Below are 57,671 nucleotides of genomic sequence, written 5' to 3'. Positions count from 1 at the left end.
AATTGACACATTTTCAAATTAAAACCTCAACTTCGGTTGAGGTTTTTTAATTTAGGGCAATATGGAAAATACGGTACACGAAAAATTTATGCGCATAGCCATTGAACTGGCCGAAGACAATGTAAAGCGCGGAATGGGCGGGCCTTTTGGGGCCGTAATTGTTAAGGACGGCATGATCATAGCCCGCAGCGCCAACCGTGTTGTACCCACTAATGATCCTACCGCACACGCCGAAGTCTCGGTGATCCGCCTGGCCTGCCAGGAACTGGGAACATATAATTTATCAGGCTGCGAAATTTATACCAGCTGTGAGCCCTGCCCAATGTGCCTGGGCGCTATTTACTGGGCACGTATAGATAAAATTTATTACGCCAATACCAAAGCCGATGCCGCTGCGATAGGGTTCGACGATCATTTTATTTATGATGAACTGGGCTGCACCATGGAAAAACGCAAGCTTCCTTTTGTCCAAATCCTTCGTGATGAAGCGCTAACTGCCTTTAAACTTTGGGAAACAACCGAGCATAAAGATCATTATTGACCGGAATTTGAGGGGGGTAAATTGGTCTGAACCCGGATTTGTAGGATTTATCAGATGGGCAGGAATTTGATTCACATTTGCAAATCAAAATCCATCAATCCCTAAAATCTGCTTAATCCTGGTTCTCCTCCTGCTCTTCAAAAAAATTATCTTTCAGGTCATCAATTTCGCGCCTGTCGGCCTTAGTGGGACGGCCCGTGCCACGATCACGCTTCAGTATCGGGGCATGGAACATTGATTTAAAGGCCTGGGTTTGTTCAACAGGAGTTATATCTTCATAAAAATTCACGGCCGTTTTGGCGTCTACCCGGTTTTCCAACAAGCCGGTTACCTTCACTACCTTGCGCTCTATACCTTTTGCTACCTGGTAAACATCACCAATTTTCACCTCGTATGACGGCTTGATGTTTTTACCATCCAGCTTGATGCGGCCGGCCTTACAGGCATCAGAAGCAAGCGTACGGGTTTTAAACACGCGGATGGCCCACAGGTATTTATCTATTCTCAGTTTCTCTTTTTCGGCCATAACATTCAATTGCTTTTACACCGATTATCCGGTCGGCCGGCTAATTTACCAATATCATTTTACGTACAAATAAAAGCATCCATATTCGGGAGATGCTTTACAGCTGAAACGCAACTTGCCACGCCGCTATCCCGACGGTGGTATAAGTATAAAGCCTCAAATTTACGGCTTTTAAAACGGCTTTGCCAGAGATTATTGTAGTTATCAAAAACCTTTTATGATCCGGTACTTTTTACAACTTACTTGGGCAGGTCTTTTTTAATGAACTTATGATAAAGATGTTCGGCATAACCAACGCTAACATAATCAGGAAATTTCCAGTGTGGATAATAGCGTCTTTGGATGTATTTGAGAAAGCTAAAAAGCAAAACGCAAAAATAAGCAGCAAAGCCAGGCCAAGTAAAATAATGGCAATTAGTACAAATGGGGTCATACCTGGGAATAATTTGGGTAACAGTAATAAATTAAAAGGTAAAACAATTATACCAATACTCATCCAAGGTAACAGATTGATATAACAGCAGTTGCACGATAAGTAAAGTACTAATGTTTAATACTTTATAAACTTATTTGCCAGCAACACTAACAAACAACAATAAATAAACGCTCTTTTAAAATCAAGTTATTTACCCAAAAATCCAATTATATCCCTTGGAATTATAGCTATAATCGCCCGTTGAAATAAAAAAAGTAAGCCTCCCCGACACTCGCTGTCCGGAAGGCTTTGACACCTAATTAGTTTAAACGTTGGTTTCCGTTTATATAAAATTAAGGCTTACTTAATGTATTTTTATGCAGTATTAACTAATTGTCCGCATATTGTATAAATGTGTAATATCAAACACATAAAGGCCCAAATACTAAACGCAACTTGCTATTACACTCAAGGCTTCCTCAAAGAATCCATAATACTTTGTCAAGGCCTTTCCTGCACTTAGTTGTAATTAATCTTTCAACTCCCGCCGCTCTTTCATGACATTCAATCTTTTAAAACATATTTCCTTAAAAATCCTTTAATTTGCCAAAAGTTTAATTTCACCAATGCAAGATCTTAAAAAACTGATTGAAGAGGCCTGGGAAGACAGGAACCTGCTGAACTATAATGAATACACCAACGCCATTGAAACCGTTATTGACCGTTTGGACAAAGGCGAGATCCGTGTGGCCGAACCCATTGGCACACGCTGGCATGTAAATGAGTGGATTAAAAAGGCGGTTGTTTTGTATTTCCCGACCAGGCAGATGGAAGAAATTAAAACCGGCCCTTTTGTTTTTCATGACAAAATGAAACTCAAAACGGATTACAAGCAAGCCGGCGTTCGTGTTGTACCTCATGGTATTGCCCGCTACGGTGCCCACCTGGCTAAAGGCGTCATCATGATGCCATCATACGTAAACATTGGCGCTTATGTTGATGAAGGTACCATGGTTGATACCTGGGCTACTGTTGGCTCATGCGCGCAGATTGGTAAACACGTACACTTAAGCGGTGGTGTTGGTATTGGTGGTGTGTTGGAGCCGCTACAGGCTGCCCCGGTTATTATTGAAGATAACTGCTTTATTGGTTCACGTGCAATTGTTGTTGAGGGCGTACATGTTGAACATGAAGCTGTATTAGGTGCAAACGTGGTGTTAACCGCATCAACCAAAATCATTGATGTTACCCACAGCACCCCGGTTGAATATAAAGGCCGCGTACCTGCCCGCTCAGTAGTAATTCCGGGTTCATATACTAAAAAGTTTGCTGCCGGCGAATACCAGGTGCCTTGCGCCCTCATCATCGGTACCCGTAAGGAATCAACCGATAAAAAAACGTCATTAAATGACGCCCTGCGTGAAAATAACGTAGCGGTATAATTATAGATATGAGATATCAGATGTGAGATATGAGATTTTGCATGGTAAAGATTCCGGCAATACCTTTATTTCACATCTGCTATATTCCTCTGAGAATGCAGCATTTCTCACGTCTCATATCTCACATCTCATATCTAAAACATGAAGATAGGATACGATGCTAAACGGGCTTTTTACAATAATACCGGCTTAGGTAATTACAGCCGCTGGTTAATTAAAGGCATAGCGTCGCTCAATCTATCCAACCTTTTATATTTATATACGCCAAAGGCCAAAGCTAATCCACGGCTTAATTTTATTGGCGATTATCCCAGCATTCGCACTGTTACCCCAAAAAGCAAATGGTTCACTTCATGGTGGCGTAGTAAAGGAATTATCAAAGATTTAAAACGTGATGGTATTGAAGTGTACCATGGTTTAAGTCACGAGTTGCCTTCGGGAATCGAACATACCGGCATTAAGTCGGTTGTTACCATGCATGACCTGATCTTCATGCGTTATCCGAAACATTTTGGTGCGGTTAATTACCGTATTTACCTCGCTAAGGTTAAACATGCCTGCCGTGTCGCGGATCAAATTATCGCCATAAGCCAAAAAACAAAGGATGATCTTGTCGACCTGCTCACCATCGCCCCCCAAAAAATAGAAGTTGTTTACCAGGGATGTGACCCTTCATTTGCAATTGAACAAACCGCCGCGCAAAAATCGGCAGTAAAAGAAAAATATAACCTGCCCAACCGCTTTATTTTGAGTGTTGGCACTATTGAAGAACGCAAAAACTTGCTGTTAACCGTTATGGCTTTAAAAAACGTCAATGACATACCACTGGTGGTAATTGGCAAAGAAACCCAATACACAGAATTGGTTAAAACGTATATAACGGCTAATAACTTAAACCACCGGGTAATATTTTTAAAAGACGTTACCTTTGCAGAGTTACCTGCTGTTTATCAACTGGCATCGGTGTTTGTTTATCCATCACGGTACGAAGGATTTGGTATACCCGTGTTAGAAGCTTTAAACTCCGGCACGCCGGTTATAGCAGCAACAGGCTCATGCCTTGAAGAAGCAGGCGGGCCAGGCAGCCTGTATGTGAACCCTGATGATGATATCGGTCTTGCTGAAAAACTAAACCAGGTGCTTAGTGATGATGACTTAAGGCAAACCATGATAACCAAAGGCCGCGCTTACGCAGCTAATTTTACCAATGATAAACTAAGCCTGCAATTAATGCAGCTTTACCAAAATATTTTGAACCATGCTTAGAGACGAAGTAGCCAAGGCTTTTAAAATTGTACAAGAGGGTGGCATCATCCTTTACCCTACCGATACCATTTGGGGCATAGGCTGCGATGCCACCAACACCGAAGCCATTCAAAAGATCTATCGCCTAAAACAGCGCGATGAGGCCAAAAGCATGATCATTTTGCTGGATACCGAAAACAAGCTGGAAAGCTATATCAGTGAAGTAAACCCGCTGGCTTTTGAATTGATTGAATACGCCGAAAACCCCTTAACGCTGGTGATGCCGGGCGCCAAAAACATTTCTCCGGCATTAATTGCTGCCGATGGCAGCGTGGGGATCAGGGTTGTAAAAGACACCCCTTTTTGCCAGCAATTGATTCAGCGTTTACGCAAACCTTTGGTGTCAACATCAGCTAATATTAGCGGTAAGCCCTCGCCGCAATATTTTTCGCAAATAGACCAGGAAATTATTGATGGTGTTGATTACGTAGTTGATTTGGAGCAGCATAGCAAAGAGATCAAAACACCGTCAACCATCATGAGGCTGGCTCCTGATGGGCGGTTTGAGTTTTTGCGTCGTTAACGAGGGATCAGAGGCTGGAGATTAGTGATTAGTTAAAAAGGTGTTTTTGAAGATATGTTTTAACAGAAACATTTTTATAAATTCTTTTGTGTAACCCCTCTACATATTCAATATACTGACTATCAATTATTTAAATAAAATAATTAAAATTGTGTTAACCCTATTAACCCCCTGTCGTGCAGAAAGCCGGAAGTATGAGGTCCAAAGTTTGAAGTCTGAAAGTTTTGTTTATTAAGTGGAAAGATACTTAGGACTTTCGACTAAGACTTTTGACTTTACCGGGGCATTTTACCAATTAATCTTACCTTTGTACCCTTATTAGCGTTTTTAAGCATCCAACTATGCAACAACACCTCAGGCATCCCGTATTTTCTGTTATATCCCGTTTGGCGGGCGAACAAAATGTACAGGCCTATGCTATAGGTGGTTTTGTGCGCGATATTTTCCTGAACCGCCCGTCGAAGGACATTGATATCGTAATTATTGGCAACGGTATTGCTTTTGCCGAAGTTGTTGCCAATACGCTTAGAGTTAAACTGGCGGTTTATAAAAACTTCGGTACGGCTTCGCTCAAATACCGCGATTTGGAGATAGAGTTTGTTGGCGCCCGCAAGGAATCGTACCGTCGCGACTCGCGCAAGCCAATTGTGGAGAATGGCACTTTGGAAGATGATCAGAAACGCCGCGATTTTACCATCAACGCGCTGGCTATTTCCCTCCACCCGGATACTTTTGGCGAGTTGCTTGATCCCTTTAACGGCATTGCCGACCTGCAAAACAAGCTGATCCGCACGCCGCTTAATCCTAACGAAACATTTTCTGATGATCCGCTGCGTATGATGCGGGCCATCAGGTTTGCTACCCAGCTTAATTTCAGGATTGATGATATCGCTGTTGAAGCCATTAAAACCACTGCCGACAGGATCAGCATCATATCGCAGGAACGGATTACCGATGAACTGAACAAGATCATCCTGTCGCCGGTACCATCAATCGGCTTTAATTATTTGTTTGATACCGGACTGCTGCATAAGATCTTCCCGCAAATGGTAGCCCTTTACGGGGTTGACTATGTAGATGGCAAAGGTCATAAGGATAACTTTTACCATACCCTTCAGGTGCTTGACAACATCTGCGAAACTACTGACGACCTGTGGTTACGCTGGGCTGCTATACTGCATGACATAGCCAAACCCGCCACCAAACGTTTTGAGCCCAGCCACGGCTGGACCTTTCATGGTCATGAAGACCGGGGCGCACGCATGGTGCCCAAGATCTTCACCCAGCTTAAGCTGCCGCTTAATGAAAAAATGAAGCAAGTTCAAAAGTTGGTGCAACTGCATTTAAGGCCCATCGTACTTTCACAATCCATAGTTACCGATTCAGCAGTGAGGCGTTTGCTTTTTGAGGCAGGGGACGATATTGAAGCACTGATGTTGTTGTGTAAAGCAGACATCACCACCAAAAACGAATATAAGGTTAAAAAATATCGTAACAATTTTGAGCTTGTTCAACAAAAATTAAGAGACGTTGAGGAGCGCGACAGCATCCGTAACTGGCAGCCGCCGGTTACCGGTAACGATATCATGACCATATTTGGGATAAAAGAAGGCCGCGAGGTAGGAATAATCAAAAATCAGATCCGCGAAGCCATATTGGAAGGCGAAATTCCCAACAATCGTGAGGCCGCGTTAACCTTTACAATCAGCAAAGGCATTGAAATTGGCTTAAAAGTTGTGACTACCCCAAATTAAATTAAAACATTATTATTTTTGTCCAAAATCTACAATAAACAATGGCAGTATACAGGTTCAGGGTTACTTTTGAAGACTACGATGACGTTACGAGAGAAATTGATGTAAAATCAAATCAAACTTTCGAAGATCTTCACCGCGCAATTCATCAGTCAACTGGTTATAATCCGGAATTTTCTTCATCATTTTATATCAGTAATGATCAGTGGACTAAAGGTGAAGAAATAACTTACCTGCCTAACCAAAGGCGTATTGACCGTGGTGTATCATTAATGAATAAAGTAAAGCTGTTGAGTTTTATTGATGACCCGCACCAAAAATTTTACTATACATTCAATTTCGATCGTCCGTTTGATTTTCATGTGGAACTGATGAAGATCATTTTAGATGAAACGCCGGGCACCACTTACCCTGCCGTTGTAAAATCAGTTGGCGAAGCGCCTAAACAATTTGGCAATGCATTTAACGCTACCGTTTTACCGCCTGTTACCGAAGACTTCGACTTTCTGAACGAAATGGCCTTTAACCCGGAGGATGCCGAAGATTTTTCGGAAGTTACAGATACCGATGACCTGCCGGAAGAAAAACACAGCGGCGGCGAAGAAGAAGAGGAAGAAGATGAGTTCGGCAATGAATTTAGCGATGATGAAGGCTTTGATGATGATGAAAGGCCTGGCCGTGGCGGTAGCGACGATTATTAAACTTAGCACATGGTTCATAGTTGATAGTTCATGGTTTTTACCCAAGTTACATTTTAAACTATGAACTATGAACCATCATCTATGAACCCTCTTTCCCCAACCCTCATTGTAGTTGCCGGCCCTACCGCCATAGGAAAAACGGCTGCGGCTATTAAGCTGGCACAGCACTTCAATACAGCAGTTGTTTCGGCCGATTCAAGGCAGTTTTTTAGAGAAATGACTATTGGTACTGCCAAACCGGATGAAAGTGAGTTGGCTGCCGCCAAACACTATTTCATTAATTCGCATTCTATATCTGAAAGTTTTTCTGTAGGCGATTTTGAAAAACAAGGCCTTAGCCTTTTAGATGAACTTTTTAAAGTACATGATAAGGTGATCCTGGCGGGAGGGTCAGGTTTATACATTAAAGCTATTTGTGAAGGCTTTGATAACTTGCCCGTAGCCGATATTTCAGTACGTGAAAAACTAAACCAACAACTGGAAAGAGAAGGAATTACAACATTACAAAAACAACTACAACAGGTCGACCCGGATTATTATACCCAGGTCGACCTTAATAATCCTCAGCGTATCATCAGGGCGCTGGAAGTTTTTGAAACCTCAGGTAAACCATTTTCATCTTACCGCAACGCTACTGTAAATAAAAGACCTTTTAACATTATCAAACTGGCGCTTGATATGCCCCGCGAAAAACTATATGAGCGTATAAACCTGCGCGTTGATCAGATGGCTAAACAAGGGCTAGCGGAAGAAGTAAAGTCCCTCCTGCCCCACCGTGAATTAAATGCTTTAAATACGGTTGGCTATTCGGAGCTGTTTGATTATTTTGATGGAAAAACCAGTCTTGATGAAGCGCTCTTGCTTATAAAACAAAATACCAGGCGCTTTGCCAAAAGGCAGCTTACCTGGTTCAGAAAAGACAAAGACTTTATTTGGTTTGATGCCGGTGCTCCCGATGTTATTGACCAGATGGCTAAAGCCATTGAAACTTCCGCATAATTATTTTATTGCGGCAGCAGGCTTTGTAAATATTTGCCGTAACCACTTTTGATATACTTGTTAACTAACAGCCGCAACTGATCGTCATTGATAAACCCACGGCGGTAAGCAACCTCCTCAATACACCCGATTTTGGTTGACTGGCGTTTTTCGATCACGCGCACATATTCAGTAGCGTCGCTCAATGAATCAAACGTACCCGTATCTAACCAGGCTGTTCCCTTATCCATAACGCCAACATGCAAGTTACCCTGTTCAAGGTAAAACTTGTTAACATCGGTAATTTCATACTCACCCCGGGGTGAGGGTTCAAGATCTTTAGCTATTTGGATTACCGAATTATCATAAAAATAAAGGCCGGGTACTGCAAATTTCGATTTTGGCTGCAATGGCTTTTCTTCAATTGACAATGCCCTGAATTCGGCATCAAATTCAACCACGCCATAGCGCTCCGGATCTGCCACATGGTAAGCAAAAATAGCAGCACCCTCAACGTCATTGAAGCTGCGGATCAATTCGTTAAATCCGGTACCATAAAATATATTATCGCCCAATATCAAAGCTACTTTATCATCGCCTATAAATTGCTCGCCAATAACAAAAGCCTGGGCAAGTCCATTAGGCTTTTCCTGTATAGCATATTCAAATTTACAGCCTAACTCTGTGCCATCGCCCAGCAACCGTTTAAAACCGGGATTATCTTCGGCTGTGGTAATGATCAGAATTTCTTTGATATCCGCCTGCATCAAAACCGATAATGGGTAGTATATCATTGGCTTATCATAAATAGGCATCAGTTGTTTACTGATTGCCCTGGTTATAGGATAAAGTCGGGTGCCTGACCCTCCTGCTAAAATAATGCCTTTCATATTTGATTATACTAATTTTTAAATAAACATCCCGAAGTTAGTATATAATAATGCTTCCGTAATATCAGGGCCCATTATTATACTGTTGAACAATGCTATCAGGTATAAAGTTGGTATTTATTGTTCAATATGCAAACTTATATTTTATCTGATTATTTTGAACATAAACCATGTATCAGGCAACAAGCCTTTTTCAAAAGCAAAATCCATTTAATCCCCTCAACATTAGCATAAAATTGTTATTATTGCAGTTTGAACGTTAAAAACTACTATTTAGGTGGATTTAGCGGATTTTCATTGTTAACATGCATAAATATTATCTTACTCATCTGCAGGAATTAGAATCAGAGGCCATTTACGTTATCAGGGAAGTGGTTGCACAATTTGATCGTCCTGCCATCCTGTTTTCGGGCGGGAAAGACTCTATTGTTGTAACACACCTGGCAAAAAAGGCATTCTGGCCCGCTAAAATCCCAATGCCCCTAATCCATATTGATACCGGTCATAACTTTCCTGAAACTATGGAGTTTAGGGATAAGCTGGTTGAAAACCTTGGCGTGCAACTTATTGTAGGCTCGGTTCAGGAATCAATTAACAAAGGTCGTGCGGTTGAGGAAAGCGGTATTAACGCCAGCCGAAACGAGTTGCAGATAGTAACCCTGCTTGATACCATCGAAAGCAATAAGATTGATGCTGCTATCGGCGGTGCGCGCCGTGATGAAGAAAAGGCCCGTGCTAAAGAACGTTTCTTCAGTCACCGCGATGAGTTTGGCCAGTGGGATCCTAAAAACCAACGCCCCGAGCTCTGGAATATCTTTAACGGCCGCAAGCGCATGGGCGAACACTTCCGTGTGTTCCCGATCAGTAACTGGACCGAAATGGATATCTGGAACTACATTCTGCAGGAAAACATAGCTATACCTTCATTATACTTTGCACACCAACGTAATGCAGTTTACCGCGATAATACCTGGCTGCCTGCTTCGGAGTTCTTACAGCTTAGGGAGGGTGAAACTATCGAAAATAAGCTCATGCGTTTCCGTACCCTGGGCGATATCACCATCACCGGCGGTATCGAATCAGACGCTGATACCCTGGAGAAGATAGTTGCTGAAGTATCAGCAACCCGCAGCACCGAACGGGGCAACCGAAGCGACGATAAACGCTCGGATACTTCAATGGAAGACAGGAAAAAGCAAGGTTATTTTTAAATTTGATTCAATGAGCCTTCAGGCAGCCAAGCCCGGAGCAAAAAACATACCACCACAATGGAATTATTACGTTTTACTACAGCAGGTAGTGTTGACGATGGTAAAAGTACCCTTATAGGACGCTTACTATACGATTCGAAATCCATCTTTGAAGACCAGATGGAGGCTGTAAAACAATCGAGCGAACGAAAAGGGCTTCAGCATGTTGATCTTTCATTATTAACTGATGGTTTACGTTCGGAGCGCGAGCAGGGCATTACCATTGACGTGGCCTACCGCTATTTTGCCACACCCAAACGTAAATTTATTATTGCCGATACCCCTGGCCATATCCAGTATACCCGCAACATGGTTACCGGCGCTTCAACAGCAAACCTTGCCCTGGTACTTATTGATGCCCGCAAAGGTGTGGTTGAGCAAACCTGCCGCCACTCATTTATTGCATCACTATTAAAAATACCACATATTATTGTTTGTGTGAACAAAATGGATTTGGTTGATTATAGCGAAGAGGCTTTTAACAAAGTAGTTGAACAATATGAAGCTTTTGCAGCAAAAATTGATGTCACTGATATCCGTTTTGTGCCTATCAGCGCTTTAGCCGGTGACAATGTGGTTAACGATTCGGAAAACATGCCGTGGTACAAAGGCGAAAGCCTGTTACATACACTGGAGACTATCCATATTGCCAGTGATGAAAACCACTCTGATGCCCGCTTCCCGGTGCAAACAGTGATCCGTCCTCATGCGGATGAATATCATGATTACCGCGGTTATGCCGGCCGGATAGCAGGCGGCATTTTCAGGCCTGGCGATAAGATCACCGTATTGCCGTCAGGATTAACATCAGCCATAAAATCTATCGATACTTATTCGGGTCCGGTTGAGGAAGCTTTTGCACCAATGTCGGTGTCCATTACTTTGGAGGATGATATTGATGTAAGCCGCGGCGATATGATTGTTAAAGACGACAGCGAACCGCAGGTGAGCCAGGACCTTGACGCGATGATTTGCTGGATGGCAACCCGCAGCCCGCGCCCAGGTGCTAAATATCATCTCAAAACCACCACCCGCGAGGTAATGTCGATCATTAAGGAAGTTTATTATAAACTTGATATCAATACACTTGAAAAGCAGGAAGAAAATACCGATATTAAGATGAACGAAATGGTGAAGATCCGTTTACGCACTACTCAACCCGTAGTGTTTGACGAGTATCGCAAAAACCGTATTACCGGCTCATTGATCCTGGTTGATGAATCAACTAATGAAACGGTAGCAGCAGGGACATTCCTATAAGCTATTTGGGGAAAAACTAAAAATGCCAGGTTTGTAAGAAAAGCCTGGCATTTTATTTTTTTTAAAACTCATTGTTTATTGTGCGGCAGCCAATTTTTTAATACAAGCTTTTAGGCTGTCGCGCCAGTAAGGGATCTTTATATTAAACGTAGCTTTGATCTTAGCCTTATCCAGTACCGAATATGCCGGTCGTTGCGCATTCGTTGGATATTCTGATGTGCGTATTGGGAGTACTTTAACATCAGTACCTGAAATATCAAAGATACCTTTGGCAAAGTCATACCATGAGGTTACCCCTTCATTGCTGTAATGATAAATACCATATGCTTTTTTACCAGCTGTTATGATAGTTAAAATTGCTTCTGCCAGGTCAATAGCATATGTGGGTGTGCCCACCTGGTCTGCAATCACCTTAAGCTCATCACGGTCGGCCCCAAGCCTTAGCATGGTTTTTACAAAATTGTTGCCATACTCGGAGTATAGCCAGCTTGTACGAATTGTATAGTGTTCATCAAGAATTTCCGCAATTGCCTGTTCTCCCTCCAGTTTGGTAAGGCCATATACACTGATAGGCTCAGCAATGGCCTCCTCTGTGAGTGGCAATGCCACATCGCCCTTAAAAATGAAATCAGTTGAGATCTGAACAAGGGTAGCACCATATGCTTTACAATGCCTGGCAAGATTTGCGGCCCCTGTTTTATTGATCGCCCGGGCCAGGTCAACTTCGTCTTCCGCTTTATCAACAGCGGTATAAGCAGCGCAATTGATAGCAAACGCCGGTCTATATTTTTCAAAAACAATATCCAGCAAATCTTCCCGCAGAATGTCCGCCTCTTCTTCAGGCAGGAAATGGATATAATCTATTTTCCTGTCGCCTGCTACTTTCTTTAAGCAGTTACCCAATTGTCCTGATGCTCCAAATACGATGATATTTTGCATTTTTTAGAAGTGTTATTTTTTGATTAAACCAGGATAAAAATTAGAACCCAAAATCAGGAGCATCCTTTAAAAAGGGCAGTTCAAGGTCTTTATCCGATACCAGCACATTGCTCCCGCTGAGCTGCCAATCAATATTTAAATCAGGATCGGCATAATGTAGACCACTTTCTGACTCTTTGTTATAGTAGTTATCACATTTATACTGGAATACGGCTTCATCGCTCAATACAATAAAGCCATGGGCAAATCCACGGGGAATAAAAAATTGCTCGTTATTCTGTTCGGTTAAATGCACTCCATAATATTGCCCATAAGTTGCCGACCCTTTGCGCAGGTCGACAGCTACGTCCAATACTTCGCCTTTGGTTACCCTAACCAACTTAGCTTGCGAAAACCGACCTTTTTGTAAATGCAGGCCACGTAATACACCTTTAGTTGAATAAGATTGATTATCCTGTACAAAGTTGACATTGAAGCCTGTAGCATCAGCAAACCGTTGTTGATTAAACGATTCAAAAAAATAACCGCGGTCATCACTAAAAATACGTGGTTTTATTAATAAACATCCCTTAAGCGGGGTTGGTATTATAGTCATATAATATATTAAGATAACTAAAACCGGATTGCGTACCGTTTTCTATTAACGAAGATAATGCAAAATACGTTACAGAACCCAACGGCATATTTAAAAATGAGTAATACACCTTATTAACGGACGGACCGTAATTCAAACAGTTGGCTGCTATATTATTAATGCATTGAACACCTAAGGAAGAGCTGCCAACAGCGAGCCTAATAAATGATTTATTAGGGGTTTTAAACATCAGAAGCCGGTTTTCGCCGGCTTCTGATGTTTAAGTATGACATGAATTACTTATCGTTGAACAATCAATTCACCCTTGCTTAAAAAGTCGGCGTATGCTAATGCAATACCATCTTCAAGCTTGGTGTGATATTTCCATCCTGCATTTGCCAGTTTAGTAACATCCATTAGCTTTCTGGGTGTACCATCTGGTTTAGAAGTATCAAAATTAATTTCGCCCTTATAACCAGTTACTTTTTTTACAAGCTCTGCAAGCTCTTTTATAGTTACATCGTCGCCAGTTCCTATATTAACCAGCCCCGGCTCATTATAGTTCTGCATCAAATAATAGCATGCTTCGGCAAGATCATCAGCAAATAAAAATTCACGCTTTGGTGTGCCGGTACCCCATATAGTTACCGCCGGCGCCTGCTGCTCCTTAGCTTCGTGAAAACGACGGATCAAAGCAGGCAAAACATGAGAGTTTTGAGGATGATAATTATCATTATAACCGTACAAGTTAGTAGGCATAGCTGATATATAGTTACAACCATATTGAGCACGATAAGCATCGCACATTTTTATGCCTGCAATTTTGGCTATCGCGTATGGTTCATTGGTTTCCTCAAGCGGACCAGTCAACAAGTAATACTCTTTTAAAGGCTGAGGCGCTAATTTTGGATAAATACAGCTTGAACCCAAAAACATCAGCTTCTTTACCCCATTTAAATATGAGTTATGAATGATATTATTCTGAATTTGCAGATTATCATATAAAAATTCAGCTCTGTAAGTATTATTGGCAACAATACCACCAACTTTTGCAGCTGCAAGAAAAACATAATCGGGCTTTTCCTGCCTAAAGAATTCGGATACAGCAACCTGATCACGAAGGTCGAGTTCTGACGATGAACGCGTTGCAAAATTCGTAAAACCTTCACGTTGTAGTTTACGGAAAATTGCGGAACCAACCATGCCACGATGACCAGCTATATATATCTTTGCGTCCTTTTCCATCATAGTTTATTCAAATTGGTTTTTGATGGCATAGCCAGAATCCTTCAATAACCTTTCCCTTCTGAACAGGTCAACGTCGGCTGCAACCATTTCGCTAACAAGCTCTTTCAAGTCGTATTTAGGTTGCCAGCCCAACAATTTCTTTGATTTTGCAGGGTCACCAATCAGTAGATCTACTTCGGTTGGACGGAAATACTTAGCATCAACAGCAACTACTTCCTTACCTATTTCAACGTGAAAATCAGGATTGTTACAGCTAACAACATATCCAACTTCATTAATGCCCTCGCCTTTAAATTCAACTGTGATGCCAACTTCGGCAAAAGCAAGTCTTACAAACTCGCGAACACGGGTAGTTACACCGGTAGCAATCACATAATCAGTAGGTTTATCCTGTTGTAATATCAGGTACATAGCCTCCACATAATCCTTAGCATGTCCCCAGTCCCTTTGAGCATCCAGATTGCCCAGAAATAATTTATCCTGTAACCCCATAGCAATTTTTGCAGTTGCGCGGGTAATTTTACGAGTTACAAAGGTTTCGCCACGCAAGGGACTTTCGTGGTTAAACAATATACCGTTACAAGCGTAAATGCCATAAGCCTCACGATAATTTACTGTTATCCAATAAGCATACATTTTTGCCACTGCGTATGGTGAACGCGGATAAAATGGTGTGGTTTCAGATTGAGGAACAGCCTGCACTAAACCATACAGTTCAGAAGTAGATGCTTGATATATTTTTGTCTTTTTTTCAAGGCCTAAGATACGAATAGCTTCAAGTAACCTTAAAGTTCCAATGCCATCGGCATTAGCTGTATACTCAGGAGTATCAAAACTAACTTTCACGTGCGACATAGCACCTAAGTTGTATATCTCATCTGGCTGAACTTGCTGGATTATACGAATAAGATTAGTGCTATCACTCAAATCACCGTAATGAAGTGTTAACCTTATTTCGCTATCGTGCGGATCTTGATAAAGATGGTCAATCCTATCTGTATTAAACAATGAACTACGGCGTTTTATACCATGGACATCATATCCTTTTGAAATTAACAACTCGGTAAGATATGCACCATCCTGGCCGGTGATACCCGTAATTAATGCCTTTCTTTTTTCCATAGAATAGAGCGATAGTTATCTTTCAATATTTGTCTTTAAAAATACAAACATTGGTTCATATAATATTGTAATGTGGGCGAATATAAAGGTATCCAGAACTGAACTGTCAAGATTCGATAATTTTTTTTCATTAAAAACTCATACTTATTATCTACTTTAAAAACATTAAATAGCGTTAACGTTAAAAACACATTGTAATAAAACACTCGTTTATATGAGCTTTTAAAATAAAAAATAAAAAAAACTGTTACTACCCTTATAAATAAAAGGAGCGGTATTTTTGCAGGTATTGCAATGACCGCTTTAATTAAATAAAATTTAATACATTTAAAATTATGAAATATATTGCCCTTGTTTGCACTGCGTTTTGCTTTGTATCCTTCCCTTCTTCCGTTACCAATCACAAACAGTTTAAATATACTTTGAACACGAAAACTCAAAACGATACTTTAAAAAAAGCCACGAGTTTCCCCATTGGAGTTGGAATAGGCACCCGCCAGTTAAATGACCCTAAAATAAGGGAAATAGTAGTGCGTGAATTTAATAGTATGAGTACTGCCAGTTCATTATTCTGGAACCAACTCAGGCCAACACCCAATACTTTTTTATTTTCGCCGGCAGATGACCTTGTAAATTTTGGAGTGAAAAATAACCTGGATGTACATGGCCATTGCCTCATTTACTTTCAGGGGCTTCCTGATTGGGTACAAAATTTCCAGGGCGATTCTGTAGCGTGGGAAAATTTATTTAAAACACATATTCAAACCATAGTAAGGCATTTCAAAGGTAGGGTTAAATCATGGGATGTTGTGAATGAAGCTTTTGATAATGATGGTACACCAAGGATGGCTACCTACGATAAAAAGTATGTAAACGTTTGGGCGCTGCATTTAGGTAAAGACTATATAGCCAGGGCATTTATATACGCCCACGAAGCCGATCCTCAAGCCGTTCTGTTTTACAACGATAACAGCCAAGAGAAATCACCCAGGCGATTACAAGCGATGTTAAACATGGTACGTGATTTTAAAGCACGTAATATTCCTATTGGCGGACTGGGATTACAATTGCACGTTGATATAGGCACCTCACAAGAAGGTATAAAAAACGCACTCGTCCAATCTGCCAAAACCGGCTTGCAAATTCATATTTCTGAATTAGATATCCGCCTTAACCCCGGAGGCAATTTATTTGACACCGCCGATTCCTCACAAAATGCAAACAAACAAGCTAACCTATACTATTACATAGCTCATCAATATAAAACCCTTGTACCTAAACGTCAGCAGTTTGGAATTACATTCTGGTGTGTGACCGACAAAGATACTTACATCAATGCAGGTGGGGGCCCTAAAAAGAAAGATAATCCATTGTTATTTGATGAGCAGTATCGTAAAAAGCCAAGTTATAAAGCGTTTATCTCTGGCTTAGAGCAATAAAACACGATAAAATAGATAACAAGTGTTTTTATACAAACGGGAACACTTGTTATTTATTTATATAATAGGTCAATCTGTGTGTTCTCGTCGCTTTTAATAATCGTCCGCTTCGCCTAACCTACCTGCCTACCTTGTTTTTAAGGGCATCCATTATTATTACCTCCCCTTCGCATTTAATTTTACGGCTAGCATTCATCGATTGAAAGAAAATAATTGACTAAAAGACAGACAAGACTGATATATTCAGACTACTATTTGGAAAAGGGAGGCAGCATAGCATGGTGCGTGCACGTATAAATAATTAGTCCCTATTACTAGGTCAGCAATAAGGACTAAACTGTTATTATATTCGCCTTTTAATCAATTCTGTGCTGTGTCCTTACTCGTTAAAAGATTGCTGTCACTTATCCTTTTAATGATCATCGTTGTAAAAAGATCTGCTCCGCCTTTATTTAAATGGGTTTGATCTAGAAACAGGTCGCATTTAGTTTTAAAGTTAGTATCATTAGCATAATCCCAATATTCTACACCATTATTTTTTAATAAAACCCTTAGTTTATCCTGATATATGTTATCGCCCATGCCATTGAGGAGAGGCGTAGTTGTTACTACAAGCGGAATGTGAGCTTGCTTAATATCTGCGATTAAAGAACTGAGTAAGTTTATTACCCTGTCATCAAATTTTGTTTTAGGAGGTTTTGTACTCTCATCAGGAGTTTTTTGACAAAAATTCCCGTATTGAGGATCAAAACCCAAGCTTTTGTAACTTTTATTATCCGACTTTCCTGACATGTTAAATAACATGTATCCTAAAGTTGAATTATATCTGTAAAGCGATGACCAGGCTTCATATTTCTCAACTTTACCAATCAAAGCTATACTTGTATCGATATACTTGTTTTTATGGAAATAAGGCAAAAAGATAGAAAGCCTTTGATAATTTGCCGGGTTTTTGCTTAATTCAGAACAATCAAGATTAAGTATAATGAGCTTAGGCGTATGATGACTTAATACTGACTTTATCACCGGGTAATAATATGACATACTTTGCCCTTGCACACCGAAATTAAAAGCCGACACTTTCATTTTTTCAACCATCAAGGGCGTATTAAAATGCTGCGCGGCATGAGAATTCCCAAAAATCAGGATATCCTCATTAGTTTTGTTTAATGCGTATGTAGTAATAAAGTACTTCCCACTCTTTTGTTTATTAAACACATAGTTAATAACAGCACCTATGGCGATATCACTGACTATCACTACTAACAGTAAAATAACCAGGCGTTTTAAAAAAATTATAAATTCCTTCATAAATCAGAATATGCTTGATAAAGTATCAGTTAGAATTGGAAATAAATAAACTGCCCGCCATCGAGCACGCCAAAAAGCAAAATAGCAATTACTGCTGTTGCGTATACAGCATACCGCACCATTACATTTTTATTACCAAATAGCTCAAATCTTTTCGGAAAATATTCCCTGATAAACTCAATAAATAAAAGGAAGAAAATGGCAAATACAGAATAAAGGAAATGATCCTTAGGATTACCAAGATACAGTGGCCCTTTAAATTGAAGTATCTTTCCTACTATTGTGATAGCCTGGTTAGCGGTTGTTGCCCTGAAAAATACCCAGGTTAAACAAATCAAAGAGAACGTAATAATTGTCCTTAAAAGCTTCTTCCACCATATTGTAGTTGTAAAAGGTACTTTTAAAGCCGATTCAATAATAAGCAAACAGCCGTTAAGTGCACCCCAGATCACGAAAGTCCAATTTGCACCATGCCATAATCCGCTTATCAGAAAAACCACCAGCAGATTGAAATATCTTCTGTATACATTTGCTACTCTGCTACCACCTAAGGGGAAATAAAGATAATCTTTAAACCACGTAGATAAGGAAATATGCCATCTGCGCCAAAATTCGCTTATTGACAGCGAAAAATATGGCCGGTTAAAATTCTTCATCAGGTCAAAGCCCATTACTTTTGCAGCTCCAATTGCAATATCCGAATACCCGGAGAAGTCACAATATATTTGCACTGCAAAAAAAATGGTTGCCACCAAAAGTGATTTTCCAGATTGCGTGGCCGAACTGCTATAAATAGTATCGACATATATCGAAAGTCGATCTGCGACCACCAGTTTTTTCAGAAAACCAACCATCATTTGTTTTAACCCGGCTGCAACACGTTCGGCATTGAAATCGTGCTTTTCATAAAACTGATGCAGCAAATTTTGAGGCCTCTCAATAGGACCAGCCACCAGCTGGGGATAAAACATTACGTATAACGCGTATATTCCAAAATTACGTTCGGCTGGTTGGTTACCACGATATACTTCAATAGTATAACTCATAGCCTGAAACGTATGAAAAGATAATCCTATCGGTAATAATATCGTTAAAAACGGGATGGGGTTTTTATGCCCGGAATACGCTAAAAGTGCACTTAAGTTTCCGTTCAAAAAATTGTAGTACTTGAACACACAAAGTACGCCAATGTTCGCAATCAAGCTTATTGTAAGGAAAAACTTGCGCCTTACCCCTTTTGCATTTTCGATATAAATTCCGGCAAAATAATCAACTATAATGGTTCCACCCAGTATTATAATATAAATAGGAACAAAAGCCATATAAAAGTAACAGCTTGCTATTAAAAGTAGCAGCCACCTGTATTTTTGACTTAATACGAAATATAACGTTGTAACAACTATAAAAAATACTACAAAAGATATTGAATTAAATAGCATATTATCGACCTATTAATTGTTTATAAACGTCATACGTCTGATTTGAAATTACCTCCCAGTTGTAACTTTGCAAATTATACCTAACCTCATTTACTGGTTGACATAGCTTCTTTTCTAACTGTCCTGACAAACTATTGATATTACCAACCTCAAAATAAAATGAGCCGGTTAAATTGACTTCTTTATTGGCGGGGATATCGCTTGCCAATATGTCAAGGCTGTAACTCATGGCCTCAAGCAATACGATTGGCAATCCTTCATAAAAGGAAGGCAAAACAAACAACCGGGCATTTGTAAACAGTTGATGTAGTTTATCGTTCTTAATAAATCCCGGAAGGATTATTCCCTCTTTTTGTGCCAGCAAACGCAACTCCGTTGAATATTCTGTTTCGTGATCTGCTTCACCGGCAATAACAAGTTTGTACTCATTAGCTATGGGCGATTGCTTATAGGCCCTAATTAAATAATCAAAGCCTTTTTCAGGAACAAACCTGCCAAGGGTAAAAACATATTTATGGGGCTGTACAACAAGCTGGTTAAGATAGTCTGTCTGGTAATTCTTTTTTGCAACCGGAACACCGTTATGTATTAAATCGTAATCATGCCTTCCGTATTTATTCTTGATGCTTTCTCCAATTACCTTGGAGATCACTATTACCTTATTAGCAAATTTTACTCCAGCCCATTCGCCTAATTTTAAAAACCTCTTAGCTGCTTTTCCCCATTTTTGTCGCTCATAGTCTGGTCCATGATGGGTTACTACAACCTTTAAACCTAACAACCTGGCAAAGGGGGTAAACAAAGCCGGTCCAATAGCATGAATGTGAAGTATATCCGGACGCTTAACTCCAGCATATATAATTGCTAAAAATGTATGTACAATCGCTTCTAAAAACCTGTTTTTCGGAGAGTAGATAGTTTTTAAATGAACTCCCTTATAATTTTCAAGGCCCTTAGTTTCATTTGCGTAAGCACTTCTTCTTACAACGGTAACATTGACATTATCTTTCTTAACAAGATCTGAATATAACTCCTCGCAATGGGTTTCTACCCCCCCCTGAATGTTGGGTATTCCCCTTGTACCGATAACAAAAATATTCATTATATAATAATGGAACTAACTATGTATATTCTCTGTGAACAGTTCTTTAAAGTCAACTTTTTCAAAAACATCAAGCTTGCCGTCAACACTTGCATCTTGTATTTTTCTGCCGCTTTGCTCAAACACTTTACGCGCAAGCTTATATGCTAACTCTTCCGAATGGTAATCAGGGGCATCCCATATTTGTCCGGGGCGATAGTATTTTGGCGAAAAGTGATTAAGATCATGCCCATCACTTACAATTGCATTTGTGGGTTTTACAGTGGTATTGTAAGAATGATCTTTCCCTACCAGGTAAACTTCGCTAAAACCCATATAATAAGCCAACTGCATGCATATATATGTTACGGTTTTGCCATTGCCCACCAAATCATCAATCGGATCTATTGAAAAAGAAGGTGAAAATTTTCCTTTTAAAAACACCTGATTATCTTTTCTGCTGAATTTCTTATTCAAATCCCAGTTAAAAAAGCAGGGTAATTTTAAAGCATCAAACTCTTCGGTAAACTGAAGAAGCTGAGTAGCTTTATCATAACAAAATAAATAAGTAGGTGAAAAGCCATTTTGCTCTTCCATCAAATAGATCCTATTCATACCAATAGTGTATTCATTTTTCAGCAGATCGATATTTATTTTATTTAAGCCGGGGCCATTACAAACAATAAAACACCTTTTGCCGGCATGAATATTTTCATATTGTTTAATCTTTTCCTTGTTCCGTTTAGAAAATCCAAATGGGAAATACCACGTAGCCAAATGCCATATATTGCCAACCCTTCTTAACAGCGCCCTTGATACCCTTCCAAAGGTAAGATCACTTAGCTTGAATGATAGTAAACGTTTTATGCCTTCCATAGTCTTGTTTATTTATTAATTATAATTAATCGTTTTGTGTTAACAGCCCTCTGTTATAATGCTGCGTGTATTTATATTCAGGCAAATTCGGCAAATACAGTTACGGCTCCGCCGTTACCGTCTTCAACAAACAAAGGAGCAACTATCACCCAGTTCAACTTACGGTTAACCGCAGCCAAGGCCATATCTTCAATAACCAATATACTTACCTTATCATCACCCGGACATAAAAACTGCTTGTGGCTTTCCCTCCCCTGTGGTCTGAACTGCCATGAGGTAAGTGATATAAAATCAAACCCAACGCATCTTAATTTCGGAAATTTCAGCCTCAGATAATCCGCCAGTTCGGGAGCCAAACCCGGGTTGTCGTTCCAATATTTGTCAGTATCTCTGTATCCTTCAAAACCTGTGCGTATAAGTAGCAATTCTACTTCGGGGTCGATATCACTAGATGTTTCTATATCAGGAATACTGATAAGTTTTGCCTGCCCGCAAGGTATGTCTATCAGGCTTACTTTTTTGTAATAGAAATCTTCTACCGGCAGCTCGTAGGTTTTTTTTCCTGTTTGGCAAAAATGAAAAGCGCTATCTATGTGCGTACCGATATGATTATTTGAAAATATCCAGCACGATGTATTTGCCGTTTCGCCTTTTAGGATAGATGAATTATCCCTGATAAATATTTTATCCTTGTTACCGTATGCAGGTGTATTTTGCGAAATTGTATAAGATAAGCGAATCATATTTGCTTTTTGTTGTAAATCAGAACTCAACACTTAATTTTTATAACAATTTTTTTGATGTACTCTGGTACTTTAAAGCAATGCATAGGCGCATGGGCATCTATCGGGAAAAATATACCAAATATACCTTCACCTATTACAACTTCAGACTCTGGAACCGATGCGCGGAAAAAAGTAACATCCTTAGCTTCATCATATTGCGTATAAGCTTCGAGCTTATCTAAAGTAACATACTTCACGAGTTCTTTTCCAATAAAAGGGAACTGGATATCAATTACATGCTGATGAGCTTCATAGCCAAACCCATTGTCAACCTTAGTTTCATATTCCATTACAATGGCCTTTACATTTGCCGATATTGGATATTCTCCTAACGCGATATCGGCAGGAGCCTCTTTTATAAACAAAAGACCATCATAAATATCCTTATTGAAAGATTTATAAAAGTCGATGTTATCAATTGAATCTACTATCATATTTTTTTAAACTCGTTTATTCTGTCCGTTACTTTACCTGTCCGTTTGAGGCAAACACCTTCAAATAATTATCACCTTTGCCTGCACTAAGTTCATAGTAGCCCCCCGCTGCCTCTAATATGGCCAAACCTGCAGCTACGTCCCAAATCGCAATATTATCCTCCATGTATACTTCCATGCTGCCTTTTGCTACCATGATTAATGAAAGTGCGGCTGAGCCTAACAGCCGCACTTTTTTGTATACCTGAATATTGGAAACAAATTTCAATAAACTGTCCTGATCAAAATCCGAATAAACAGGGAAGCCGGTAGCAATGATGCTGTCCTTCCTATCGGCGATATTACTTACCTGGATTTTTTGGTTATTACAATAAGCACCGTCTCCAACTATGCCGGTATACATTTTTCCATGATTAAAATCATATATTACACCCAGCACTGGTTGACCACCATCCCACAAACCAATAGAAACGCCGTACATATCAAAATCCCGCGAAAAATTTAGACTGCCATCTAATGGATCTACTATCCAGCGGAGTGTTTGATCTGCTGATGTTTTTACTGTGCCCGACTCTTCGCTTAATATATCATACGGAGAATTCTCGGCCAGATATTTTACTATAAGGCTCTCCGACTGAACATCGGCGTCAAGTTTAATATCCTTGTTTACGCTGCTGTTTATTTTAACAGGAGCTTGTTTTGCCTGCAAAAGTAACTCGCTGGCCATTTCGGCAGCTTTAACAGCAACATCAAGGTATTTTTTTAATGGTGAAGTATACATATATGATCTTAGATAGCTGTATTAACGTTGCTTATGCGTTTAAAGCAAGAAACTCTTCGTCTACCGAAAGGTAGTTTACAATGATATGGTTAAGTATCATGTGTACATCCTCAATCGGCCCGTAATCACCTTTAGGATTTGGCGTGTACAATGAAATTTTAGAAATTTCGTTCAACTTCCCGCCTAAAAAGCCCACAAACGCAATTGAAGTACCGCCCAACTCATTTGCAAACTCGGCAGCCTTTACAAGGTTTGGTGAGTTTCCGCTTGCAGATATCGCGATCAATAAATCGCCGGAAACAAACTGGCCACGCATTTGTTCAACAAAAACATCATCAAAGTTGTTATCATTGCCAATGGCAGTTATCATTGGCGCGTTGTCTGTTAATGCGAAGATTTTTGGACGGAATTTAGAAAAATAACGTACAAAAAACCTGAAGTCAGCCTGCATGTGAGATGCGGTGGCCGCGCTTCCGCCGTTGCCAACTACATAAATAGTATTTTTGTTTTTAAACGCTTCAATCATGGCAGTAATAACCTGCTCAAGCTTTTCAACCTCTATTTTATTTAAAATATCGGTTAAACGTGACGTATAGTCAGCTAAATAATCTTTAATTTTTCCTTGTCTTTCCATGTTAGTAGGGGTTATCTTTTTTAAAAATCTTTTTGTTCGTATACCTTGTCGATAATTTTCATCAGCTTATAGGCATCTTTGGAGTTACCTATTTCAATATCTTTATTTTCATTAATTGAATCGAAGAAATGGTCCATTTCATAACGCCAACTGTTATTATTAACGTATTTGGTTACCACCTCGTCTTTCCAGGTAGCGGCTGGCGCTGTCGACCTGTTTCTTGCAATAGACAATGTTTCCTCTCCATAAGACATTGAAGATGTGATAAGGCCGTTTAAAACCATATAGCCTTTTTCAAGGAATATCTCAAGTGAAAACAAATGGCGCCATTGCGACATTGTAGAGTGCAATGACGCTACTTTACCTGTAGCTGATTCTTTAAGAATAACGAATGCGTTATCTTCAACATCCATGTGCCAGTAAAGATTTGAAACTTCAGATTTTATAACATCAAAATCACCAGACAGGTAAAGGAACAAATCAAGCATATGAATACCCTGGTCCATCAGGATACCACCACCTGCTAATTCCTTTTTTGCTCTCCATTGGTTGAAGTAATCGGCTGTAACGCTTTTACCATAGCGGCCACGCAACCACAAAACCTTACCGTATTGACCGCTGTCAATAAGATTTTTCATATGGATTACGCTATCGTGATGACGGTGGTTAAAACCATACATCAGTTTTTTACCGCTCTTTGCTTCGGCTTCCTGAATCTCTAAAATATCAGCACCTGTAAATGCCGGAGGTTTTTCGCAAAAAACGTGTTTACGTGCGTTTAACGCGCGGATGGTAAGCTCCTTGTTTAAAAAGTTAGGAGTACAAACAATAATCACATCAACTTCCGGGTGATTGAGGATTTCTTCGTGGCTGATATTAGGAATTCCGTTGATATTCGGCTCTCCGTTGGGTTCTGACAGAGCAATAACAGTCCCTTTTTTAATTTCATCTATTGCCTGATGGCGTATTTTACCCATTACGCCGTAGCCTATTATCCCTACTTTATAATTCATAGTATATGTTATTTTAGAGCGTTAATAAGATTTTTAACCGCCTCAATTTCCATTAATAATTTACCCTCCTCGGCATATGACCCTAAATGGGGGGTAAGTACGATATTATCGAGCGTACACAGAGCGCCTGAATAAGGCTCTTCAGAAAATACATCGACAGCGGCACCTGTCAGTTTTTTGCCTGCAAGCGCATTGTACAATGCCGCTTCATCAACAATACCTCCACGGGAAATGTTTATCAAAAATGATCCGTCCTTCATCTTGCTGATCTCATTTTCGCCAATAACAGCCGAACCATCTTCATTACCCGGTACGTGAATGGTAACTATATCCGCCTTAGTAAGTAAAGTTTCCATATCTACAAGCTCCACGTTATTACTTGATGCCCATGCCTGATCAGCATAAGGATCATAGCCGATCACCGGGTTTCCGATGCCCCTGAATAGTTGCGCTACCAGTTTTCCGATACGGCCCAAACCAACAACGCCGACAATTTTGTTAAGCACCAGGTTACCTATTTGTTTTTTCCACTGCCCGTTTTTCATATCATAATGAGCTTGCGGAATTTTGCGTAATAATGTAAGTGTCATTGCCAACGTAAGCTCTGCAACTGCACGTGTTGGCCCATCAGGCGTATTCTTTACAATTATTCCTTTTTTGGCGGCATGTTTCAAATCCACGCTGTCCATACCAATGCCTACCCTGCTTATGCATTTCAGGTTTGGTAATGCATCCATTACCCTTTCGGTAAGCGGCTCTACTCCTGCAACTATGCCAACACAATCTTTAGCCAGTTCTATTACTTCGTCTTCCGTTAATTTTCTTCCGTAGGGGTTGTCAATTACTTCGTAACCACTTTCAACAAGCAAGTCAACAGGCTCTTTTCCAACCTGGCCAAAAGAAGAGGGAGATGTTAATATTTTACTCATAGTATTCTATTTTTTCGGCGTTTTCAGCCATTTTAGATTTCAGATATAATTCGGCCAGGATAAAATCTTCCTCAGATGATACCTTGATCGAACGTACGGCGTCAAATGGATATAAGCCATAGTTACCTACAAATACGGCATAGTTATGCTTTTCGTAGTGTTCTTTAAATTTCTTCGCGTTCCAGATGCAAACAGTCCAAGCGCAAAGCTGAATAGGCACAAGGTTTTGTGTCATGGGCAGCAAGCCATCGGTTTTAAAGTTTAAAGGTTTACCGTCATAAAACGACTGCAGCTTTTCTTCTCTCACCGATATTAGCGTATCCAACTGGTGCTCCTCGTAAAACCTTATAGCATCATCAATATCTGAGGGTAACACCAAAGGAGATACCGGATTGATCAAAACCAGGTTCTCGGCGTCTACGTTACACAAAAAATCATAGTTAAACTGATCCTGTACAATATGGTCCTCGGCCAGCTCAGGCTTACGTTCATAAAATTCGATACCATACTCAGCACAAAGTTTGCGCATTATCTCAGCTTCTGAGTTTACAAAAACAGCGTCAATAAAACTTGATTGTTTAGCGGCATCAATGGCATAAGCAACCATTGGCTTACCATTTATTAAACGCAGGTTCTTCTTTGGAACTCTTTTACTACCCAAACGCACGGGTATTTCTGCTACATATTTGTATTTCATTTACTTTGATATATCGTTTAACAGCCTATTTAAATTAACTGCATATTGCTCAAAGCCCGCAAATGAGCTTACGTAATTATGCAACTCATTGGGTGCAAGCTTTTGGTTTAAAATTTTATGTACCAATTTTTTTAACGCTTCTAAATCTGCGAAATCCACAAAATCCGCTTTGGCATTTACCTCCTGCAAAACAGGAATAGCCGAACATAAAACCGGGGTATTAACATACTGGGCCTCAATAGGCGGCAAACCATACCCTTCAAATGTTGAACTGTACAGCAATAATTGAGCTGATGCCAGCTCTGAATATTTTTCAGATTCTGAAATGTCCGAACGGAAAACAAGGTTTACCTTACCTGCCCGGGCCTCGTTAACTAAACTTTGATATAAATCAGGGGCAAGCCTGTCTTTATTGCCGATAACTAAGAGCGTATAACCTTCAGGAACCGCCTTTACAATATTATTAAGAACGCCCGCATTTTTGTGCTTTTCATTAAACCTTCCAAAGTAAACTACTTTTCTGGTTTTCTCACTGCTAACAAACCCTTCGGCTATTTTTGAGTTGATACCCAAATACAGTTGTTTATAGTTTAATCCGGCATTAAACTTTGAATAATAGGCCCGGGCATATTTCATTCCTTCTTTGGTAGTCGACAGTATAGTGTCTACATATTGAAGGGCCCGATTGCTGTATTCATAAGCACTTTCGGACCTGGCACCCGGCACCATCTCACCTATCCAGTTCGGGCTCTCAAAATCTATATACCATACCGGACATTTAGATGCTTTCTTAAGTCTTTTAACCAGCGGGTAAAACAAGAACTTATCAATAATGAACGACTTTTTTGATGCCAGATGGGGAACCAATACAATTAAGTCATATTTCCCGGATTGTAAAAAAAAGAAAATAGAGCTGATTAATAACCTAATCTTTTCCTTACCCGAGTATATGCTCAGTTCATCGGCAAAAGATGGCTTGATATTGGTATAAAAATCAACCTGATGCTCTTGTGCGGCAAAAGCATTGGCCATCATCCATGCATGGATTCTTCCGCCAGAATACTTCGTTTTGAAATTTTTACCTACAAAAGCTACTTTCATTATCTTAAGTTATTTAATTGCCTATTTCCCACCACTTACGCTAATTGAAAATTATTTTGTTCATAACGTTTCTTCCCTATGAGATACAATACCGCGGAAAACAGAATAATTCCAGGCGCATGACCAAATGGCCAACTTATTATATAAAATACGGTAATACCTACGAGGTAAGAATTTAGTACGGGATCTACTTTAAGACTATGCTTAATAGCCCGATACAGCAACACACATATAACAACAAAATAAAATATACCAAAGCGTACAAACTCACCGATAAACCCGATATCGCCCAAATAATAACCAAAATTTTCCCCGATTGCCAATACCTGAAGGCCATAAGATGAGTTAGCATCATATACTCCATTACCAAAAATCCATGTCGGGATATCCGTATTGTAAGTAGTTAAATAATAGTATGCTGCCGGGATACGGATATAATCCGAGCCCTGGGCTAACTCCTTTTGGGTAGTTTCGGTTATAGTACTAACATATGTTGAAGGGATTATAAAAAATACTGAAAGTGCAAATAAAACAACTACGAACACTTTTAAACCGAAGCTGACATTTTTTGACTTGAATGCAACCAGTCCAATAGTAAAGACAGTAATAGCTACAAGGAACCTTGATCCTGATAAAAGATTTACCACCAGTGACAATATCAGCAAGGGATAAAATAATATGTTTTTATTTAAGATCCTGTTGATTGAAAAAGCAGCCAAAAATATCAGAAATTCAAAACCGTCAACCCTAAAGCGTAAAGTGGAGCGTTCGATTTGAACTTTAGGAAAATAAAAAACCATTGCCGGATATACAAGGTACTGCAAAAAGTACATGCATCCGAAAAAAATGGCTGTATACTTTAACGCTTTTTCTACATTGGCGCTTGATACATTTAATGCTCCTAACGCAAAATATACCAGATAAAAATACATGAAACGCTGCGTAACTAATGTTGTAGACAGGCCTTGTTTATGATAAACAGCAGCCATAACAGTGCTACAGGTGACAGATGCATAAATAAAGAATATCTCTTTTTTAAAGAGTAATGGAACCTGGGGCTTGTATTGAAATACGAGCATCCCTAAAAAAAGCAAACTAAGTGCCTGTAAAGCTACCGAAACTTCAAGCGTAAGCGGGGTTACACGCCATAAACCAACGCCAAACAAAAACAATGTTGTTATCAGCCCTGTATTATTTGGCAACTTCTTTTTCACCATTAATCCTTTTTTAAATTCATTAAAAAGATACCATTATAGTAACCTTTCATCATTAAATTTATTTTTACAAAATTCTTTTCATACACAAAAAACCGGGCAATATTTCTGGCAGCTACTTTAGCCGATTTAAATAGCCCATACCTGAAATTAGCGCCATTACCATGCTTTTTTATCAAATAAAAATAGTTACGGGCTGTATAATACACTGCATGGTTACTTGGTAACCTGGCAGCTGCCGATAGATAGATATGTTCATGCCAGCACTGCGTACGGGTGGTTGATATGATATCATATCCTGCTTTTTTTACGCGGATAAACAGATCGGATTCGTCTCCATACATAAATATCCTTTCATCATACAAACCGGCCTCTTTAAAGATCTTCGTTTTCATCATGTAATTGCCGCCGCATACAAAATCAACCTGCAGGTCTTCCGGAATCTCTTTGCTCAATGGTACATCTTTGAAAAATTTATCTACGGTAAAGTCTTTCTTATTGATATTACCACCATGCTCGCGGATAATATTTGAGCGGTTTTCGTACAGGTTAACAGCAGCTACTACCCCGGTTTTATCCGATGCCAGCAGAAGGTCTTTTAGTATGGTCACCCCCCCTTTGGGTATGTACATATCCTGCATCATGAACAAAATTAGTTCCGCGTCGGTGTGTTCCATAACATATCTTATCCCCTCGTTAAACCCGCGCGCAACACCCAAATCTTCATTTTGCCATAAAATAATAGCGTTAGGAAAATTCTCCCTTATTTTTTCGCGATATAATTCGTTCGAATTATTTTCAACAATGATATGGTAATCTATTTCATCTTTATATGCTTCATAATGGGTTAGCCAGTTGTTAAACTGATAATCCTCATTGTGCGAAGTAGTAATTGCCGCTAATTTTGCCATCACCTATTATTTTAGCTTTTTTATAAACTTTAAAGACCACGTTACCACATAAATTGATGGTATAATTGTTCCTAATATGTTACCAGCAACAATACCTATCATTCCGAATTTCATACCCCCAACAATAGCAAGGGATAATGACAAAACAGCATTACAAATAGCCGCCCCCATAAACGTTGTTGTTCCGGTTGCTATAATTGAGCTGGCGTGTGCATTATGATGCGCATATATAACACCAAGCAACAACATTAAACCAAACAATGTACTGCCCAAATATCCTCCCTTACCTAACCATAAAGGCACTACATAAGGTGCAAGCAATAACGCGGGCAAACCTATGGCGAAGCTTATCAATATCGCCACGATTACGTTTTTGTAGTACAACTTCCGTAAGCCGTCATAATCTTTCGCTGCATATTTCTGTGCTATAAAAGGATAAATCAACTGCGTAGCCAGGCTACTAACAGCAATAACGATAGTTACGATCCGCGACAAGCCTGAGTAATATGGAATTATTTTTAAGCCGGCTAACCTTTCAATAATGAAAATATCGGATTGCATTACGAAGAATGATGTAAGGTTAAGCACCAGTATCTTGCCCGATTCCTTAAAGAAATACTTCAATTGTGCAATAACAGGTTTGGTTATACGCTTTATAAAAACCCCTTTGTTAAACCTTTCAAATAAAAGCCAAGAGGCTGCATAAAACAATGCGCTTGATACCAGGAACGAAAGCCCTAAAGCTTTAAAGCCGAAATTCAACTTTAATACCAGGTAATAACCTGATAAAGTGGTTACCGAAACCATGATCTTGACAACCTTATCCCAGCCAACCTCGCCCAGACCGTTAATAATGTGAAGGTATTTGATACCGTAAATCCTTAACGCATTGCCCAGGCTTAAGAATATCCAGCAATAGGTTCCCTCTACCAGGAAGTTGTTTTTAATCAATACCTCGCGGATGTAAGCAAAATAAAGTACGCCACAGATGAGCAATACCAAAAATGTTGCAACTAAAAACGAATGGGTAATATTAGACCATATGTTGTCAAAGAACCTGCTTTCCTCACGTTTTTCCTTTATTTCGGCACTTAACCGTATTACTACGGGAGCTAACCCCGCCTGCCCAAGTAAAACAATGCCGGTGAACGACATGAAGAAAACCCAAAGTCCGGCAATATCCTTTGATAAAAACTTCAGTAACAATGGCAATATAGAAAGCCCCACCAAACTATCTATCACCAAACTGATAGCCCCGGTAACGAAACCAAATGATACTTTCTTTAATATTAAACTTTTTCCCATAGTTTGGATTCGAAGTTGTATTGTTTAATTACTTTTGCCGGATTTCCAACTGCTATAGAAAATGGTGGTATGACACCAGAAACGACACTATTAGAACCGATAACAGATCTTTTGCCTATATGGGCTCCGCCCAAAACGCAAACGTTTTCTCCCAACCAAACACCGTCTTCAAGAGTGGTTGTTCTAAATTTTAAAGGTTGTTTTAGATAAAAATCACCTTCAGGATCAGTACCATGATTATTATCTGTTATCATGCACCCGCTTGCAATAACCACCCCCTCACCAATAACAACAGAATTGGCACAATAAACATGCACCGCATGTTGTAAGGACGTAAATGAACCTATAACCAGTTTTGGGTTCAGTGCCTGCCCATTATAATTACTATATGATTCTATCCTGCAATAAGGGCCAATAGCACATTTATCACCGATAAAAATATTCTTCCCCCCGGTATGCCAAATTTTGCTCCTTATAATCGCGCCTTTACCCAGTTTACCGAATTTGTTCTTGTAGGATAAATAATAAAACCGCCTTTTGATTCCATCTCCTAACTTTTGCGGATTAAGAATTAAATTGATTAACTTTTTCACGTTATCCGGCTTGAAAATTATTTATCACCTAAAAAAATCTTTACCCCCTGGTCAAGGCTTACATTACTACTCCAATTTAAAACAGCTTTTGCCAACTCAGTATCAGCAACAGCATACATTACATCGGATGGCCTGTACGCTTTCCCACCCCAGTTTATTTTTGTTTTGCCTCCTGATGCTTCTTCAATAGTGGCTGCCAGCTGCTTAATGGTACTGCCTTTTCCGGTGCCCAATTGAAATGTTGAGTTGTGTGGTACTGTAGCAGCCTGTTTAATTAAAGCTTTATAAAAATCAACCACATCTTGGATATGAATGAAGTCAAGTACCTGTTCACCCGGCGACAGGTCGACAGGATTAGCGGCGCCTATTGATTCATATATGATATCAATAATTTTTTTTTGTGAATCTTTTCCGCCGTAAATGGTGTATGGAATTACATTAACGTTTTTGAAATTGTATACATTGCTGTAATAATCCAAAAACGAACGGCTTGCGGTTTTAGTGGCAGCATACAAATATGCTGGTTTTAAAATACCATCCCCTTTAAAATATTCGGCAAAAGTTCCGGTATTGATAAATAGCTGCAAGTCCGTTTCCTTCAATGCATCCAATAAACTACATAAAAAAATGATATTGGAATCTATCAGTTTAGTCACGTTGTTGTAGTCATCAGCCGACGTTAAAAAAGAGGCAAGATGTATCACCGCATCAGGCTGAAAAGCTTTCAAAGCATTTTTCAATCCATCCTGGTCGGCATCAAGCAAATGTTTTTGCGTAGCGGCACCATACAAGTTTTCAGACTTAGCTGTATCTCGGGTAAGCTCAAGCAATTCATGGCCTTCGTTTAAAAGCTCGGGCACTAAATGACGCCCTACAAACCCGGTTGACCCTGTTACAACAATTTTCATGACTTAAAATATATTCTTATATGTCTCAATATCCGGAAACAGGTTATCTCTTTGAGATATGATGGGGGACGCCACTCCCCAATCCATTCCGAACGTATCCCATTTAATTCCCTTATCGCAGGATTGATCGTAAACCGATGTCTGCAGGTAGGAAACCATCGTATCATCCTCTAACGAAAGGAAGCCATGAGCACAACCAACAGGTATGTAAACCAGCTTCGGTTTCCCGGCCGAAATTTCGGTATGATAATATTTACCGAAAGTTGCCGATCCTGTTCTGATATCCAACACTACATCTATTATACTTCCCTGATTAACATATACAACTTTGGTATGCTCTGCAGGAGGAGTCTGGAAATGCATTCCGCGGATAACGTCTTTATGTGAAACCGAAAAGTAGTTTTCTTTAAAATCCGTTACCAGGTTGTTATCCTCAAAAAATGCGGCGTTAAAAACTTTGGTAAATGCCCCTCTATTATCTTTGAACAAATTCAAATGGATAATTGAAAGCCCGTCGATAAAGGTTTTTTCGAGTTCCATTAGCTTAAATAATCTTTAATTACATCGGCCATATAATCATAATGATCTTCGTTGAGTCCAGGCCAAACACCCAACCAAAATGATCTGTTCATAATTATATCAGTATTCGTAAGATCACCAACCACACGATGTTTGATATTGGCATAAGCCGGCTGGCGTAAAAGGTTACCTGCAAATAATAAACGGGTACCTATTTTGCTTTCCTCAAGGTGCTGAACCAGCATGTGCCTATCGGCAGCATCCCCCTCTCTTAAGGTTAGCAGGAAGCCAAACCACGAAGGGTCGCTGTTTGGAGTAGGTTCCGGCAATATAAATATATCCTCAAACTGCTTCATCCTTTGGTATAAAGCCTTGTAGTTTTCGCGACGTTTTTGAACAAATGCGTCAACCTTATTAAGTTGAGATACACCAAAAGCTGCCTGCATATCAGTTACCTTTAGGTTAAAGCCAACGTGTGAGTAAGTATATTTATGGTCATACCCAAATGGCAACGAGCCTAATTGTTGCGAAAAACGGCAACCACAGGTATTATCTTTACCTGGCTCGCAATAGCAATCGCGGCCCCAGTCTCTGAAACTCTCGGCAACTTTAGATAACTCCGGATTATTGATCAATACAGCACCACCTTCGCCCATAGTAATGTGATGCGCAGGATAGAACGAGAATGTAGAGATATCACCATAAGTACCTGTCTTTTTATCGCGGTAAGTGGCGCCCAACGAATCGCAATCGTCCTCAACAACCCAAAGATTATATTTTTTGGCCACACGCATAACTTCATCCAGGTTAAATGGGTTACCTAAAGAGTGGGCAATCATGATAGCTTTGGTTTTATCAGAAACCGCGGCTTCAATCAAATCTGCGTTTACGTTGTGTGTAGCAATATCTACATCTACAAAAACCGGTACAGCACCAAACTGAACAATAGGATTTACAGTTGTAGGGAATCCGGCTGCTACTGTAATTACTTCATCGCCAGGCACAATAGCTCGTTCGCCAAGTTTGGGAGAAGTAAGTGCATAAAAAGCAACCAGGTTAGCCGATGATCCCGAATTGACCAATAAGGCCCTGTGCGCGCCAAAATAATTCGCAAAATCTGCTTCGAACTTATTGGCGAAACGACCTGTAGTTAACCAGCCATCTAAAGCTGCTTCAACACCAAATAAAATATCCTCCTCGTCTAACACTTTACCAGTTACAGGGATATAGTTTTTTCCTGGAACAATAATCTTTTCAGTTTGTGCCTTTGCAATAGCTCTCAGGCTTTTCTCCAACTCAGGGTCGTTTATATTTTTTAACATCTCGAATTAGTTTTAATTTTTTATTTTATCGGGGTATATCTTATTTTCCTGATTTATTTGTTTATAAATTCTACTATTTGGCTTTCAGTAAATTGATCAATATTATCAGGATTGCTCAAATAATGCTTATACCAACCTATCGTTTTCTCAATGGCTTCAGTAGCCTGATACTTAGGCTTCCAGTTTAAATTGGTAAGCGCCTTGCTGATATCAAGTTTCAGAAGGCCGGCTTCATGGGGCTGTTTATCTGAATTGAAAATCTCCACTTCGCCGCCACCCCAGTTTTCTATGGCCAGTTCAACCATTTTATGCACGGGCAAAGCATCACTTAATCCTGGGCCAAAATTATAGGCATCAGCAAAAGTTACCGGCTCAGTTACCATCCTGGTACCTAACAATAAGTAACCAAGTACAGGCTCAAGCACATGCTGCCATGGCCTTACCGAATTTGGGTTACGGATAATTATCTTTTGCTCTTTTGATAAAAACCTAACTATATCCGGTACCAACCTGTCTTTAGCCCAATCTCCGCCGCCAATCACATTACCAGCCCTTGTTACCGCAATAGATTTTAAGTGAGTTGAATAATTAGCTGTATTAAAAAAGGAGTTTCTGTATGAATCAATAACTAATTCGGCACAGGCTTTACTGGCACTATAAGGATCATAACCACCTAAACGATCTGTTTCCCGATACGGGTAAACCCATTCATAATTATGATAGACCTTATCCGTTGTAATTAATACAACCTGGCATGCTTTATCAAGTAAGCGAACGCCATCAAGTACATTAGCTGTACCAATAGCATTAACTTCAAACGTTTCGGCAGGGATATCATATGATAACCTAACCAATGGCTGAGCAGCGAGATGAAAAACAAAATCCGGCTGACAATCAGTAATAGCAGCCGTTAATTTAGTCTTATCACGCAGGTCACCAATTATTGAGTGGCAAATTTTATCGCCATTAATAAGATGAAACAGATCAAAATCATTTTGAGGAGCTAATGCGTAACCAGTGGTTTCGGCACCCAGCATGCTTAAGATCTTTAACATCCACGAGCCTTTAAAACCGGTATGGCCGGTTAAAAAAACTTTTTTTCCTTTATATATCGCTTCTAACTCTTTAAACATATTACCAGATTTTCCATTTAGCCTTATGTTGTGACCAATCTTCTTCAAGCTCCTGCTTATCACGCAGGGTATCCATTGGTTTCCAGAAACCATCGTGGTTAAAAGCAACCATCTCGCCGGCTTTCGCAATTTCTTCCATCGGCTCTCTTTCCCATATAGTGCTGTCGCCTTCTATGAAATCAAAAACACCCGGCTCGCATACAAAAAAACCACCGTTAATCCATGCGCCATCGCCTTTAGGCTTTTCCATAAAGGAGTGCACAGAATTATCTTCATTAAGATTAATAGCACCAAAGCGACCGGATGGCTGTACAGATGTAACAGTGCAAAGCTTTCCTTTTTCTTTATGATACTTCACTAACTCGGTAATGTTAACATTACTAACGCCATCGCCGTAAGTAAGCATGAAAGGCTCATTACCAACATGGGGCTTAATGCGTTTGATACGTCCGCCTGTCATTGATTCGTTACCGGTATCAACCAGAGTTATCGTCCATGGCTCGGCCTGCGTATCATGAACCTTTATCGAGTTATCTTTAAGATCGATGGTTACATCTGATTTATGCAAAAAGTAATTGGCAAAATATTCCTTTATTACATAGCCCTTGTAACCTAAACAGATAACAAAGTCATTAAAGCCATGAGAAGAGTAAATTTTCATGATATGCCATAAAATAGGCATGCCTCCAATTTCAACCATGGGTTTTGGTCTTAAAACTGTTTCTTCGGATAAGCGGGTTCCTAAACCTCCAGCGAGTAATACAACTTTCATTTATATTTTCATTAAGTTAAGTAGAGCAATTAAACACTAACCTGAACATTATCCGTCACAGGGTAACTACAACATAAAAGACATTCATCCGGAAGTAGTTTTTCATATTCTTCTGCAGGCTTCGGCATCTTTACCTCTCCTGCTAACAGTTTAGCTTTACAAACCAAACAACTTCCTGTCTGACACGAATAATCTATCTCCAAACCGGCATCCAAACCCGCATCCAATATGCTTTTTCCTTTAACAACTTCAACCTTGCTAAGCGTATCTCCCACCTTGATCTGTACAACCTGCGTGGTTATATTTTCAAAATCTTTCGGGTTTAAAACCACTTCAAATTCTTCCGAAAACACCTGATGCGACTTAACATCAAGGCTTGCTAAAACCTCTTTAACCGATTCTTTTAAACCAGCGGGGCCACATATATAATGGACGGTGTTTTCGAGGTCCAACTCTCCCTTCATTACAGAAAGCACCTTTTTCGGACTTATTCTTCCTTCAATAACTTCCGGGTTACTATCTGATATCTTTAGCTGCGAATGAAAATGCCAGGTTTTTAATTCCTGATGATGGTTTTTCTTCAGTTCACTGATTTTATCACCAAAAATCACTGATTCCGAGTTTTTATTACCATAAATCAGGCTTATTTTGTGACCTGTTTTGTGATGAAGGATATATTTTGCAATGGATATTAAAGGTGTTATACCACTACCTGCCCCCCACAGTATAATATGCTTATCATTGCTTATTACAGTCTCATCAAATATAAAATCACCCATTGGCGGCAATACTTCCACCTGGTCACCAACTTTAACAAAATCATTAATATGATTTGAGACGATGCCACCCGGAACTCGTTTAATGGTTACCTCTAAATGAGGATCCGCACCAGGAGCCGACGAAAATGAGTAAGGACGATTATATTTCCTTCCGTTTATTTTAAAGGCCAGTGTAAGGTACTGGCCCGGCAAATATTTAATTTTCTTTAAGCCGGGTTGCTTTAAACACAGTGTAACTGTATCGGAGGTTTCTTGCCTAATATCTACAACTTGTAAAGTGAAATAAAACATTACCGATTAAAACTTATCAAACAATACAAAAAATGTTAACTGTTAGCCATAGCAAAGCAACTCATATATAGAAATTGAATTAGGAGTTGCTAATTGTTAATACATGGAGTTATCGCTAATTATTAACTCCATGAATCATTGCCGGGCCTCAAAATGATGCCTCTTGCTAATTACGAACCGTAGATCAGAGCAAAAAGAACCAATTTTATTATCTATTTTCGAAACAAGTTGGACAGCCAGCTGCCTTTAGGTTTTGAGTCTTCAACATAGCCATAGCCAGAACCATAACCATAACCATAACCATAACCATAACCATAACCATAACCGCCAGCCCCATAGTAGCCACCACTTTTCGAATCAATATCGTTTATCACCAGATAAGCTTTACGCAGCTTATTAGTTTCTGCCAAGTCATTTATAATACCTAATTGTACTTTCAATGTATATTTTTGACGTACGATGTATAAAGACAGATCAACATACTTCTCGATCAGCAACGCATCAGAAACTAAGCCAATTGGCGCGCTATCTATAATGATATAGTCGAATCTCTTTTTTAACTCATTGATCAAAATACCGAGTTTATCATTCAACAACAACTCTGACGGGTTCGGAGGAATAGAACCCGAGCTGATAAGGAAACAATTCTCACTAAAAAATGTCGGCTTCAGAATTGCGTCAATGTCCATGTTACTTGACACCACGTAGTTAGAAAATCCATTGCTATTTTCCATTCCCAAATTCTGAGACAACTTAGGTTTACGCAAATCGAGTTCGATAAATACTACCTTCTTTCCGCTTAACGATAAAACGCTTCCTAGGTTCAATGATATAAAGGATTTGCCTTCACCGCTCATACTTGACGAAACAAGTATCACCTGCGGCTTTTCGTTATCCAATATATATTGAAGGTTTGTCCTCATCGCCCTAAACTGTTCTGAAATAATAGTCCGGGATTTAGAATCAACTACCAAATTATTTCCTGCCTTGTTATGACTAATTTCGCCAACCACAGGAATTTTAGTATTTTCTTCTACGTCAAGCTTTGTAACTATCCTAACGTTTAATATTTCTTTGATACTGAGGTAAATTATCGGAGCTAAGAATCCGAATAATATCAACAGGACAACAACTAAATTAATTTTGGATTTATCCGGTTCATAGTCGCTTTTGGCATGATCTACTATCCTCGCAGTTGAGATGGTTGAAGTTTTTGAAATAGCTGTTTCTTCTCGTTTTTGCAATAAGAAAACATATAGATCCTGTTTAACAGTTTGCTCTCTTGTATAATCCAAAAATATTCTTGTTTGAGAGGGTACAGTTTCTATTTTATTGTTAAATGTCTTATTTTGGCTTTCGAGGTTATCTTTACTTACTTGTAAACCTTTCAAATAAGAATTTATATTTTTTAAGATTATAGTTCTGTAACTTTCTATTTGAGCATCTAATGACTGTACGTAAGGATTGCTATCGGTACTTACCAAACTTTGTTTATCACGCTCCAATAACAGGGCATTGTATTGGCCAATTGCATCACTAAATCCTTGATTATCGGTACCGATTGCCGTCGCAGGAATTATTTTCTTGTTATTGGGATCGTTTAGATATTTCAATAAATCGTGAATTACAGAAATCTGAACATTAATGGTGCTCAGTTGTTTTTGAAAATCACTTGATGCACCTATCAGGGCCTTTGACTGCTCATCTACATCGGCAATCTTATTTTCTCTTCTAAACTGCTCAAAGTTTTTCTCTACACCTGAAAGCTGCGTGCCTACCAGTTTTAACCTGTCATCAATAAACGCAAGCGTGCTATCAGCGATCTGGACTTTGATGTCCCTGTCGCCTTTCAAATAAATTTCCATCAATTTGTCTAAAATCGCTTCACCTTTTTTGGCGTTGGGATATTCCAGGGAAATATTAATGGTTGTCGTTGTCTTGCTTGGCAAACTGACTGACATGACCTTAGAAAGGCTTTCGACAGTTGCTTCTGTTGAGTTGATCACTACTGAATAGCCTCTAGGATCAACCGCTTTATTTTTCTTTACAAAGATCAGGTTATATTGGGGCAAATTTATTATACGGCCATAGGTAGTTTTGATATCAATATTTTCCTTGCTATTCTTAACATTGATAGTATCGCCGTTAAGTTTTAATATATATTTCCTGGCAACTATCGAATCTGTTTTATTAGCAACAATTACCTCAAAAGGCGCTTCATTAAAAAGTTCCTGATCTTTTATAGTTCCTTTGCCTGAAATGATGACGTTTAACTGAAGTGCCTTTACAACATTATTTAACAGGGTTCTGGATTTCAAAATCTCCGCCTCATTCTCGGCGTTGTTAGGGATCCCGAACAACGAAGATATATCGGTAAGACCACTTAAGCCCCCCATTGCACCAGTGCTTCCAGATGATTTATCGTCGGGCTGCACAATCATCATTGCATTTACTTTATAATTGGCGGTACCATATCTTTTGTATGCAAACCCAATTAAGCTAAATACGATAACGCTTATTACAAATAAAGGCCAGTTGGATATAATTTTTGATATGAATTTCTTATAATCAACGCCCTGTTCTTCCTGAAAGCTTTTAAATGATTGATTTTGAGCGGTAGGATCTTGTGTACCCATTATATACTAAATATTTTAGATTAAAAACAATTAAACAAACTTTTCAATTTTAGATAATATTTAAAGTTTGCGATCAAAGTATACCATTAACGCTTTTATTTTCTGGTAGCCAATATGATCAATACTGACAAAATAGAAGCTGCTAATGTTATGTATTTAGCCTGAGATGCATCAGTTGCATCAGATTTAGCCTTCCTTGGCTCTACATATATTACGTCATTTTGCCTCAGGTAAAAATAAGGAGCAGACATAATATTACTTTTCTTCAGATTAACCCTATATGGTGTTTTGGTTCCATCTTCATTCTCTCTAATTAAAAGCACATTCTCTCTTTTTCCGAAAATTGTTAAATCGCCGGCTAATGCTATCGCATCAAGGATACTCACCCTTTCATTTGGCATTACATAAACGCCGGGCTTAAGTACCTCGCCTGTAACACTTACTTTAAAATTTGCAAAACGAACTATGACAGTTGGGTTCTTATAAAATTTTAATGCTACTTCATTTATAATAGCGGTAGCCTCAGATGTCGTATGGCCAGCCACCGTAATTTTGCCGAGGATTGGCAACACTATAGCTCCATCTTTATCTACCAAATAACCCGATGATTGCTGAGTTGTTGCAGCTGCAGTTGTTGAACTCAATGAAATCCCCGTACTTGCAACAGGCACATTACCTAAATTAATAACAGCAGTATTTTGGGGATCAATAGTTTGAACAACAACCGTTAAAATATCATCGACTTTTATAACGGGAGGCGTATACTCCGCTCTCGCAATTTGTTTTAACTGCCCAGAATCCGGTATATCCTGAAAATACTGTACTTTTAATTTGCTTGATGAACAGGAGAATATATTAAGAGAAATAGATAAGATAAACAGAAATAAAGATGAATTTAATAGACACTTTTTTCTCATAAGTTAAGATTTCATACTTTAAATAGATGTAAGTTTAGACCACTGCAATATATGCACACTTTTTCACAACTGCAATAAATTTTTATTATTTTTTTTAAAAAAAGGCTATTAGCATAACTTTTTATTAATCAAAAGTGCATTTTAATATAATAATCAAAATTATGCTTGCCCCATTGTACCACCAAAATTCATCGGAAAACCCGGATGATCAGGCTGTACTTTGATGCGGCCGTTAATGGCTTCATACTTTTCAATATTATCTTCCAAGGCCGAAAGAAGGCGTTTGGCATGCTCGGGGGTTAATATGATCCGCGACTTTACCCGAGCCTTGGGTACGCCTGGCATGACCCGGATAAAATCCAATACAAACTCAGAGTTTGAATGAGTAATGATAGCCAGGTTTGAGTAGATACCTTCTGCAATTTCTTCTGAAAGCTCAATGTTGAGCTGATTTTCGTTCTGTTCTTCCATCCTACTAAAATAACAAAAAGACGTTCTCCATAAACAGCCTTTTTTTGAGGTGATTATTGAGCCTTGTTTTACTTTAGATAACTTGGATCAACCCCATATTGACCTTGCGCAAGGTCGAACGTAGAACAGAGATGTTTTACTTTTGTTTTAACAATTTAAAAAAAAGACAAAAAAAAGCCTCCCGGATAACCGGGAGGCTTAATAAATTATTTAAGTAGCTGGCAATTAAGCTTCCAACTCTTCTGCTTTTGAAGCCATCAGGCGGTCAAATTCTTCCTGTGAACCTACACGGATATTCTCGTATTCGCGTAAACCGGTACCTGAAGGTATTAAGTGACCTACGATAACGTTTTCTTTCAGGCCAAGCATGTTGTCTTTTTTACCTGCGATAGCTGCTTCGTTCAGTACTTTGGTAGTTTCCTGGAACGATGCTGCCGAGATAAACGACTTGGTGCCTAACGACGCCCTGGTGATACCTTGCAGTATCGGGCTTGATGTTGCAGGGATAGCGTCACGCACTTCAACCAGTTTAAGGTCGCGACGTTTCAATACCGAGTTTTCATCGCGTAAGCGGCGTAATGAAACTATCTGACCAGATTTCAATGTAGTTGAATCACCCGGATCAGTAACAACTTTCTTGTCGTAAATTTCATCATTCTCGGTCATGAAATCCCATCCGTCGACAGCTTCACGCTCTAAGAAACGGGTATCGCCCGCATCTTCGATAGATACCTTCTGCATCATCTGGTGAACGATAACCTCAAAGTGCTTATCGTTGATCTTCACACCCTGTAAGCGGTAAACTTCCTGGATACCGTTAACAAGATATTCCTGCACTGCAGCAGGGCCTTTGATAGCAAGGATATCCGCCGGAGATATCGAACCATCTGATAATGGCATACCAGCTTTAATAAAGTCATTATCCTGTACAAGGATGTGTTTTGAAAGTGGTACAAGGTATTTTTTAACCTGGCCATCTTTTGATTCGATGGTGATTTCGCGGTTACCGCGTTTCACGCCACCTAAAGTTACCACACCGTCAATTTCAGTTACTACAGCAGGGTTTGAAGGGTTACGTGCTTCAAATAACTCGGTTACACGTGGTAAACCACCTGTAATATCTCGCGTTTTACCGGTTGAACGAGGGATTTTAGCAATAACCTGACCGGTTTGTAACCTATCGCCTTCATCAACAGCGATGTGTGCACCTACCGGAATGTTATATCCTTTAATGATGTTACCTTTATTATCAGCAATCTGGATAGCAGGGTTTTTAGTTTTATCCCTTGTATCGATGATCACTTTTTCGCGGTGACCGGTTTGCTCGTCAGATTCTTCACGGAAAGTGATACCTTCCAATACTGCATCGAACTGGGCAATACCTGCAAATTCAGAGATAATTACCGCGTTATACGGATCCCATGAACAAATACGGTCGCCTTTGGTGATCTTGCTGCCATCTTTTACATACAGGTATGAACCGTATGGAATATTATTGGTAACAATTACTTTATTGCTTCCGGCTTCGATAATGCGGAACTCGCCCGAACGGCCTAATACCACATCAACAGAGCCATCTTCAGCAGTTTCATAAGTTACAGTACGTACGTTCTCAAACTCGATGATACCATCAAACTTAGCGTTGATCTGAGATTCCGCAGCAATGTTTGACGCGGTACCACCCACGTGGAATGTACGAAGTGTTAACTGTGTACCAGGCTCACCGATTGACTGTGCAGCAATTACACCAACAGCCTCGCCTTTTTGCACGCGTTTACCGCTTGCAAGGTTACGGCCGTAGCACAATGCACATACGCCACGTTTGCTTTCGCAAGTTAATACCGAACGGATCTCGATACCTTCTAACGGAGAATTCTCGATCTTTTTGGCAACCTCTTCGGTAATGTCCTGACCGGCTACTGCTAACAATTCGTTAGTGATAGGGTCATGAACATCATGAAGCGTAGTACGACCTAAAATACGGTCATATAAAGGCTCAACAATATCCTCGTTATCTTTCAGTGCAGTTGTGTAGATACCTCTTAAGGTACCGCAATCAACCTCACCAACAATCATATCCTGGGCAACGTCATGCAACCTACGGGTTAAGTAACCAGCATCCGCTGTTTTTAACGCCGTATCCGCCAAACCTTTACGGGCACCGTGGGTAGAGATGAAATACTCCAATACCGACAAACCTTCTTTAAAGTTTGAAAGGATCGGGTTTTCGATGATCTCACCACCTGAACCTGATTTTTGAGGCTTAGCCATCAAACCACGCATACCTGCAAGCTGACGGATCTGCTCTTTAGAACCACGCGCACCTGAATCAAGCATCATGTAAACAGAGTTGAAGCCCTGGTTATCATTGCTCAGGATATCCATCACGTTAGCAGTTAAGCGGTTGTTGATACGTGTCCAGATATCGATGATCTGGTTGTAACGCTCGTTGTTGGTAATGAAACCCATGTTGTAGTTACCCATAACCTCATCAACCTGCTTAGAAGCTGTTTCGATCAAAGTAACTTTCTCTGCAGGGATATTGATATCCTTCAGGTTAAATGATAAACCGCCCTGGAACGCCATTTTAAATCCTAATTCCTTAATATCATCAAGGAACTGGGCCGCGCGTGCCATACCGGTGATTTTCACTACTTCACCAATGATATCACGAAGTGATTTTTTGGTAAGCAGCTCATTGATATAACCTACTTCTACAGGTACATGCTGATTAAACAACACGCGGCCTACAGTAGTATCAATAATTTTGTTTACGATTTTGCCATCGCGTTCTTTAACTAAAGCTTTAACTTTAATGAACGCATGCAGATCAAGTTTTTTCTCGTTATAAGCGATAATTACTTCTTCTGCAGAGTAAAAAGTTAAGCCTTGTCCTTTAACCACGCGCGTTTCATCAGTTTTACGGCCTTTGGTTATGTAGTACAAACCAAGCACCATGTCCTGAGATGGTACAGTAATAGGCGTACCGTTAGCAGGGTTAAGGATGTTGTGCGAAGCAAGCATCAGGATTTGGGCTTCCAAAATTGCCGCGTTACCAAGTGGTACGTGAACGGCCATCTGGTCACCGTCAAAATCCGCGTTGAATGCTGTACAGGTTAATGGGTGCAATTGGATCGCTTTACCTTCAACCAGTTTTGGCTGGAACGACTGGATACCCAACCTGTGCAGCGTAGGCGCACGGTTTAGTAATACAGGGTGTCCTTTCAGTACGTTTTCCAAAATATCCCAAACTAATGGGTCTTTACGGTCAACAATCTTTTTAGCAGATTTTACTGTTTTAACCACACCACGCTCAATCATTTTACGGATGATAAATGGTTTAAACAGCTCGGCAGCCATATCTTTTGGTAAACCGCATTCGTGTAATTTAAGGTTAGGACCTACAACAATTACCGAACGGGCAGAGTAATCCACACGTTTACCTAATAAGTTTTGACGGAAACGACCTTGCTTACCTTTCAGGATATCTGAAAGTGATTTCAAAGCACGGTTACCTTCAGTTTTTACCGCGTTAACTTTACGTGAGTTATCGAATAACGAATCTACAGCTTCCTGCAACATACGTTTTTCGTTACGTAAAATCACTTCTGGTGCTTTAATCTCAATTAAACGTTTTAAACGATTGTTACGGATAATAACACGACGGTAAAGGTCGTTCAAATCTGAAGTAGCGAAACGGCCACCTTCCAGTGGTACCAACGGACGCAACTCAGGCGGGATAACCGGAACGATCTTAACGATCATCCACTCAGGGTTATTCTCGATCCTTGTTTTTGCATCACGGAAAGCTTCAACAACCTGTAAGCGTTTTAAGGCTTCATTTTTACGTTGCTGAGAAGTTTCGTTTGCTGCCTGGTGACGCAAGCTAAATGATAATTCGTCAAGGTCAAGGCGTTTCAATAACTCTTCCAAAGCCTCGGCACCCATTTTGGCAACAAATTTCTGAGGATCTTTGTCGTCAAGGTACTGGTTTTCTTTTGGAAGGGTATCTAATACGTCAAGGTATTCTTCTTCAGTAAGGAAATCCATTTTATTGATTCCGTCTGATTCTTTAATACCCGGTTGGATAACTACGTAACGCTCGTAGTATATAATAAGGTCGAGCCTTTTTGTAGGCAAGCCTAATAAATAACCAATTTTGTTTGGCAATGAGCGGAAGTACCAGATGTGTGCAACAGGCACCACCAGGTTGATGTGGCCCATGCGCTCACGACGTACTTTCTTTTCGGTTACTTCAACACCGCAACGGTCGCACACGATACCTTTGTAACGGATACGTTTGTATTTACCGCAATGGCACTCATAATCCTTAACCGGACCAAAAATACGCTCGCAGAACAAACCATCACGTTCGGGTTTGTAAGTACGGTAGTTAATGGTTTCCGGCTTTAAAACTTCACCGCTTGAACGCTCAAGGATAGACTCGGGAGAGGCTAAACTGATGGTAATGGTGGTAAAGTTACTTTTGATTTTATTATCCTTTTTGTAAGACATAGTCTACTTTGATTTTTTAAAGGTAATTTTTTAGGCGAAAGGTAAAAGGCGAAAGGTAAAAGGTTTCGGAACCTGTCCTAACCTTTCACCTTTGGCCTTTAAGCTTTAACCTTATTCTAATGTGATATCCAAACCTAAGCCGCGTAACTCGTGAACCAATACGTTGAATGATTCAGGAACTGATGGCGTTGGCAGGTTTTCACCTTTAACAATAGCCTCATATGTTTTGGCACGGCCGATAACATCATCCGATTTAACGGTTAATATCTCCTGCAAAATGTTTGATGCACCAAATGCTTCCAGTGCCCAAACCTCCATCTCACCAAAACGCTGACCACCAAATTGTGCTTTACCGCCCAATGGTTGCTGAGTGATCAATGAGTACGGACCGATTGAACGGGCGTGCATCTTATCATCAACCATGTGACCTAATTTCAGCATGTAGATAATACCTACAGTAGTTTGCTGATCAAAACGATCACCTGTTAAACCATTGTATAAGTAAGTACGGCCTGATTCAGGCAAGTTGGCTTTCTTAATCCACTCTTCCACTTCTTCGTGGCTTGCACCGTCAAAGATTGGAGTAGCAAATTTAACACCAAGCTCTTTACCGGCCCAGCCTAATACGGTTTCATAGATCTGGCCCAAGTTCATACGTGAAGGTACACCCAGTGGGTTCAACACAATATCAACCGGTGTTCCATCTTCAAGGAAAGGCATATCTTCGTCACGTACAATACGAGCAACGATACCTTTGTTACCGTGACGGCCTGCCATTTTATCACCCACTTTAAGCTTACGCTTTTTAGCGATGTAAACTTTAGCCATTTGCACGATACCTGATGGAAGCTCATCACCCACGCTGATAGCGAATTTATCACGACGGTAAGCACCTAACTCTTCATTGTACTTAATGTTGAAGTTATGAAGAAGGATCTTGATCTGATCGTTTTTATCATCATCAGTAGTCCATTTCGTTGGGTTAATGTTATCGTAATTAAGCTCAACTAATATCTTTTGGGTGAATTTAACACCTTTAGGAACCTGTAACTCTTTGTAAACGTTATAAACGCCTTGCGAAGTTTTACCGTTAACGATCTCAAATAACTTTTCGATCAAAGTATTTTTCAGATCTTTCACAGCTTTATCATGCTTGTTATCCAATTTCTCTAACTGTGCTTTTTCTTCAGCTTTTGAAGTTTTCTTAGCACGAGAGAACAATTTGGTATCGATAACAACACCGGCAATTGACGGCGGGGTTTTCAATGAAGCATCTTTAACGTCGCCGGCTTTATCACCGAAGATAGCACGTAACAGTTTTTCTTCCGGTGATGGGTCTGATTCACCTTTAGGGGTGATCTTACCAATCAGGATGTCGCCTTCTTTAACCTCGGCACCTACACGGATGATACCGTCTTCGTCAAGGTCTTTAGTTGCTTCTTCTGATACGTTAGGGATATCTGGTGTTAACTCTTCCTCACCTCGTTTAGTGTCACGAACTTCAAGCTCGAACTCTTCAACGTGGATTGAAGTAAAGATATCTTGTGAAACAACACGCTCAGAGATTACAATCGCATCCTCAAAGTTATATCCCTGCCAAGGCATGAACGCTACTTTAAGGTTACGGCCTAATGCAAGCTCGCCATTTTGCGTAGCGTAACCTTCGCAAAGTACTTCACCTTTTTCAACCCTCTGGCCTTTTTTAACAATAGGCTTAAGGTTCATGGTGGTGCTTTGGTTGGTTTTCTTAAACTTGGTTAAGCGGTAGCTTTTGCTATCTCCTTCAAACGAGATCAAACGATCAAGTTCGTTACGGTCATATTTAATACGGATTTCGTTAGCATCAACATACTCCACCACACCATCGCCTTCGGCGTTGATCAGGGTACGGGAGTCTTTTGCCACACGGCCTTCCAAACCGGTACCAACAATCGGCGCTTCCGGACGTAACAATGGTACGGCCTGGCGTTGCATGTTTGAACCCATCAATGCACGGTTAGCGTCATCATGCTCTAAGAACGGAATAAGCGAAGCCGCGATTGAAGTGATCTGGTTTGGAGCAATATCCATCAAATCCAGACGCTCCGGCTCAATAACCGGGAAGTCACCTTCGAAACGTGCTTTTACACGCGGCAATTCAAACTCACCTTTATCATCGTATACAGCGTTTGCCTGGCCAATGGTTTTACCGTCTTCATCTTCAGCAGATAAATAGATAACCGGCTCGTCAACCATAACTTTACCTTCAACTACACGTTTGTACGGAGTTTCGATAAAGCCTAAGTTGTTGATCTTAGCGTGTACACAAAGTGATGAAATCAAACCAATGTTCGGACCTTCAGGAGTTTCGATAGTACACAACCTACCGTAGTGGGTGTAGTGAACGTCACGAACCTCGAAACCTGCACGCTCACGCGACAGACCACCGGGACCTAAGGCTGACAGACGCCGCTTGTGCGTGATCTCTGCCAGTGGATTGGTTTGGTCCATGAACTGTGACAACTGGTTTGTTCCGAAGAACGAGTTGATCACAGATGATAATGTACGTGCGTTGATCAGGTCGGTTGGGGTGAACACCTCGTTATCACGAATGTTCATACGCTCACGAATAGTACGGGCCATACGTGCCAAACCTACGCCAAACTGAGCATAAAGCTGCTCGCCAACGGTACGCACACGACGGTTTGACAAGTGATCGATATCATCCACCTCAGCTTTTGAGTTGATTAATTTGATCAGGTATTTAACAATCGCGATGATATCCTGCTTGGTTAAAACCTTCGTTTCTTCCGAAGTGCTCAATTTTAATTTACGGTTGATGCGGTACCGGCCCACATCACCCAGGTCATATCTTTTATCTGAAAAGAATAAACGATCGATGATACCACGAGCTGTTTCTTCATCAGGTGGTTCAGCGTTACGTAACTGGCGGTAGATATGTTCAACCGCTTCCTTCTCAGAGTTGGAAGTATCTTTCTGTAAGGTATTGTATATAATAGTATAATCACCGCTGGTTGAAGCATCTTCCTTGTTAAGGATGATGGTTTTAACACCAGAGTCGATGATCATATCAATATGGTCATCTTCCAGTAAGGTTTCACGCTCAAGGATGATCTCATTACGAGGGATAGAAACTACCTCACCGGTATCTTCATCCACAAAGTCTTCGATCCATGTTTTAAGGACCCTTGCAGCAAGCTTACGGCCAATATATTTCTTAAGGCCTGATTTGCTTACTTTAACCTCGTCGGCCAGTTCAAACAGCTCTAATATATCTTTATCAGAGTCATAACCAATGGCACGAAGTAACGTAGTAACCGGGAATTTCTTTTTACGGTCAATGTAAGCATACATCACGTTGTTAACGTCTGTAGCAAACTCAATCCATGAACCTTTGAAAGGAATAACACGGGCCGAGTATAATTTTGTACCGTTGGTGTGGCGGCTCTGACCAAAGAACACACCTGGCGAACGGTGTAACTGTGATACAATTACACGCTCGGCACCATTAATAACAAATGTACCTTTTGGCGTCATGTATGGGATAGTACCCAGGTACACGTCCTGTACAATTGTTTCAAAATCTTCGTGCTCCTCGTCATTACATGACAGGCGAAGCTTTGCTTTTAATGGTACGCTGTAAGTTAATCCGCGTTCGATACACTCTTGTATATCATAACGGGGCGGATCAATAAAGTAGTCAAGAAACTCCAGGACAAAGATGTTTCTTGAATCTGAAATAGGAAAGTTTTCGGCAAACACTTTAAACAGCCCTTCTTTATAACGGTTGTCGGAAGTGGTTTCCAATTGAAAAAATTCCTGGAAAGATTGTAACTGAACATCCAGAAAATCAGGGTAATCAAGTACCTTTCTACTGGTTGCAAAGTTTACTCTTTGATTATTATTGTTTGCCAAGGTATTTAAATTTTAGTTATTAATTTTTGTAGATGTGAGACTTGAGACATGAGATCTGAGATATGAAATAGCGATTTGAAAAATCTCAAATCTCATATCTAATATCTCACATCTAATTCAAAACCTTTATAAACAGCAATAGACCCCGACCGTTTATGGTCGGAGTCTTGATGCTATATTTCAGTAGGTTAAATTACTTAACCTCAACTACTGCTCCGGCTTCTTCTAATTGTTTTTTCAAAGATTCAGCTTCTTCTTTAGTTACACCAGTTTTAAGTTCTTTTGGTGCACCGTCAACAAGATCTTTAGCTTCTTTCAAACCAAGGCCAGTTAAGTCTTTTACTAATTTAACAACTGCTAATTTAGCGCCACCTGCTTCTTTCAGGATAACGTCAAATGCAGTTTGCTCAGCAGCAGCTGGAGCAGCATCGCCACCGTCAGCAGCAGGAGCAGCAACTGCTACAGCAGCAGCAGCAGGCTCAATACCATACTCATCTTTTAATATTTGAGCTAATTCGTTTACTTCTTTTACTGTTAAGTTTACCAACTGTTCAGCAAACGCTTTTAAATCCGCCATTTTATTTAAATTTTTACTTTTAATGCTTTTTGTTTGTTATTGTCGAACTCTTGTGAGGCGTTCGTTAACCTCTTTCTTGTAATGTTTTTACAAGGCCTGCAATTGTAGTTCCGCCTGATTGTAGTGCAGAAAGTACGTTTTTGGCAGGTGATTGTAGTAAGCCAACTATCTCGCCGATCAGTTGTTCTTTTGATTTCAGTTTGGTTAAAGTATCTAACTGGTTATCACCTATAAATACTGCCGAATCAATATAAGCTGCTTTTAAAATTGGTTTTTCACCTGTTTTCCTTAATTGTTTGATCAACTTTGCCGGAGCAGTTGCTGACTTTGAGAAAAGAATTGATGATGAACCTTTTAATACATCATATATAGGGCTGAAATCACCGCCTGCAGCTTCCATAGCTTTTTTGATCAAGCTATTTTTGGTTACCTGCATCGTAATGTCGTTTTCGAAACATTTACGGCGGATGTTGTTGATCTTGGCTACAGTTAAATCAGAGGTATCAGTGATATAAAAATTACCATACTCTTTGATTTGCTCAGTTAGGGCTACAACAAGGTCGTATTTTTCTTCTTTATTCATGATTAGATCCCCGCTACTGATTTAGTTTCAACTGTAATTCCAGGCGACATAGTTGAAGAGATATGAATGCTCTTGAAATATGTTCCTTTTGCTGCAGAAGGTTTTAATTTAGAGATTGTTTGCAATACTTCTAATGCATTCTCATAAATTTTATCTGCAGAGAAAGATGCTTTTCCTATTGAAGTGTGGATAATACCGGTTTTGTCAACCTTGAAATCGATTTTACCACCTTTTACCTCAGTTACAGCTTTACCAACTTCTGGGGTAACTGTACCTGATTTAGGGTTTGGCATAAGGTTACGCGGGCCTAAAATACGACCTAAACGACCTACCTTCGCCATAACACTTGGCATAGTAATGATAATATCAACATCAGTCCATCCGCCTTCAATCTTGGCAATATAATCATCCAAACCTACGTAATCTGCACCTGCGTCTTTAGCTTCTTGTTCCTTATCAGGAGTACAAAGAACTAATACACGTACAGTTTTACCGGTTCCATGAGGTAATGTTGCAATACCACGTACCATTTGATTGGCTTTACGTGGGTCAACACCTAAACGAACGTCTATATCAACTGATGAATCAAATTTAGTAAGGGTTAATTCCTTTACCAATGCAGATGCATCCTGTAATGTGTACGATTTGTTTGCCTCAATTTTGGAGAGTGCCACTTTTTGATTTTTTGTTAATCTTGCCACTGTCTTTAAACTGATTTGTATAAATTAATTAATTCCAGGGAGCTGTACCTGATACGGTAATTCCCATGCTGCGGGCAGTACCTGCCACCATTTTCATGGCCGATTCAACTGTGAACGCGTTCAAGTCAACCATTTTATCTTTTGCTATAGTCTCAACCTGTTCCCAGTTAACACTGGCAACTTTTTTACGGTTAGGCTCAGCAGAACCACTCTTTAAACCGGTAGCTTCCAATAACTGGATAGCAACGGGAGGGGTTTTGATGATAAATTCGAATGATTTGTCAACATACACAGTAATCAAAACAGGCAATACTTTTCCAGCTTTGTCCTGGGTGCGTGCATTAAATTGTTTGCAAAACTCCATGATGTTCACACCTTTTGCACCCAATGCAGGGCCAATTGGTGGTGATGGGTTTGCGGCGCCGCCTTTAACTTGCAGCTTAACCATTGCACCGATCTCTTTTGCCATTTTAATTTACTTTAATTATAAACTCAATGTTAGTAAGTGGAAGCTAAGTAACATTTAAGATTGTGTCGATTTCGGATTTGGGAATTTCCATTTCGGATTTAACTCCCGCTTCTTTCATCTTATATTTTAAATTCAATAATTTCGAAATCGAAAATCCGACATCCGAAATTATTTGAAAACTATTCTTTCTCTACCTGCATGTAATTCAATTCAAGCGGCGTACGGCGCCCGAATATCTTTACCATTACTTTCAGTTTCTTTTTTTCTTCGTTAACCTCTTCAATAACCCCGCTGAAACCGTTGAAAGGCCCGTCCATAACTTTAACGGCCTCACCAACATAATAAGGTACATTCATGGTTTCGCCCTGTGCGCTCATCTCGTCAACCTTACCTAAAATACGGTTAACTTCTGACTGGCGAAGCGGTATAGCATTTCCGGCTTTATCGCCCAGAAAACCTATAACACTGTTTATATTTTTAATGATGTGTTCAGTTTCGCCATCTAAAACAGCTTCCATAAGCACATAGCCCGGAAAGTAGTTACGCTCTTTCGCGATCTTCTTTCCATCACGCATCTGGTAATACTTCTCCGTAGGTATTAATACCTGTGGTACCAAATGACTAATGCCCAAACGGCTAATTTCGGCATCTATGTATTGTTTAACTTTCTTTTCCTTACCACTAATAGCCCTAACTACATACCATTTCAATTGATCACTCATCTCCGTCTCCCCTGATATTATGTTAGTGATGTGTAAAACAGTTTAAGCAAATAATTAATGATCTGGTCCATACCTAAGATAACCAGCGCAATAATTATAGCGGCAACCAATACCAAAACAGCGCTGCTTTGAAGCTCGCGCCATGTAGGCCAGGTAACCTTTTCGGTTAACTCGATGTATGACTCTTTAATATATTCAGCTACGCCTGCCATTTTTATATTGTGCTTAAGCACGGGAACAAGGATTCGAACCCTGATCAAAGGTTTTGGAGACCTCTATTCTACCGTTGAACTATTCCCGTGTGTTATTTATAATAAGAAAACATAAGTTTGCCGTTGAAGGCTAAACTTATGTTTTCAAATTAACCTTTTTATTGAAATATTATTATTTCAAGATTTCAGTTACCTGACCAGCACCTACGGTACGACCACCTTCACGGATAGCGAAACGTAAGCCTTTTTCCATTGCGATAGCGTTGATCAGTTTTACAGTGATGGTAACGTTATCACCTGGCATAACCATTTCTACACCTGGCTCTAATGAAATCTCACCAGTAACGTCAGTGGTACGGAAATAGAATTGCGGACGGTATTTGTTGAAGAATGGAGTGTGACGGCCACCTTCTGCTTTTGATAATACGTAAACTTCTGCTTTGAAGTCGGTGTGAGGAGTTACTGAACCTGGTTTGCAGATAACCATACCACGACGGATATCAGTTTTCTCAATACCACGTAACAATAAACCTACGTTGTCACCAGCTTCGCCACGATCAAGGATTTTGCGGAACATCTCAACACCAGTTACAGTTGATTTCAAGTTTTCAGCACCCATACCAAGGATGTCAACTTGCTCACCTGAGTTGATTACACCACGCTCAATACGACCAGTAGCAACAGTACCACGACCAGTGATTGAGAATACGTCTTCAACAGGCATTAAGAAAGGAAGATCTGTTAAACGTGGAGGGATTGGGATGTAGCTATCTACAGCATCCATCAACTCCATGATTTTACCAACCCAGGTAGGATCGCCGTTAAGACCACCTAATGCAGAACCCTGGATAACTGGGATATCATCGCCTGGGAATTCGTAGAATGATAATAATTCACGAACTTCCATTTCTACTAACTCTAATAATTCCGGATCATCAACCATGTCAACTTTGTTCATGAAAACAACAAGTGCAGGTACACCTACCTGACGAGCTAACAGGATGTGCTCACGAGTTTGTGGCATCGGACCATCAGTTGCAGCAACTACGATGATTGCACCGTCCATTTGCGCAGCACCAGTAACCATGTTTTTCACATAATCCGCGTGACCTGGACAGTCAACGTGTGCATAGTGACGGTTAGCTGTTGAATATTCAACGTGGGCAGTGTTGATGGTAATACCACGTTCTTTTTCTTCAGGAGCCGAGTCAATTGAATCAAATGAACGAGCTTCTGATAAACCTGCATCAGCCAAAACTTTAGTGATAGCTGCGGTAAGGGTTGTTTTACCGTGGTCAACGTGACCGATTGTACCGATGTTTAAGTGCGGCTTACTGCGGTCAAACTTTTCTTTTGCCATGATCTATAAATTATTTTTGTAGGTTAATTTTAACTTTAATGTATGTTTTATAACACTGAGCCAACAATGGGATTTGAACCCATGACCTCTTCCTTACCAAGGAAGTGCTCTACCCCTGAGCTACGTCGGCTAATTTTTTGTTCATTGGTTCACTCGTTTATCAGTTCATTGGTCTTTGCAGCCGCCACTAATGAACAAGTGAACTAACCGACTAATGAACCAACCGAGCGGAAGACGAGGTTCGAACTCGCGACCTATAGCTTGGAAGGCTATCGCTCTACCAACTGAGCTACTTCCGCTTATTCAGTTTTAGGTTTGCAGTAATCAATTAGCAGCTTAACCGCTCATGACACCCATTCCTCAAACCCTTTTAATCAAGTTAGCAGTTTATAGTTCGGTTAACAAAACTGCTAACTGCGAACTACAAACTGCTTACTTTAATAAGTGGGGGGAGAAGGATTCGAACCTTCGTAGCCGAAGCAACGGATTTACAGTCCGTCCCATTTGACCGCTCTGGTATCCCCCCGGTAGTTATTTCCGGATTTGCGATATCCAAAATTGAAGCTAAATACCTCAATCCGAAAAAAACTGAGCCTCCTATCGGGATCGAACCAATGACCTACTGATTACAAGTCAGTTGCTCTACCAGCTGAGCTAAGGAGGCTTATATTTATCTTGCCTTTCTATTACCTAAACCTAAAGTGGCTTTCGATAACGGAGCGCAAAAGTAATAAGCTTTTTGATATTTTAAAGAACTATTTTAACTTTTTTTCGAGGCGTTAAATACCTCCCCGAAAGGGACTGCAAATCTACAAAAAATAACGCCACGTCAAAATTTTTTATCAAAAAAAATCGGCAGGCTAAAAACCTGCCGATTTAGGCTTAAAACAAGCCTTTTTATAATATTAAAAACCCTCCTCAACTGCCGTTAAAACAGCTTTTTTTGCTGTAGCATCAGCAAGGGCTTTCTTTTGTTTATGCTTTTCAATTTGCTTCCTCAGGCTTTCAACCGCCAAGTCGGTAGCTTCCTCAAAACTCTTACACTTCTCTTTTGCAAATATTTGATTTCCGGGTAGCAATAATTTGATCTCCGTTATCTTATTACATTCATCTTCCACATTCTCAAGCTTTAAGTAAACTTCACCGCTAATAATATGGTCATAAAACGTATCAAGCTTATCAGCTTTTTTCTGAATAAAATCTAAAAGTTTCTTGTCTGCGGTGAAATGAATTGACTGCACTGTAATTTTCATGTTTCCTCCTTTTTAAGCCTTTGGATGGGCGAGTTTATAAATAGATTTTAGTCTTTCAACTGAATTGTGCGTGTAAATTTGGGTTGCGCTCAGGTTAGCGTGCCCCAAAAGCTCTTTAATTGAATTTAAATCGGCCCCGTTATTTAGCATTGTGGTTGCAAAGGTGTGCCTGAGCACATGTGGGCTCCTTTTATTTTGGGTTGATATGTTAGATAGGTATTTTTGCACTATTAAATAAATCAATTTCGGATAAGCATCGGCTCCTTTATTTGTAACGATTAATGTGAAGGAATTGTTATCAAAATTTTGATTTTTCTTTACCTCCATATATTCGGGCAGCAGGGCCTTCAGCTCATTATTAATAGGGATAATGCGCTCTTTGTTACGCTTACCCAGTACCTTTACTACTCCCCCCTCAAAGCTAATATCCTGTTGCTTAATACCTAACAGTTCGGCAAGCCGCATGCCGGTGCCAAACAACAGCTCAATAACAAGCTTATCACGCAGGCCCGGAAAATCATTTGTAAAAATGTCATCCCTATCTAACATTTTTGTGAGGCGCGTATCTTCAACCACTACGGGCAACGTTTTAGCAACTTTTTGCGACCGCACCCTGGATACCGGGTTGGTTTCAACAATACCTTCCTGCAATAAAAATTTGAAGTATTTGCGTAGCGTGGCCATTTTACGGTTAACCGAACGGCCGGTAAGTTTTTGATCAATAAGCTCAACCATCCAGTTACGGATGTCATGGTAGCTTACCTGCGATGGATGGTTAATAACCGGCTCGGGCGCGGGATCGGCACCGCCGGGATTATTTAAAAAGCGCATAAACTGATCCAGATCAGACTGATATGCGGAAACAGTATGCACTGAATACCGCTTTTCGTACTTGATGTACTGGATAAAACGCTCTAAAAACATAAAAAACTATTTATACATCCGGGATTATGAATGTACAAATAGTTTTAATATAGTGTCAAGAAATTATTTAATTCTTTTCAACAAAAAAATTAAACAGTTTCCTGGTTTAAAGTCTGTTTGTAGATAGCATGTTTAACAACATGACGACGGGTTACAGATTTTTTTTCGAAAGCCTGACGACTGCGTAGTTCTCTTAAAACACCTGTTTTTTCGAATTTCTTTTTGAAGCGTTTCAATGCTTTGTCCAATGATTCGCCGTCTTTTACGTTAATAATGATCATAATTCCTAAAATACCTCCTTTCAAGGGAGGGCAAAGATAACCACAATGTTTTGAATATCAAATAGAGAGCGGGAATTATTTTTTGATTTAAAACCAGCTAACTATCTCACGGCAATCTCATTGCTCCAAATAATATTATCTGTTTCCTGCCAAAGCGTTAACCCACGTATATCAACAGGGAGCTGCGAACCCTCAATATATTTGTATAAACACATTCCTATCTTAAAAACTTTTGATTCGAACAATCCGCCTTTGCCCGTATCCGTTAAAAAAGCCGTAGGTATATGAAATACCTTTGTTGATGAGGCGCAACCGTATAAACAGCAGGGTTATTTTTCCAGCATTCCTCCATCAGGGGCGTGAGTAAAAATTTTACGTTTCCGGCATCTGTTTTAAAAAC

At 39.9% G+C, this 57,671-nt stretch carries 53 protein-coding genes, 5 tRNA genes and 1 pseudogene (1 of these 59 cut by a window edge); 10 read left to right on the top strand and 49 right to left on the bottom strand.

All coding sequences use genetic code 11. The features are described from left to right. Positions 1 to 61 precede the first annotated feature (61 nt). A complete protein-coding gene (locus BLS28_RS11035; RefSeq protein WP_091166680.1) occupies positions 62 to 541 on the top strand; it encodes a nucleoside deaminase in 480 nt (159 codons plus the stop codon). Positions 542 to 653: 112 nt separating this feature from the next. On the opposite strand, the gene BLS28_RS11030 is transcribed toward BLS28_RS11035, so the two are convergent. Beyond that, entirely contained in the window at positions 654 to 1,067 is a 414-nt protein-coding gene (locus BLS28_RS11030) for an RNA-binding S4 domain-containing protein (protein WP_091166679.1), read from the bottom strand. A 1,041-nt stretch (positions 1,068 to 2,108) separates the two neighbouring features. Here BLS28_RS11030 and BLS28_RS11020 point away from each other — a divergent pair. From BLS28_RS11020 to miaA, 6 genes are all read left to right on the top strand, one after another. Further along, positions 2,109 to 2,924: a 2,3,4,5-tetrahydropyridine-2,6-dicarboxylate N-succinyltransferase gene (locus BLS28_RS11020; RefSeq protein ID WP_091166675.1), complete on the top strand. Its 816-nt coding sequence runs from the start codon at positions 2,109 to 2,111 to the stop codon at positions 2,922 to 2,924. Between the two features lie 141 nt (positions 2,925 to 3,065). Next, positions 3,066 to 4,190, top strand: coding sequence for a glycosyltransferase family 4 protein (locus BLS28_RS11015; RefSeq protein ID WP_091166673.1), 1,125 nt, complete (start codon positions 3,066 to 3,068; stop codon positions 4,188 to 4,190). Continuing rightward, entirely contained in the window at positions 4,183 to 4,752 is a 570-nt protein-coding gene (locus BLS28_RS11010; protein ID WP_091166671.1) for an L-threonylcarbamoyladenylate synthase, read from the top strand. The genes BLS28_RS11015 and BLS28_RS11010 overlap by 8 nt, the downstream gene beginning before the upstream one ends. 341 nt (positions 4,753 to 5,093) lie before the next feature. Beyond that, on the top strand, positions 5,094 to 6,506 hold the full coding sequence (locus tag BLS28_RS11005) for a CCA tRNA nucleotidyltransferase (protein ID WP_091166669.1): 1,413 nt from the start codon (positions 5,094 to 5,096) through the stop codon (positions 6,504 to 6,506). Positions 6,507 to 6,547: 41 nt separating this feature from the next. Then, positions 6,548 to 7,207: an IS1096 element passenger TnpR family protein gene (locus tag BLS28_RS11000; RefSeq protein ID WP_091166667.1), complete on the top strand. Its 660-nt coding sequence runs from the start codon at positions 6,548 to 6,550 to the stop codon at positions 7,205 to 7,207. A 60-nt stretch (positions 7,208 to 7,267) separates the two neighbouring features. After that, positions 7,268 to 8,206, top strand: coding sequence for a tRNA (adenosine(37)-N6)-dimethylallyltransferase MiaA (miaA, locus tag BLS28_RS10995; RefSeq protein WP_256337397.1), 939 nt, complete (start codon positions 7,268 to 7,270; stop codon positions 8,204 to 8,206). Positions 8,207 to 8,211: 5 nt separating this feature from the next. Here the strand turns inward: miaA and rfbA are convergent, their stop codons facing one another. Next, positions 8,212 to 9,075: a glucose-1-phosphate thymidylyltransferase RfbA gene (rfbA, locus tag BLS28_RS10990; protein WP_091166665.1), complete on the bottom strand. Its 864-nt coding sequence runs from the start codon at positions 9,073 to 9,075 to the stop codon at positions 8,212 to 8,214. A 305-nt stretch (positions 9,076 to 9,380) separates the two neighbouring features. On the opposite strand from rfbA, the gene cysD reads away from it, so the two are divergent. Beyond that, positions 9,381 to 10,286: a sulfate adenylyltransferase subunit CysD gene (cysD, locus tag BLS28_RS10985; protein ID WP_090528572.1), complete on the top strand. Its 906-nt coding sequence runs from the start codon at positions 9,381 to 9,383 to the stop codon at positions 10,284 to 10,286. Positions 10,287 to 10,337: 51 nt separating this feature from the next. Further along, positions 10,338 to 11,585 (top strand): annotated as a pseudogene (cysN, locus tag BLS28_RS10980) (sulfate adenylyltransferase subunit CysN); the annotation flags it as partial. 75 nt (positions 11,586 to 11,660) lie between these two features. On the opposite strand, the gene rfbD reads toward cysN, so the two are convergent. The 4 genes from rfbD to gmd all read right to left on the bottom strand — a co-directional run bounded on the left by rfbD (position 11,661) and on the right by gmd (position 15,468). Continuing rightward, positions 11,661 to 12,524: a dTDP-4-dehydrorhamnose reductase gene (rfbD, locus tag BLS28_RS10975; protein ID WP_091166661.1), complete on the bottom strand. Its 864-nt coding sequence runs from the start codon at positions 12,522 to 12,524 to the stop codon at positions 11,661 to 11,663. A gap of 40 nt (positions 12,525 to 12,564) precedes the next feature. Beyond that, the gene (gene rfbC / locus BLS28_RS10970; RefSeq protein ID WP_091166659.1) at positions 12,565 to 13,119 is read right to left on the bottom strand and encodes a dTDP-4-dehydrorhamnose 3,5-epimerase; all 555 of its coding nucleotides are present in this window, start codon (positions 13,117 to 13,119) and stop codon (positions 12,565 to 12,567) included. A 279-nt stretch (positions 13,120 to 13,398) separates the two neighbouring features. Next, entirely contained in the window at positions 13,399 to 14,343 is a 945-nt protein-coding gene (gene fcl, locus BLS28_RS10960) for a GDP-L-fucose synthase (protein WP_091166653.1), read from the bottom strand. A gap of 6 nt (positions 14,344 to 14,349) precedes the next feature. After that, entirely contained in the window at positions 14,350 to 15,468 is a 1,119-nt protein-coding gene (gene gmd, locus BLS28_RS10955; RefSeq protein ID WP_091166650.1) for a GDP-mannose 4,6-dehydratase, read from the bottom strand. A 335-nt stretch (positions 15,469 to 15,803) separates the two neighbouring features. Between gmd and BLS28_RS10950 the strand changes: the two genes are divergently transcribed. Further along, a complete protein-coding gene (locus tag BLS28_RS10950; RefSeq protein WP_091166648.1) occupies positions 15,804 to 16,907 on the top strand; it encodes an endo-1,4-beta-xylanase in 1,104 nt (367 codons plus the stop codon). Positions 16,908 to 17,267: 360 nt separating this feature from the next. Here BLS28_RS10950 and BLS28_RS10945 read toward each other — a convergent pair whose 3' ends face one another. The 43 genes from BLS28_RS10945 to BLS28_RS10735 all read right to left on the bottom strand — a co-directional run. Continuing rightward, positions 17,268 to 18,218 carry a hypothetical protein gene (locus tag BLS28_RS10945; RefSeq protein WP_091166646.1) on the bottom strand — a complete coding sequence of 317 codons (951 nt, stop codon included), beginning with the start codon at positions 18,216 to 18,218 and terminating at the stop codon, positions 17,268 to 17,270. Between the two features lie 29 nt (positions 18,219 to 18,247). Continuing rightward, complete coding sequence (locus BLS28_RS10940; RefSeq protein WP_256337396.1) at positions 18,248 to 19,264, bottom strand: MBOAT family O-acyltransferase; 1,017 nt, start codon at positions 19,262 to 19,264, stop codon at positions 18,248 to 18,250. A 394-nt stretch (positions 19,265 to 19,658) separates the two neighbouring features. After that, on the bottom strand, positions 19,659 to 20,759 hold the full coding sequence (locus BLS28_RS10935; protein ID WP_091166642.1) for a glycosyltransferase family 4 protein: 1,101 nt from the start codon (positions 20,757 to 20,759) through the stop codon (positions 19,659 to 19,661). 15 nt (positions 20,760 to 20,774) lie between these two features. Further along, positions 20,775 to 21,614, bottom strand: coding sequence for a 6-hydroxymethylpterin diphosphokinase MptE-like protein (locus BLS28_RS10930; RefSeq protein ID WP_091166640.1), 840 nt, complete (start codon positions 21,612 to 21,614; stop codon positions 20,775 to 20,777). Positions 21,615 to 21,691: 77 nt separating this feature from the next. Then, positions 21,692 to 22,357 carry a cyclase family protein gene (locus BLS28_RS10925; RefSeq protein ID WP_091166638.1) on the bottom strand — a complete coding sequence of 222 codons (666 nt, stop codon included), beginning with the start codon at positions 22,355 to 22,357 and terminating at the stop codon, positions 21,692 to 21,694. A 26-nt stretch (positions 22,358 to 22,383) separates the two neighbouring features. After that, positions 22,384 to 22,833, bottom strand: coding sequence for a NanQ anomerase/TabA/YiaL family protein (locus BLS28_RS10920; protein WP_091166636.1), 450 nt, complete (start codon positions 22,831 to 22,833; stop codon positions 22,384 to 22,386). 28 nt (positions 22,834 to 22,861) lie between these two features. After that, positions 22,862 to 23,614, bottom strand: coding sequence for an inositol monophosphatase family protein (locus BLS28_RS10915; RefSeq protein ID WP_091166634.1), 753 nt, complete (start codon positions 23,612 to 23,614; stop codon positions 22,862 to 22,864). Positions 23,615 to 23,645: 31 nt separating this feature from the next. After that, on the bottom strand, positions 23,646 to 24,248 hold the full coding sequence (locus BLS28_RS10910) for a D-sedoheptulose-7-phosphate isomerase (protein ID WP_091166633.1): 603 nt from the start codon (positions 24,246 to 24,248) through the stop codon (positions 23,646 to 23,648). Positions 24,249 to 24,268: 20 nt separating this feature from the next. Beyond that, positions 24,269 to 25,261, bottom strand: a complete 993-nt coding sequence (locus BLS28_RS10905) for a Gfo/Idh/MocA family protein (RefSeq protein ID WP_091166631.1) — start codon at positions 25,259 to 25,261, stop codon at positions 24,269 to 24,271. An 8-nt stretch (positions 25,262 to 25,269) separates the two neighbouring features. After that, a complete protein-coding gene (locus BLS28_RS10900) occupies positions 25,270 to 26,190 on the bottom strand; it encodes a phosphoglycerate dehydrogenase (protein ID WP_091166630.1) in 921 nt (306 codons plus the stop codon). Then, positions 26,183 to 26,887, bottom strand: coding sequence for an acylneuraminate cytidylyltransferase family protein (locus BLS28_RS10895; RefSeq protein WP_091166628.1), 705 nt, complete (start codon positions 26,885 to 26,887; stop codon positions 26,183 to 26,185). The genes BLS28_RS10900 and BLS28_RS10895 overlap by 8 nt, the downstream gene beginning before the upstream one ends. Further along, a complete protein-coding gene (locus BLS28_RS10890; RefSeq protein ID WP_143020733.1) occupies positions 26,888 to 27,988 on the bottom strand; it encodes a glycosyltransferase in 1,101 nt (366 codons plus the stop codon). 35 nt (positions 27,989 to 28,023) lie between these two features. Beyond that, entirely contained in the window at positions 28,024 to 29,205 is a 1,182-nt protein-coding gene (locus BLS28_RS10885) for a hypothetical protein (RefSeq protein WP_091166626.1), read from the bottom strand. Beyond that, a complete protein-coding gene (locus BLS28_RS10880; RefSeq protein WP_091166624.1) occupies positions 29,205 to 30,113 on the bottom strand; it encodes a glycosyltransferase family 2 protein in 909 nt (302 codons plus the stop codon). The genes BLS28_RS10885 and BLS28_RS10880 overlap by 1 nt, the downstream gene beginning before the upstream one ends. A gap of 6 nt (positions 30,114 to 30,119) precedes the next feature. Further along, positions 30,120 to 31,418 carry a lipopolysaccharide biosynthesis protein gene (locus BLS28_RS10875; protein ID WP_091166622.1) on the bottom strand — a complete coding sequence of 433 codons (1,299 nt, stop codon included), beginning with the start codon at positions 31,416 to 31,418 and terminating at the stop codon, positions 30,120 to 30,122. After that, on the bottom strand, positions 31,403 to 32,011 hold the full coding sequence (locus BLS28_RS10870; protein ID WP_091166620.1) for an acyltransferase: 609 nt from the start codon (positions 32,009 to 32,011) through the stop codon (positions 31,403 to 31,405). Before BLS28_RS10870 ends, BLS28_RS10875 begins: the two co-directional genes overlap by 16 nt. Positions 32,012 to 32,028: 17 nt before the next feature. Further along, complete coding sequence (locus BLS28_RS10865; protein ID WP_091166618.1) at positions 32,029 to 32,919, bottom strand: NAD-dependent epimerase/dehydratase family protein; 891 nt, start codon at positions 32,917 to 32,919, stop codon at positions 32,029 to 32,031. A gap of 3 nt (positions 32,920 to 32,922) precedes the next feature. Then, positions 32,923 to 33,459 (bottom strand): dTDP-4-dehydrorhamnose 3,5-epimerase family protein, encoded by a 537-nt coding sequence (locus BLS28_RS10860; RefSeq protein ID WP_091166616.1) that lies wholly within the window; start codon positions 33,457 to 33,459, stop codon positions 32,923 to 32,925. After that, positions 33,459 to 34,760: a lipopolysaccharide biosynthesis protein RfbH gene (gene rfbH / locus BLS28_RS10855; RefSeq protein ID WP_091166614.1), complete on the bottom strand. Its 1,302-nt coding sequence runs from the start codon at positions 34,758 to 34,760 to the stop codon at positions 33,459 to 33,461. The genes BLS28_RS10860 and rfbH overlap by 1 nt, the downstream gene beginning before the upstream one ends. A gap of 53 nt (positions 34,761 to 34,813) precedes the next feature. Further along, positions 34,814 to 35,893, bottom strand: coding sequence for a CDP-glucose 4,6-dehydratase (gene rfbG / locus BLS28_RS10850; protein WP_091166612.1), 1,080 nt, complete (start codon positions 35,891 to 35,893; stop codon positions 34,814 to 34,816). Position 35,894: 1 nt separating this feature from the next. Further along, positions 35,895 to 36,665, bottom strand: coding sequence for a glucose-1-phosphate cytidylyltransferase (rfbF, locus tag BLS28_RS10845; RefSeq protein ID WP_091166610.1), 771 nt, complete (start codon positions 36,663 to 36,665; stop codon positions 35,895 to 35,897). 29 nt (positions 36,666 to 36,694) lie between these two features. Next, positions 36,695 to 37,735, bottom strand: coding sequence for a ferredoxin--NADP reductase (locus BLS28_RS10840; RefSeq protein ID WP_091166608.1), 1,041 nt, complete (start codon positions 37,733 to 37,735; stop codon positions 36,695 to 36,697). Positions 37,736 to 37,947: 212 nt separating this feature from the next. Further along, a complete protein-coding gene (locus BLS28_RS10835; protein ID WP_091166606.1) occupies positions 37,948 to 40,371 on the bottom strand; it encodes a GumC family protein in 2,424 nt (807 codons plus the stop codon). Positions 40,372 to 40,466: 95 nt separating this feature from the next. Then, complete coding sequence (locus tag BLS28_RS10830; protein WP_091166604.1) at positions 40,467 to 41,288, bottom strand: polysaccharide biosynthesis/export family protein; 822 nt, start codon at positions 41,286 to 41,288, stop codon at positions 40,467 to 40,469. Positions 41,289 to 41,447: 159 nt separating this feature from the next. After that, the gene (locus tag BLS28_RS10825; RefSeq protein WP_090528662.1) at positions 41,448 to 41,759 is read right to left on the bottom strand and encodes a DUF3467 domain-containing protein; all 312 of its coding nucleotides are present in this window, start codon (positions 41,757 to 41,759) and stop codon (positions 41,448 to 41,450) included. Between the two features lie 225 nt (positions 41,760 to 41,984). Beyond that, positions 41,985 to 46,274 carry a DNA-directed RNA polymerase subunit beta' gene (rpoC, locus tag BLS28_RS10820; RefSeq protein WP_091166602.1) on the bottom strand — a complete coding sequence of 1,430 codons (4,290 nt, stop codon included), beginning with the start codon at positions 46,272 to 46,274 and terminating at the stop codon, positions 41,985 to 41,987. A 111-nt stretch (positions 46,275 to 46,385) separates the two neighbouring features. After that, positions 46,386 to 50,189 carry a DNA-directed RNA polymerase subunit beta gene (rpoB, locus tag BLS28_RS10815; protein WP_091166600.1) on the bottom strand — a complete coding sequence of 1,268 codons (3,804 nt, stop codon included), beginning with the start codon at positions 50,187 to 50,189 and terminating at the stop codon, positions 46,386 to 46,388. A gap of 193 nt (positions 50,190 to 50,382) precedes the next feature. Beyond that, positions 50,383 to 50,766 carry a 50S ribosomal protein L7/L12 gene (rplL, locus tag BLS28_RS10810; RefSeq protein WP_022833154.1) on the bottom strand — a complete coding sequence of 128 codons (384 nt, stop codon included), beginning with the start codon at positions 50,764 to 50,766 and terminating at the stop codon, positions 50,383 to 50,385. A 64-nt stretch (positions 50,767 to 50,830) separates the two neighbouring features. Beyond that, a complete protein-coding gene (rplJ, locus tag BLS28_RS10805) occupies positions 50,831 to 51,349 on the bottom strand; it encodes a 50S ribosomal protein L10 (protein ID WP_090528670.1) in 519 nt (172 codons plus the stop codon). Positions 51,350 to 51,351: 2 nt separating this feature from the next. After that, entirely contained in the window at positions 51,352 to 52,050 is a 699-nt protein-coding gene (rplA, locus tag BLS28_RS10800; protein WP_090528673.1) for a 50S ribosomal protein L1, read from the bottom strand. Between the two features lie 28 nt (positions 52,051 to 52,078). Further along, positions 52,079 to 52,519 carry a 50S ribosomal protein L11 gene (gene rplK / locus BLS28_RS10795; RefSeq protein WP_090528676.1) on the bottom strand — a complete coding sequence of 147 codons (441 nt, stop codon included), beginning with the start codon at positions 52,517 to 52,519 and terminating at the stop codon, positions 52,079 to 52,081. Positions 52,520 to 52,698: 179 nt separating this feature from the next. Next, positions 52,699 to 53,241 carry a transcription termination/antitermination protein NusG gene (gene nusG, locus BLS28_RS10790; RefSeq protein ID WP_091166597.1) on the bottom strand — a complete coding sequence of 181 codons (543 nt, stop codon included), beginning with the start codon at positions 53,239 to 53,241 and terminating at the stop codon, positions 52,699 to 52,701. Positions 53,242 to 53,258: 17 nt separating this feature from the next. After that, on the bottom strand, positions 53,259 to 53,453 hold the full coding sequence (gene secE / locus BLS28_RS10785) for a preprotein translocase subunit SecE (protein ID WP_090529653.1): 195 nt from the start codon (positions 53,451 to 53,453) through the stop codon (positions 53,259 to 53,261). A gap of 18 nt (positions 53,454 to 53,471) precedes the next feature. After that, positions 53,472 to 53,542: transfer RNA gene (locus BLS28_RS10780), tRNA-Trp, on the bottom strand. An 83-nt stretch (positions 53,543 to 53,625) separates the two neighbouring features. After that, on the bottom strand, positions 53,626 to 54,813 hold the full coding sequence (tuf, locus tag BLS28_RS10775; RefSeq protein WP_091166595.1) for an elongation factor Tu: 1,188 nt from the start codon (positions 54,811 to 54,813) through the stop codon (positions 53,626 to 53,628). A gap of 58 nt (positions 54,814 to 54,871) precedes the next feature. Further along, a tRNA-Thr gene (locus BLS28_RS10770) sits at positions 54,872 to 54,943 on the bottom strand. Positions 54,944 to 55,039: 96 nt separating this feature from the next. Then, a tRNA-Gly gene (locus tag BLS28_RS10765) sits at positions 55,040 to 55,112 on the bottom strand. Positions 55,113 to 55,258: 146 nt separating this feature from the next. After that, positions 55,259 to 55,339 (bottom strand) — tRNA-Tyr (locus BLS28_RS10760). A gap of 65 nt (positions 55,340 to 55,404) precedes the next feature. Next, positions 55,405 to 55,477 (bottom strand) — tRNA-Thr (locus BLS28_RS10755). Positions 55,478 to 55,718: 241 nt separating this feature from the next. Beyond that, entirely contained in the window at positions 55,719 to 56,066 is a 348-nt protein-coding gene (gene hpf / locus BLS28_RS10750; protein WP_091166593.1) for a ribosome hibernation-promoting factor, HPF/YfiA family, read from the bottom strand. Positions 56,067 to 56,078: 12 nt separating this feature from the next. Then, complete coding sequence (locus tag BLS28_RS10745; RefSeq protein ID WP_091165947.1) at positions 56,079 to 56,990, bottom strand: tyrosine-type recombinase/integrase; 912 nt, start codon at positions 56,988 to 56,990, stop codon at positions 56,079 to 56,081. An 89-nt stretch (positions 56,991 to 57,079) separates the two neighbouring features. Beyond that, positions 57,080 to 57,271: a 30S ribosomal protein S21 gene (rpsU, locus tag BLS28_RS10740; RefSeq protein WP_090528691.1), complete on the bottom strand. Its 192-nt coding sequence runs from the start codon at positions 57,269 to 57,271 to the stop codon at positions 57,080 to 57,082. Between the two features lie 265 nt (positions 57,272 to 57,536). Beyond that, a protein-coding gene (locus tag BLS28_RS10735; RefSeq protein ID WP_091165944.1) for a hypothetical protein crosses the window boundary here: on the bottom strand, positions 57,537 to 57,671 show its end. 480 nt of this gene lie beyond the right edge of the window; the window shows 135 of its 615 coding nt (coding positions 481-615); its start codon lies beyond the right edge, outside the window — the gene reads right to left on this strand; it ends in the stop codon at positions 57,537 to 57,539.

This window comes from Mucilaginibacter gossypii, from assembly GCF_900100945.1.
Lineage (GTDB): Bacteria > Bacteroidota > Bacteroidia > Sphingobacteriales > Sphingobacteriaceae > Mucilaginibacter > Mucilaginibacter gossypii.
The sequence above is the reverse complement of the archived record's forward strand: the minus strand, read 5'-3'. Positions and strand labels throughout refer to the sequence as shown.

Excerpts from the sequence above, each read along its gene's own strand:
- BLS28_RS11035 (WP_091166680.1), top strand. The coding sequence starts at position 62 with ATGGAAAATACGGTACACGAAAAATTTATGCGCATAGCCATTGAACTG.
- BLS28_RS11030 (WP_091166679.1), bottom strand. The coding sequence starts at position 1,067 with ATGGCCGAAAAAGAGAAACTGAGAATAGATAAATACCTGTGGGCCATC.
- BLS28_RS11020 (WP_091166675.1), top strand. The coding sequence starts at position 2,109 with ATGCAAGATCTTAAAAAACTGATTGAAGAGGCCTGGGAAGACAGGAAC.
- BLS28_RS11015 (WP_091166673.1), top strand. The coding sequence starts at position 3,066 with ATGAAGATAGGATACGATGCTAAACGGGCTTTTTACAATAATACCGGC.
- BLS28_RS11010 (WP_091166671.1), top strand. The coding sequence starts at position 4,183 with ATGCTTAGAGACGAAGTAGCCAAGGCTTTTAAAATTGTACAAGAGGGT.
- BLS28_RS11005 (WP_091166669.1), top strand. The coding sequence starts at position 5,094 with ATGCAACAACACCTCAGGCATCCCGTATTTTCTGTTATATCCCGTTTG.
- BLS28_RS11000 (WP_091166667.1), top strand. The coding sequence starts at position 6,548 with ATGGCAGTATACAGGTTCAGGGTTACTTTTGAAGACTACGATGACGTT.
- miaA (WP_256337397.1), top strand. The coding sequence starts at position 7,268 with ATGAACTATGAACCATCATCTATGAACCCTCTTTCCCCAACCCTCATT.
- rfbA (WP_091166665.1), bottom strand. The coding sequence starts at position 9,075 with ATGAAAGGCATTATTTTAGCAGGAGGGTCAGGCACCCGACTTTATCCT.
- cysD (WP_090528572.1), top strand. The coding sequence starts at position 9,381 with ATGCATAAATATTATCTTACTCATCTGCAGGAATTAGAATCAGAGGCC.
- rfbD (WP_091166661.1), bottom strand. The coding sequence starts at position 12,524 with ATGCAAAATATCATCGTATTTGGAGCATCAGGACAATTGGGTAACTGC.
- rfbC (WP_091166659.1), bottom strand. The coding sequence starts at position 13,119 with ATGACTATAATACCAACCCCGCTTAAGGGATGTTTATTAATAAAACCA.
- fcl (WP_091166653.1), bottom strand. The coding sequence starts at position 14,343 with ATGGAAAAGGACGCAAAGATATATATAGCTGGTCATCGTGGCATGGTT.
- gmd (WP_091166650.1), bottom strand. The coding sequence starts at position 15,468 with ATGGAAAAAAGAAAGGCATTAATTACGGGTATCACCGGCCAGGATGGT.
- BLS28_RS10950 (WP_091166648.1), top strand. The coding sequence starts at position 15,804 with ATGAAATATATTGCCCTTGTTTGCACTGCGTTTTGCTTTGTATCCTTC.
- BLS28_RS10945 (WP_091166646.1), bottom strand. The coding sequence starts at position 18,218 with ATGAAGGAATTTATAATTTTTTTAAAACGCCTGGTTATTTTACTGTTA.
- BLS28_RS10940 (WP_256337396.1), bottom strand. The coding sequence starts at position 19,264 with ATGAGTTATACTATTGAAGTATATCGTGGTAACCAACCAGCCGAACGT.
- BLS28_RS10935 (WP_091166642.1), bottom strand. The coding sequence starts at position 20,759 with ATGAATATTTTTGTTATCGGTACAAGGGGAATACCCAACATTCAGGGG.
- BLS28_RS10930 (WP_091166640.1), bottom strand. The coding sequence starts at position 21,614 with ATGGAAGGCATAAAACGTTTACTATCATTCAAGCTAAGTGATCTTACC.
- BLS28_RS10925 (WP_091166638.1), bottom strand. The coding sequence starts at position 22,357 with ATGATTCGCTTATCTTATACAATTTCGCAAAATACACCTGCATACGGT.
- BLS28_RS10920 (WP_091166636.1), bottom strand. The coding sequence starts at position 22,833 with ATGATAGTAGATTCAATTGATAACATCGACTTTTATAAATCTTTCAAT.
- BLS28_RS10915 (WP_091166634.1), bottom strand. The coding sequence starts at position 23,614 with ATGTATACTTCACCATTAAAAAAATACCTTGATGTTGCTGTTAAAGCT.
- BLS28_RS10910 (WP_091166633.1), bottom strand. The coding sequence starts at position 24,248 with ATGGAAAGACAAGGAAAAATTAAAGATTATTTAGCTGACTATACGTCA.
- BLS28_RS10905 (WP_091166631.1), bottom strand. The coding sequence starts at position 25,261 with ATGAATTATAAAGTAGGGATAATAGGCTACGGCGTAATGGGTAAAATA.
- BLS28_RS10900 (WP_091166630.1), bottom strand. The coding sequence starts at position 26,190 with ATGAGTAAAATATTAACATCTCCCTCTTCTTTTGGCCAGGTTGGAAAA.
- BLS28_RS10895 (WP_091166628.1), bottom strand. The coding sequence starts at position 26,887 with ATGAAATACAAATATGTAGCAGAAATACCCGTGCGTTTGGGTAGTAAA.
- BLS28_RS10890 (WP_143020733.1), bottom strand. The coding sequence starts at position 27,988 with ATGAAAGTAGCTTTTGTAGGTAAAAATTTCAAAACGAAGTATTCTGGC.
- BLS28_RS10885 (WP_091166626.1), bottom strand. The coding sequence starts at position 29,205 with ATGGTGAAAAAGAAGTTGCCAAATAATACAGGGCTGATAACAACATTG.
- BLS28_RS10880 (WP_091166624.1), bottom strand. The coding sequence starts at position 30,113 with ATGGCAAAATTAGCGGCAATTACTACTTCGCACAATGAGGATTATCAG.
- BLS28_RS10875 (WP_091166622.1), bottom strand. The coding sequence starts at position 31,418 with ATGGGAAAAAGTTTAATATTAAAGAAAGTATCATTTGGTTTCGTTACC.
- BLS28_RS10865 (WP_091166618.1), bottom strand. The coding sequence starts at position 32,919 with ATGAAAATTGTTGTAACAGGGTCAACCGGGTTTGTAGGGCGTCATTTA.
- BLS28_RS10860 (WP_091166616.1), bottom strand. The coding sequence starts at position 33,459 with ATGGAACTCGAAAAAACCTTTATCGACGGGCTTTCAATTATCCATTTG.
- rfbH (WP_091166614.1), bottom strand. The coding sequence starts at position 34,760 with ATGTTAAAAAATATAAACGACCCTGAGTTGGAGAAAAGCCTGAGAGCT.
- rfbG (WP_091166612.1), bottom strand. The coding sequence starts at position 35,893 with ATGTTTAAAGAGTTAGAAGCGATATATAAAGGAAAAAAAGTTTTTTTA.
- rfbF (WP_091166610.1), bottom strand. The coding sequence starts at position 36,665 with ATGAAAGTTGTATTACTCGCTGGAGGTTTAGGAACCCGCTTATCCGAA.
- BLS28_RS10840 (WP_091166608.1), bottom strand. The coding sequence starts at position 37,735 with ATGTTTTATTTCACTTTACAAGTTGTAGATATTAGGCAAGAAACCTCC.
- BLS28_RS10835 (WP_091166606.1), bottom strand. The coding sequence starts at position 40,371 with ATGGGTACACAAGATCCTACCGCTCAAAATCAATCATTTAAAAGCTTT.
- BLS28_RS10830 (WP_091166604.1), bottom strand. The coding sequence starts at position 41,288 with ATGAGAAAAAAGTGTCTATTAAATTCATCTTTATTTCTGTTTATCTTA.
- BLS28_RS10825 (WP_090528662.1), bottom strand. The coding sequence starts at position 41,759 with ATGGAAGAACAGAACGAAAATCAGCTCAACATTGAGCTTTCAGAAGAA.
- rpoC (WP_091166602.1), bottom strand. The coding sequence starts at position 46,274 with ATGTCTTACAAAAAGGATAATAAAATCAAAAGTAACTTTACCACCATT.
- rplL (WP_022833154.1), bottom strand. The coding sequence starts at position 50,766 with ATGGCGGATTTAAAAGCGTTTGCTGAACAGTTGGTAAACTTAACAGTA.
- rplJ (WP_090528670.1), bottom strand. The coding sequence starts at position 51,349 with ATGAATAAAGAAGAAAAATACGACCTTGTTGTAGCCCTAACTGAGCAA.
- rplK (WP_090528676.1), bottom strand. The coding sequence starts at position 52,519 with ATGGCAAAAGAGATCGGTGCAATGGTTAAGCTGCAAGTTAAAGGCGGC.
- nusG (WP_091166597.1), bottom strand. The coding sequence starts at position 53,241 with ATGAGTGATCAATTGAAATGGTATGTAGTTAGGGCTATTAGTGGTAAG.
- secE (WP_090529653.1), bottom strand. The coding sequence starts at position 53,453 with ATGGCAGGCGTAGCTGAATATATTAAAGAGTCATACATCGAGTTAACC.
- tuf (WP_091166595.1), bottom strand. The coding sequence starts at position 54,813 with ATGGCAAAAGAAAAGTTTGACCGCAGTAAGCCGCACTTAAACATCGGT.
- hpf (WP_091166593.1), bottom strand. The coding sequence starts at position 56,066 with ATGAAAATTACAGTGCAGTCAATTCATTTCACCGCAGACAAGAAACTT.
- BLS28_RS10745 (WP_091165947.1), bottom strand. The coding sequence starts at position 56,990 with ATGTTTTTAGAGCGTTTTATCCAGTACATCAAGTACGAAAAGCGGTAT.
- rpsU (WP_090528691.1), bottom strand. The coding sequence starts at position 57,271 with ATGATCATTATTAACGTAAAAGACGGCGAATCATTGGACAAAGCATTG.